At 72.8% G+C, this 55,368-nt stretch carries 53 protein-coding genes, 3 tRNA genes and 3 pseudogenes (2 of these 59 cut by a window edge); 32 read left to right on the top strand and 27 right to left on the bottom strand.

All coding sequences use genetic code 11. From position 1 onward, the window contains the following. Window positions 1-492: the 3' portion of a crotonase/enoyl-CoA hydratase family protein gene (locus KSK32_RS13530; RefSeq protein WP_216931543.1), read on the top strand. It extends 273 nt beyond the left edge of the window; 492 of the gene's 765 nt are visible here — the last part of the coding sequence; its start codon lies beyond the left edge, outside the window; its stop codon occupies window positions 490-492. 4 nt (window positions 493-496) lie between these two features. Here KSK32_RS13530 and KSK32_RS13525 read toward each other — a convergent pair whose 3' ends face one another. Then, window positions 497-1,981, bottom strand: a complete 1,485-nt coding sequence (locus KSK32_RS13525; protein WP_216931542.1) for an NAD(P)/FAD-dependent oxidoreductase — start codon at window positions 1,979-1,981, stop codon at window positions 497-499. A gap of 92 nt (window positions 1,982-2,073) precedes the next feature. On the opposite strand from KSK32_RS13525, the gene KSK32_RS13520 reads away from it, so the two are divergent. Beyond that, on the top strand, window positions 2,074-3,138 hold the full coding sequence (locus KSK32_RS13520; RefSeq protein ID WP_216931541.1) for a serine hydrolase: 1,065 nt from the start codon (window positions 2,074-2,076) through the stop codon (window positions 3,136-3,138). A gap of 355 nt (window positions 3,139-3,493) precedes the next feature. Here KSK32_RS13520 and KSK32_RS13515 read toward each other — a convergent pair whose 3' ends face one another. Both KSK32_RS13515 and KSK32_RS13510 read right to left on the bottom strand, forming a co-directional pair. Next, a complete protein-coding gene (locus tag KSK32_RS13515; RefSeq protein ID WP_216931540.1) occupies window positions 3,494-4,816 on the bottom strand; it encodes a deoxyribodipyrimidine photo-lyase in 1,323 nt (440 codons plus the stop codon). Further along, complete coding sequence (locus tag KSK32_RS13510; protein WP_216931539.1) at window positions 4,813-5,739, bottom strand: phytoene/squalene synthase family protein; 927 nt, start codon at window positions 5,737-5,739, stop codon at window positions 4,813-4,815. Before KSK32_RS13510 ends, KSK32_RS13515 begins: the two co-directional genes overlap by 4 nt. Before the next feature lie 65 nt (window positions 5,740-5,804). Here KSK32_RS13510 and KSK32_RS13505 point away from each other — a divergent pair, with 65 nt between their 5' ends. The 8 genes from KSK32_RS13505 to KSK32_RS13470 all read left to right on the top strand — a co-directional run bounded on the left by KSK32_RS13505 (window position 5,805) and on the right by KSK32_RS13470 (window position 11,334). Continuing rightward, window positions 5,805-6,959: a polyprenyl synthetase family protein gene (locus KSK32_RS13505; protein WP_216931538.1), complete on the top strand. Its 1,155-nt coding sequence runs from the start codon at window positions 5,805-5,807 to the stop codon at window positions 6,957-6,959. Window positions 6,960-6,988: 29 nt separating this feature from the next. Next, window positions 6,989-8,470: a phytoene desaturase family protein gene (gene crtI / locus KSK32_RS13500; RefSeq protein ID WP_216936062.1), complete on the top strand. Its 1,482-nt coding sequence runs from the start codon at window positions 6,989-6,991 to the stop codon at window positions 8,468-8,470. Then, on the top strand, window positions 8,467-9,060 hold the full coding sequence (gene idi / locus KSK32_RS13495; protein ID WP_216931537.1) for an isopentenyl-diphosphate Delta-isomerase: 594 nt from the start codon (window positions 8,467-8,469) through the stop codon (window positions 9,058-9,060). Before crtI ends, idi begins: the two co-directional genes overlap by 4 nt. After that, entirely contained in the window at window positions 9,050-9,997 is a 948-nt protein-coding gene (locus KSK32_RS13490; RefSeq protein WP_216931536.1) for a MerR family transcriptional regulator, read from the top strand. The genes idi and KSK32_RS13490 overlap by 11 nt, the downstream gene beginning before the upstream one ends. Before the next feature lie 75 nt (window positions 9,998-10,072). Next, window positions 10,073-10,861, top strand: coding sequence for a polysaccharide deacetylase family protein (locus tag KSK32_RS13485; protein ID WP_216931535.1), 789 nt, complete (start codon window positions 10,073-10,075; stop codon window positions 10,859-10,861). Between the two features lie 143 nt (window positions 10,862-11,004). Next, window positions 11,005-11,077: transfer RNA gene (locus KSK32_RS13480), tRNA-Glu, on the top strand. Window positions 11,078-11,110: 33 nt separating this feature from the next. Beyond that, window positions 11,111-11,184: transfer RNA gene (locus KSK32_RS13475), tRNA-Asp, on the top strand. A gap of 76 nt (window positions 11,185-11,260) precedes the next feature. Next, window positions 11,261-11,334 (top strand) — tRNA-Phe (locus KSK32_RS13470). Window positions 11,335-11,425: 91 nt separating this feature from the next. On the opposite strand, the gene KSK32_RS13465 is transcribed toward KSK32_RS13470, so the two are convergent. Next, the gene (locus tag KSK32_RS13465; RefSeq protein WP_216931534.1) at window positions 11,426-11,959 is read right to left on the bottom strand and encodes a hypothetical protein; all 534 of its coding nucleotides are present in this window, start codon (window positions 11,957-11,959) and stop codon (window positions 11,426-11,428) included. Window positions 11,960-12,163: 204 nt separating this feature from the next. Here KSK32_RS13465 and KSK32_RS13460 point away from each other — a divergent pair, with 204 nt between their 5' ends. After that, on the top strand, window positions 12,164-13,084 hold the full coding sequence (locus KSK32_RS13460) for a hypothetical protein (protein ID WP_289256570.1): 921 nt from the start codon (window positions 12,164-12,166) through the stop codon (window positions 13,082-13,084). Window positions 13,085-13,148: 64 nt separating this feature from the next. Here the strand turns inward: KSK32_RS13460 and KSK32_RS13455 are convergent. Continuing rightward, window positions 13,149-13,400, bottom strand: a pseudogene (locus tag KSK32_RS13455) (glyoxalase/bleomycin resistance/dioxygenase family protein); the annotation flags it as partial. A gap of 68 nt (window positions 13,401-13,468) precedes the next feature. Here KSK32_RS13455 and KSK32_RS13450 point away from each other — a divergent pair. Beyond that, window positions 13,469-14,221, top strand: a complete 753-nt coding sequence (locus tag KSK32_RS13450; RefSeq protein WP_216931532.1) for a hypothetical protein — start codon at window positions 13,469-13,471, stop codon at window positions 14,219-14,221. Next, complete coding sequence (locus KSK32_RS13445) at window positions 14,218-14,598, top strand: transcriptional regulator (RefSeq protein ID WP_216931531.1); 381 nt, start codon at window positions 14,218-14,220, stop codon at window positions 14,596-14,598. The genes KSK32_RS13450 and KSK32_RS13445 overlap by 4 nt, the downstream gene beginning before the upstream one ends. 118 nt (window positions 14,599-14,716) lie before the next feature. Here the strand turns inward: KSK32_RS13445 and KSK32_RS13440 are convergent, their stop codons facing one another. After that, window positions 14,717-15,550, bottom strand: a complete 834-nt coding sequence (locus tag KSK32_RS13440) for a hypothetical protein (protein ID WP_216931530.1) — start codon at window positions 15,548-15,550, stop codon at window positions 14,717-14,719. A gap of 238 nt (window positions 15,551-15,788) precedes the next feature. On the opposite strand from KSK32_RS13440, the gene KSK32_RS13435 reads away from it, so the two are divergent. After that, a complete protein-coding gene (locus KSK32_RS13435) occupies window positions 15,789-16,304 on the top strand; it encodes an SRPBCC family protein (RefSeq protein ID WP_216931529.1) in 516 nt (171 codons plus the stop codon). Between the two features lie 26 nt (window positions 16,305-16,330). On the opposite strand, the gene KSK32_RS13430 is transcribed toward KSK32_RS13435, so the two are convergent. Both KSK32_RS13430 and KSK32_RS13425 read right to left on the bottom strand, forming a co-directional pair. Continuing rightward, on the bottom strand, window positions 16,331-17,035 hold the full coding sequence (locus KSK32_RS13430) for a DUF2786 domain-containing protein (RefSeq protein ID WP_216931528.1): 705 nt from the start codon (window positions 17,033-17,035) through the stop codon (window positions 16,331-16,333). Window positions 17,036-17,080: 45 nt separating this feature from the next. Further along, window positions 17,081-17,470 (bottom strand): hypothetical protein, encoded by a 390-nt coding sequence (locus KSK32_RS13425; protein WP_216931527.1) that lies wholly within the window; start codon window positions 17,468-17,470, stop codon window positions 17,081-17,083. Window positions 17,471-17,636: 166 nt separating this feature from the next. Between KSK32_RS13425 and KSK32_RS13420 the strand changes: the two genes are divergently transcribed. Continuing rightward, window positions 17,637-18,974, top strand: a complete 1,338-nt coding sequence (locus KSK32_RS13420; RefSeq protein ID WP_216931526.1) for an ABC transporter substrate-binding protein — start codon at window positions 17,637-17,639, stop codon at window positions 18,972-18,974. Window positions 18,975-19,038: 64 nt separating this feature from the next. Here KSK32_RS13420 and KSK32_RS13415 read toward each other — a convergent pair whose 3' ends face one another. Beyond that, the gene (locus tag KSK32_RS13415) at window positions 19,039-19,782 is read right to left on the bottom strand and encodes an enoyl-CoA hydratase/isomerase family protein (protein ID WP_216931525.1); all 744 of its coding nucleotides are present in this window, start codon (window positions 19,780-19,782) and stop codon (window positions 19,039-19,041) included. Between the two features lie 52 nt (window positions 19,783-19,834). Further along, the gene (locus KSK32_RS13410) at window positions 19,835-20,692 is read right to left on the bottom strand and encodes a 3-hydroxyacyl-CoA dehydrogenase family protein (RefSeq protein ID WP_216931524.1); all 858 of its coding nucleotides are present in this window, start codon (window positions 20,690-20,692) and stop codon (window positions 19,835-19,837) included. A gap of 162 nt (window positions 20,693-20,854) precedes the next feature. Between KSK32_RS13410 and KSK32_RS13405 the strand changes: the two genes are divergently transcribed. Continuing rightward, window positions 20,855-21,142 (top strand): hypothetical protein, encoded by a 288-nt coding sequence (locus KSK32_RS13405; RefSeq protein ID WP_013283434.1) that lies wholly within the window; start codon window positions 20,855-20,857, stop codon window positions 21,140-21,142. Between the two features lie 52 nt (window positions 21,143-21,194). Here the strand turns inward: KSK32_RS13405 and KSK32_RS13400 are convergent, their stop codons facing one another. Next, a complete protein-coding gene (locus KSK32_RS13400) occupies window positions 21,195-21,974 on the bottom strand; it encodes a bifunctional 2-polyprenyl-6-hydroxyphenol methylase/3-demethylubiquinol 3-O-methyltransferase UbiG (RefSeq protein ID WP_216931523.1) in 780 nt (259 codons plus the stop codon). 53 nt (window positions 21,975-22,027) lie between these two features. Between KSK32_RS13400 and KSK32_RS13395 the strand changes: the two genes are divergently transcribed. After that, on the top strand, window positions 22,028-22,426 hold the full coding sequence (locus KSK32_RS13395; RefSeq protein ID WP_216931522.1) for a PPOX class F420-dependent oxidoreductase: 399 nt from the start codon (window positions 22,028-22,030) through the stop codon (window positions 22,424-22,426). A gap of 55 nt (window positions 22,427-22,481) precedes the next feature. Here KSK32_RS13395 and KSK32_RS13390 read toward each other — a convergent pair whose 3' ends face one another. Next, window positions 22,482-22,691 (bottom strand): BldC family transcriptional regulator, encoded by a 210-nt coding sequence (locus tag KSK32_RS13390; protein ID WP_007073996.1) that lies wholly within the window; start codon window positions 22,689-22,691, stop codon window positions 22,482-22,484. 256 nt (window positions 22,692-22,947) lie between these two features. Further along, complete coding sequence (locus KSK32_RS13385) at window positions 22,948-23,787, bottom strand: hypothetical protein (protein ID WP_216931521.1); 840 nt, start codon at window positions 23,785-23,787, stop codon at window positions 22,948-22,950. A gap of 175 nt (window positions 23,788-23,962) precedes the next feature. On the opposite strand from KSK32_RS13385, the gene KSK32_RS13380 reads away from it, so the two are divergent. Together KSK32_RS13380 and KSK32_RS13375 are read left to right on the top strand one after the other, a co-directional pair. After that, window positions 23,963-25,045 carry a Glu/Leu/Phe/Val dehydrogenase gene (locus KSK32_RS13380; RefSeq protein ID WP_216931520.1) on the top strand — a complete coding sequence of 361 codons (1,083 nt, stop codon included), beginning with the start codon at window positions 23,963-23,965 and terminating at the stop codon, window positions 25,043-25,045. Between the two features lie 291 nt (window positions 25,046-25,336). Next, window positions 25,337-25,552 (top strand): DUF3073 domain-containing protein, encoded by a 216-nt coding sequence (locus KSK32_RS13375; RefSeq protein ID WP_013283429.1) that lies wholly within the window; start codon window positions 25,337-25,339, stop codon window positions 25,550-25,552. Window positions 25,553-25,699: 147 nt separating this feature from the next. Here KSK32_RS13375 and amcA read toward each other — a convergent pair whose 3' ends face one another. The 5 genes from amcA to KSK32_RS13350 form a co-directional block, all read right to left on the bottom strand. After that, entirely contained in the window at window positions 25,700-25,912 is a 213-nt protein-coding gene (amcA, locus tag KSK32_RS13370; RefSeq protein WP_018785465.1) for a multiple cyclophane-containing RiPP AmcA, read from the bottom strand. Continuing rightward, a complete protein-coding gene (gene amcB / locus KSK32_RS13365; protein WP_216936060.1) occupies window positions 25,893-26,984 on the bottom strand; it encodes a cyclophane-forming radical SAM peptide maturase AmcB in 1,092 nt (363 codons plus the stop codon). The genes amcA and amcB overlap by 20 nt, the downstream gene beginning before the upstream one ends. 127 nt (window positions 26,985-27,111) lie before the next feature. Next, window positions 27,112-28,266 (bottom strand): phosphoribosylformylglycinamidine cyclo-ligase, encoded by a 1,155-nt coding sequence (gene purM / locus KSK32_RS13360; RefSeq protein ID WP_013283426.1) that lies wholly within the window; start codon window positions 28,264-28,266, stop codon window positions 27,112-27,114. Window positions 28,267-28,324: 58 nt separating this feature from the next. Then, complete coding sequence (gene purF, locus KSK32_RS13355; RefSeq protein ID WP_216931519.1) at window positions 28,325-29,842, bottom strand: amidophosphoribosyltransferase; 1,518 nt, start codon at window positions 29,840-29,842, stop codon at window positions 28,325-28,327. 168 nt (window positions 29,843-30,010) lie between these two features. Beyond that, window positions 30,011-30,364: a sterol carrier family protein gene (locus KSK32_RS13350; protein WP_289256569.1), complete on the bottom strand. Its 354-nt coding sequence runs from the start codon at window positions 30,362-30,364 to the stop codon at window positions 30,011-30,013. Between the two features lie 160 nt (window positions 30,365-30,524). On the opposite strand from KSK32_RS13350, the gene KSK32_RS13345 reads away from it, so the two are divergent. Beyond that, entirely contained in the window at window positions 30,525-32,870 is a 2,346-nt protein-coding gene (locus KSK32_RS13345) for a carboxypeptidase-like regulatory domain-containing protein (protein ID WP_216931518.1), read from the top strand. A 250-nt stretch (window positions 32,871-33,120) separates the two neighbouring features. Here KSK32_RS13345 and KSK32_RS13340 read toward each other — a convergent pair whose 3' ends face one another. The 4 genes from KSK32_RS13340 to purS form a co-directional block, all read right to left on the bottom strand. Continuing rightward, window positions 33,121-33,870 carry a 2-phosphosulfolactate phosphatase gene (locus KSK32_RS13340; RefSeq protein ID WP_216931517.1) on the bottom strand — a complete coding sequence of 250 codons (750 nt, stop codon included), beginning with the start codon at window positions 33,868-33,870 and terminating at the stop codon, window positions 33,121-33,123. A gap of 10 nt (window positions 33,871-33,880) precedes the next feature. Then, window positions 33,881-36,586 carry a phosphoribosylformylglycinamidine synthase subunit PurL gene (gene purL, locus KSK32_RS13335; protein ID WP_216931516.1) on the bottom strand — a complete coding sequence of 902 codons (2,706 nt, stop codon included), beginning with the start codon at window positions 36,584-36,586 and terminating at the stop codon, window positions 33,881-33,883. Window positions 36,587-36,650: 64 nt separating this feature from the next. Continuing rightward, entirely contained in the window at window positions 36,651-37,334 is a 684-nt protein-coding gene (gene purQ, locus KSK32_RS13330; protein WP_018785472.1) for a phosphoribosylformylglycinamidine synthase subunit PurQ, read from the bottom strand. Further along, window positions 37,331-37,594 (bottom strand): phosphoribosylformylglycinamidine synthase subunit PurS, encoded by a 264-nt coding sequence (gene purS / locus KSK32_RS13325; protein WP_013473439.1) that lies wholly within the window; start codon window positions 37,592-37,594, stop codon window positions 37,331-37,333. Before purS ends, purQ begins: the two co-directional genes overlap by 4 nt. 473 nt (window positions 37,595-38,067) lie before the next feature. Here purS and KSK32_RS13320 point away from each other — a divergent pair, with 473 nt between their 5' ends. After that, a complete protein-coding gene (locus tag KSK32_RS13320) occupies window positions 38,068-38,748 on the top strand; it encodes a trypsin-like serine protease (RefSeq protein ID WP_216931515.1) in 681 nt (226 codons plus the stop codon). Window positions 38,749-38,760: 12 nt separating this feature from the next. Then, on the top strand, window positions 38,761-39,336 hold the full coding sequence (locus tag KSK32_RS13315) for a YbjQ family protein (protein WP_216931514.1): 576 nt from the start codon (window positions 38,761-38,763) through the stop codon (window positions 39,334-39,336). A 97-nt stretch (window positions 39,337-39,433) separates the two neighbouring features. On the opposite strand, the gene purB is transcribed toward KSK32_RS13315, so the two are convergent. Beyond that, window positions 39,434-40,858: an adenylosuccinate lyase gene (gene purB, locus KSK32_RS13310; protein WP_216931513.1), complete on the bottom strand. Its 1,425-nt coding sequence runs from the start codon at window positions 40,856-40,858 to the stop codon at window positions 39,434-39,436. 177 nt (window positions 40,859-41,035) lie between these two features. On the opposite strand from purB, the gene KSK32_RS13305 reads away from it, so the two are divergent. Next, window positions 41,036-43,333, top strand: a complete 2,298-nt coding sequence (locus tag KSK32_RS13305) for a PKD domain-containing protein (RefSeq protein ID WP_216931512.1) — start codon at window positions 41,036-41,038, stop codon at window positions 43,331-43,333. Between the two features lie 52 nt (window positions 43,334-43,385). Here the strand turns inward: KSK32_RS13305 and KSK32_RS13300 are convergent, their stop codons facing one another. Further along, window positions 43,386-44,678, bottom strand: a complete 1,293-nt coding sequence (locus KSK32_RS13300) for an acetyl-CoA C-acetyltransferase (RefSeq protein WP_216931511.1) — start codon at window positions 44,676-44,678, stop codon at window positions 43,386-43,388. A 55-nt stretch (window positions 44,679-44,733) separates the two neighbouring features. Between KSK32_RS13300 and KSK32_RS13295 the strand changes: the two genes are divergently transcribed. The 7 genes from KSK32_RS13295 (at window position 44,734) to KSK32_RS13265 (ending at window position 51,853) form a co-directional block, all read left to right on the top strand. Then, window positions 44,734-46,092 carry a 3-oxoacyl-ACP reductase gene (locus tag KSK32_RS13295; RefSeq protein WP_216931510.1) on the top strand — a complete coding sequence of 453 codons (1,359 nt, stop codon included), beginning with the start codon at window positions 44,734-44,736 and terminating at the stop codon, window positions 46,090-46,092. Continuing rightward, entirely contained in the window at window positions 46,092-47,171 is a 1,080-nt protein-coding gene (locus tag KSK32_RS13290) for a MaoC/PaaZ C-terminal domain-containing protein (RefSeq protein WP_254187045.1), read from the top strand. The genes KSK32_RS13295 and KSK32_RS13290 overlap by 1 nt, the downstream gene beginning before the upstream one ends. A 78-nt stretch (window positions 47,172-47,249) precedes the next feature. After that, window positions 47,250-48,008, top strand: coding sequence for an NUDIX domain-containing protein (locus tag KSK32_RS13285; RefSeq protein WP_216931509.1), 759 nt, complete (start codon window positions 47,250-47,252; stop codon window positions 48,006-48,008). Next, complete coding sequence (locus KSK32_RS13280) at window positions 48,005-48,988, top strand: serine/threonine protein kinase (RefSeq protein ID WP_216931508.1); 984 nt, start codon at window positions 48,005-48,007, stop codon at window positions 48,986-48,988. Before KSK32_RS13285 ends, KSK32_RS13280 begins: the two co-directional genes overlap by 4 nt. Window positions 48,989-48,998: 10 nt before the next feature. Beyond that, window positions 48,999-49,958 carry a hypothetical protein gene (locus KSK32_RS13275; RefSeq protein ID WP_216931507.1) on the top strand — a complete coding sequence of 320 codons (960 nt, stop codon included), beginning with the start codon at window positions 48,999-49,001 and terminating at the stop codon, window positions 49,956-49,958. Next, the gene (locus KSK32_RS13270) at window positions 49,955-51,214 is read left to right on the top strand and encodes an adenylosuccinate synthetase (protein WP_216931506.1); all 1,260 of its coding nucleotides are present in this window, start codon (window positions 49,955-49,957) and stop codon (window positions 51,212-51,214) included. The genes KSK32_RS13275 and KSK32_RS13270 overlap by 4 nt, the downstream gene beginning before the upstream one ends. Window positions 51,215-51,238: 24 nt before the next feature. Beyond that, window positions 51,239-51,853: a DedA family protein gene (locus tag KSK32_RS13265; protein ID WP_216931505.1), complete on the top strand. Its 615-nt coding sequence runs from the start codon at window positions 51,239-51,241 to the stop codon at window positions 51,851-51,853. A gap of 37 nt (window positions 51,854-51,890) precedes the next feature. Here KSK32_RS13265 and KSK32_RS34960 read toward each other — a convergent pair. Then, window positions 51,891-52,452, bottom strand: a pseudogene (locus KSK32_RS34960) (response regulator); the annotation flags it as partial. Between the two features lie 224 nt (window positions 52,453-52,676). After that, window positions 52,677-52,967 (bottom strand): annotated as a pseudogene (locus tag KSK32_RS34180) (histidine kinase); the annotation flags it as partial. Window positions 52,968-53,562: 595 nt separating this feature from the next. Between KSK32_RS34180 and KSK32_RS13255 the strand changes: the two are divergent. Continuing rightward, entirely contained in the window at window positions 53,563-54,225 is a 663-nt protein-coding gene (locus KSK32_RS13255; protein WP_216931504.1) for a DedA family protein, read from the top strand. Here KSK32_RS13255 and KSK32_RS13250 read toward each other — a convergent pair. Continuing rightward, window positions 54,215-54,853, bottom strand: a complete 639-nt coding sequence (locus tag KSK32_RS13250) for a TetR/AcrR family transcriptional regulator (protein ID WP_216931503.1) — start codon at window positions 54,851-54,853, stop codon at window positions 54,215-54,217. The two genes, KSK32_RS13255 and KSK32_RS13250, sit on opposite strands and share 11 nt — an antisense overlap. Before the next feature lie 79 nt (window positions 54,854-54,932). On the opposite strand from KSK32_RS13250, the gene KSK32_RS13245 reads away from it, so the two are divergent. Continuing rightward, window positions 54,933-55,368 carry the 5' portion of an SCP2 sterol-binding domain-containing protein gene (locus KSK32_RS13245; protein ID WP_018785487.1) on the top strand. It continues 17 nt past the right edge of the window, so 436 of the gene's 453 nt are visible here — the first part of the coding sequence; its start codon is at window positions 54,933-54,935; the stop codon falls past the right edge of the window.

Here is a 55,368-nt window from a genome sequence, read left to right as displayed (position 1 = left end):
AAGCCGGTGATCGCCGCGATCTCCGGGTACGCGGTGGCGGGCGGGCTGGAGCTGGCGCTCTGGTGCGATCTGCGGGTCGCCGAGTCGGATTCGACGCTCGGCGTGTTCTGCCGGCGCTGGGGCGTACCGCTGATCGACGGCGGGACGGTCCGGCTGCCCCGGCTCATCGGCGAGAGCCGGGCGATGGACCTGATCCTCACCGGCCGCCCGGTGCGCGCCGACGAGGCGTACGCGATGGGTCTGGTCAACCGGCTGGTCGCGCCGGGTGAGGCCCGCGCGGCGGCCGAGGAGTTGGCCGCCGCGATCGCGCGGCCCCCGCAGACGTGCCTGCGCAACGATCGGGCGGCGGTGCTGGCCGGTGCGGGGCTGTCCGAGCCGGAGGCGATGGCGGCCGAGCTCGCCTACGGCCTGGAGTCGCTGGCGGTGGACGGGGTGCACGGCGCGGGCCGGTTCGCCGACGGGGCCGGCCGGCACGGCGCGCCGGCCGGTTGAGGCGTCACTTCAGCGCGCGCAACGCGTCGGAGATGGCGCGGTGGAACGTCGGGTACGCGTAGATCATGTGCCGGAGCTGGCTGATCGGCACCGCCGCGTGCACCGCCACGACGAGCGCGGAGAGCACCTCGCCACCGGCCGGTCCGGCCGAGGTGGCGCCGACGAGGACGCCCTGGTCGGCGTCGGCGATCAGCTTGATGAACCCGGCGTTGCCGGTCTTGTGGATCCAGCCGCGGGCCGACGAGGTGAGGTCGACGTACCCGACCTGGACGTTGACGCCGCGCTCGCGGGCCTGCTGCTCGGTGAGGCCGACGGCCCCGACCTCGGGATCGGTGAACGTGACCCGGGGCAGGGCCCGGTAGTCGGCCACCGGGACGCTGCCCGGCGCGACAGTCGACCCGCCCGCGCTCATCGCGCCGCCGACCGCGCTGACCACCCCGGCCGCGCCGCCGACCACACTCGAGGTGCCGCTGGCATCGGGGCCGCCCTTGGTGCGCCGCATGTGGTCGAGCACGTCCGCCACCACGATGCCGGCCTGGTACATGGCGATGTGGGTGAACGCGCCCTCGCCGGTGAGGTCGCCGACCGCCCACATCCCGTCCGTGACGTGCATCCGGTCGTCGACCGGCAGGTAGCGCTGCCCGGCGTCCACCCCGACGGTGTCCAGCCCGAGTTCCTCCAGGTGCGCCTTGCGGCCGGTCACCACGAGCAGCTTCTCGCCGGTGAACTCGGCGCCGTCGGCGTGCACGGTGAAGGCGCTGCCGTCGTGGCTGACCCGGCCGGCCTTGACTCCCGTGTGGATCTCCACCCCGTCGGCGCGCAGCGCGTCGGCGGCGAGCGCCGACGCCTCCGGTTCCTCGACGGCGAGCACCCGGTCGGCCGCCTCGATGACCGTCACCCGGACGCCGAACCGGGCGAAGACCTGGGCGAGTTCCAGCCCGATCGCGCCACCGCCGAGCACCAGCAGCGACCCGGGGAGTTCCTCCACCTCGATGGCCTGGTGATTCGTCCAGTACGGCGTGTCGGCCAGCCCGTCGATCGGCGGCACGGAGGGCCGGGTGCCGGTGCCGAGGACCACGCCGTAGCGGGCCTGGAACACCTGGTCGCCGACGCGTACCCGATTCGGGCCGTCGAGCCGCCCGCTGCCCCTGACGAACCGGCCACCCTTGCCGATGAACCGGTCCACCGCCACCTTGTCGTCCCAGGTGTCGGTGGCCTCGGCCCGGATCCGCTTCGCGACCGGCGCCCAGTCGGGCCGCACCTGGGCGGACCCGGCAAGCTCGTTGACCCGGTGCGCCTCGGCCAGCGCGTTCGCCGCCCGGATCATCATCTTGCTCGGCACACACCCCCAGTAGGGGCACTCGCCACCGACCAGGTCCCGTTCGATGCCGACCACTGTGAGGCCGGCCTCGGCGAGCCGCTCGGCCACCTCCTCACCGCCGACGCCGAGCCCGACCACTACTACGTCCACCAGCTCCGGTTCCGCCATTCCGCAAGCATTCCGCACCTCCGGGACACCGGCCACCGCACCGGCCCGGAATTCCCGCGCAGGTAACGAACGCGACCGCCTACCGTGGCCGCATGCACGCGCGCCTCGCCCCGGTCCGGGACTGCTTCCACGACCTGTTCACGACCGGCCGGGAGACCGGCGCGTCGCTTTCGGTGTGGCACGACGGCGTACCGGTGATCGATCTGGTGGGCGGGGCTGCCGGAGCGGACCGCCCGTGGCGGCCGGACACGCTCGTCGACGTCTACTCAACCGGCAAGCCGGTGGTCGCGCTCTGCCTGCTGCTGCTCGTCGACCGGGGCCGGGTCGACCTGGACGCGCCGGTCTCGGCGTACTGGCCGGGGTTCCGCGCCCCGGCCACCGTGCGGCAGGTGCTCGCCCACACCGCCGGGCTGCCCGCCTTCCCGGTGCCCCGGCCCGCCGCCGCCATCGCCGACTGGGGCCTGCTCTGCGCCGACCTGACGGTCGCCGAGCCCGAGTGGACGCCGGGCGCCGTCGCGGCTGAGCACGCCTGGACGTACGGGCACCTGGTGGGCGAACTGGTCCGCCGGGTGGACGGGCGGCCCGTGGGCCGGTTCCTGGCCGAGGAGATCGCCGGTCCGTGGCGCCTGGACCTGGCCTTCGGGCTGGGTGAGGCGGACCGGCGGCGGTGCGCCGACCTGTCGTACGCCGATCCGGCCTGGCCGGACCGGATGCGCGGCGAGCCGGGCTCGTTGCGGGCGCGGGCGCTGGACAACCCGCCGGGCGGCAGGGACGTCGCGATGGTGAACAGCGACCTGTGGCGGGCCGCCGAGATCCCGGCGGTGAACCTGCACGCCACCGCCGCCGGGCTCGCCCGGCTGTACGCGGGCCTGCTCGCCGGCGGCACCCTGGACGGGGTACGCCTGTTCAGCCCGGAACTGGTCGCCGAGGCGACGCGGGTGCAGTATTCCGGCCCGGACCTGCTGCTGGACCGGCCGGTGGACTGGACGCTCGGCATGCAGTGGGAGCCCGACGGCAGCTGGGGCATGGGCGGGATCGGCGGCAGCAGCGCCTGGGCCGACCCCGAGCGCGGCTACACCTTCGCGTACGCGACCGCCCGGCTGGCCGACCACGACCGGGTGGAGCATCTGGTGGAGGCGCTGCACTCCTGCCTCTGATCGGCCATCACGCTCGGTGATTCCGGCGCGTCGTCACGCACCGCATTCGGACGGCCGGGCAGCCGTGTCTTCACTTTTCCGACTTTGCTCTGCAGCCATCGGCGCAGCACCGCGTTGAGCAGGTAATCCCTCGCAGGTCCGAAAACCGCGCGAGGCGCTGTCAGTCACTTTCCGCAACCGGTGCGGATATGGCTGCAGAGCAAAGGGCGCGAGAGGAACTACTCGCCGACCGGCCGGATGGTCACGGAGAGTCACCAAGGCGGCCGACCGGCGACGCGCGGGGAGACACCCGTCGGCGACGTTCGTGAGCGTGCACCGGCCAGAGCGCGCCGGCCGCACAAGCCCGCGGCCGGCGTCAGCGGAGCCAGACCGGATCGGCGCCGGGCACCTCCAGCGGCGCCGGGTAGTCGAGTGTGCGGCGTGTCTCGTCGGGCAGCCGCCACGGCTGGTGCACCGCCCTGCCCGCCACCGGCTCCAGCTCGGGCACCCAGCGCCGCACGTACGCGCCGTCGGGGTCGTAGCGCTCGGCCTGCCGTACCGGGTTGAAGCCGCGGTACGGCCGGGTGTCGTTGCCGGTGCCGGCCACCCACTGCCAGTTGCCCGAGTTGTTGACCCGGTCGCCGTCGAGCAGCCACCGGAAGAAGACCTCCAGGCCGGGCCGCCAGTCCAGCCCGAGGTGCTTGGTCAGGTAGCCGGCGGTGATCAGGCGAGCCCGGTTGTGCATCCAGCCCTCGGCGCGCAACTGACGCATGCCGGCGTCCACGATCGGCATGCCGGTCCGCCCCTCAACCCAGGCGTCGAGCGCATGCACGTCGTCGCGCCAGTCCTCGCGCGCGCCACGCCGGTAGGCGACCGTGGACAGGCCGGGGAAACCGGCCACCACCTGGTGGTAGAAGTCGCGCCAGCAGAGCTGCCTGACGAACGGCCCGTCCCGGTCACCGGCCCGGTTCGCCACCGCCAGTGGCGACACGCACCCGAAGCGCAGGTACGGGCTGAGCCGCGAGGTCTCGTCGCCGGCCATGTCGTCGTGGATGTCGTCGTACCGGTCGAGGGTGGGCAGCCAGGCGGTGAGCCAGCGCCTGGCGACGGTCTCGCCGCCGGCGGCGGCATCCGGGCTGTCGCCCTTCGGCGGGTCCGGCAGCCGGCCGGGGTCGACGCCGTCGGGCAGCCGCACCCGCTTCGGCGCGGCCAGCTCGTCCCGCCACCGCACGCCCTGCCAGGCCCGGAAGTAGGGGCTGAAGACGCGGTAGTGGTCGCCGCCGCCCGGGCGCAGCGCACCGGGCTCGACGATCGTCAGGCCGGGGAACAGGCGCAGGAACATCCGGTGCCGGTCGCACTCGGCGCGCAGGCGGCGTTCCCGGCGGTGCGCGTAGCGGCTCACGTCGGCGGAGAGCCCGACGCCCTCGGCGCCTACCTTCCGGGCCAGCTTCACCGTCTCGGCCACCGGGTCGCCGCGCCTGACCACCAGGTCGCCGCCGCGCTTGCGCAGCGCCTCGCGCAGGTCGGCCAGGCTCTGGTGCAGGAACCGGGTGCGGTTCGGCGAGAGCTTCTGCAACGCCGGGTCGAGCACGTAGAGCGGCACCACCCGGTCGAACGCGGAGCAGGCGGCGGCGAGCGCCGGGTGGTCGTGCACCCGCAGGTCACGGGTGAACAGCACCACCGCCGTCCGGGCGGTCATCCGGCCAGGGCCGGTTCCAGCGCCGGACCGGGCACCCGCACCGGCGTGCCGGACGGGGTGAGCAGCGCCCGCGCGGCCACCGCCATCCGGCGCCGCTGCGGTACCAGGGCCCGGCGGACGAAGACGTCGTAGTCCTGCGCGGCCACCTCGTCGAGGATGCCGCCGTAGAGCGCGTACGCGGTGCGCATGCACGCCTGCGAAGCCGGGTCGAGCAACGGGATCCCCGGCGCGGCGGCCACGTAGTGGGCCTGGGCCCGCGTCACCTCGTACTCGATCAGCTCGCGGATGCGCGGCGTGGTACGGCCGGCGGCCTTGGCCGCGAGCAGGTCGTCGCGGGTGAGGTCGAACTTGGCCATGTCCTCGTCGGGCAGGTACGTCCGGCCCCGGTCGAGGTCCTCGGCGACGTCCCGGATGAAGTTGGTGAGCTGGAACGCGAAGCCGAGCTGACGGGCGGGCTCGCGGGCGGCGGCCGGGTCGGAGCTGCCGAGGATCGGCAGCATCATGGTGCCGATGACCGCGGCCGAGCCCTCCATGTAGTCGAGCAGGTCGTCGTAGGCCGGGTACGACATGACCGTCAGGTCCATCGCCATGCTGCGCAGGAACGACGCGAAGTCGCCACGGTCCAGGTCGAACACCGCGATGGTGTGCAGCACGGCGGGAAGCAGCGGGTCGTCGACCGACGCACCGTGCAGGCCCGCGACGAACCGGTCCGACCACTCGCGCAGCCGGGCGGCGCGCTCGGCCGGCGGCAGGTCCTCGGTGCGGTCGACGATCTCGTCCGCGTACCGAGTGAAGCCGTACAAGGCGTGCACATGCCGCCGTTTCCAAGCGGGAAGCAGCCGGGTGGCGAGATAGTAGGTACGGCCGTGACGCCGGTGCAGCTCGCGGCAACGGTCGTAGGCAGCGGTCAGATCCGTGTCCATCGGCCTTCCCTCATTTTCGACGCAGCAATCGACGCAACTCGTAACCCTAGGGTACGCTCCCCCACATGGCCAACGACGCAGTTGCGGGTAATGCGCTCCGCGTCGCGCCGGCTCAGCCCGGGGCGACGGACGATCCGGTCCGCGGCGTACTGGCCGCGTTCACGAAAGACCTGATCGAAGGAGTCGATGAGACCCTCGCGGCGTTCCTGGCCGCCGAAGTCGAATCGCTCACCGAGATCGACGCAGCGATGGGTGGTTTCGCCGCCACGGCAAGTGACTGCGTGCTGGCCGGCGGGAAACGGGTCCGTCCCACGTTCGCGTACTGGGGATGGCGGGGTGTGGTCGGCGGTGAGGAACCGCTGTGCTCGGTGCTCCCGGCCCTGTCCGCGCTCGAACTGCTGCACACGTTCGCGCTGGTGCACGACGACGTGATGGACGCCTCCGACACCCGGCGGGGGCTGCCCACCGCGCACCGGGCCGCCGCCGCCCGGCACCGGGCCGCCGGGCACACCGGCGACCCCGACCGGTACGGCGAAGCAGTCGCCGTCCTCATCGGCGACCTGTGCATGGTGTGGGCCGACCGGCTCATGGCACACGCGGCGGTCCCGGCGGACCGGCTGCTGGACGTGCGCCGCTGCTACGACCAGATGCGGGTGGAGACCGTCGCCGGGCAGTTCCTGGATGTGCTCGGCGAGAACGACTCGGCGAGCTGGACCGTCGACCGGGCGCTGCGGGTGGCCCGGTACAAGACCGCCAGCTACACCGTCCAGCGTCCGCTGCTGTTCGGCGCCTGCCTGGCCGGCGCCGACGCCGACGACCCACTCATCGCCGCGTACACCCGGTACGGGCTGGCCGTCGGCGAGGCGTTCCAGCTCCGCGACGACCTGCTGGGCGTCTACGGCGACCCGGCGACCACCGGCAAGCCGGCCGGGGACGACCTGCGCACCGGCAAGCCGACCGCGCTGCTCATGCTGGCCCGGCAGCTCGCCGACCCGGCGCAGCGGCGGGCCCTGGACCGGGCCGGCTCGGTCACCTCCGCACATGAGGTCGCCCGGCTGGCCGATGTGGTGCGGGACACCGGGGCCACGGCCCAGGTGGAGCGGATGATCTCCGAGCGGGTGACCGAGGCGCTCGCCGCACTCCGCACCGCACCGATCGACGAGACCGCGCGCACCGCGCTGACCGGTCTCGCCACCGCCGCCACGGCGCGGCGGGCATGATGAGCAACTTCGTGAGCAAGGGGGCCGGAATGCGTACCGTCAAGGGACGGACCGACCGGGTGGTAGTGGTCGGCGCCGGGCTGGGTGGGCTGGCCTGCGCGCTGCACCTGGCCGGCAGCGGCCGGCAGGTGACAGTGCTGGAACGCGAGCCGGTGCCCGGCGGGCGCGCCGGGCGGCTCGGCGTCGACGGGTACGAGTTCGACACCGGCCCGACCGTTCTCACCATGCCCGACCTGATCGCCGAGGCGCTCGGCGCGGTGGGCGAGGAGCTGACCGACTGGCTCGACCTGACCCCGCTCGACCCGGCATACCGCGCCTACTACCCGGACGGGTCGACGCTCGACGTCATCACCGACACCACCCGGATGGCCGCCGAGATCGCCCGCGTCTGCGGTCCCCGGGAGGCCGACGGCTACCTGCGCTTCGTCGACTACGCCCGCAACCTGTGGCAGTGGGAACGGGCCGACTTCATCGAGCGCAACCTCGACGCGCCGACCGACCTGCTCACCGGCAACCTGCTGAAGCTGTTCGCCAACGGCGCCTTCCGGCGGCTCCAGACGAAGATCAACCAGTTCTTCCGCGACCCGCGAACCCAACGGATCTTTTCCTTCCAGGCCATGTACGCGGGCCTGTCGCCGCACGACGCGCTGGCGATCTACACGGTCATCGCGTACCTCGACTCGGTGGCCGGGGTCTGCTTCCCGCGCGGCGGCATCCACGCGGTCTCGCGTGGGATGGCCGGCGCGGCCGAGAAGCACGGCGTGCAGATCCGGTACGGCACCACGGTGACCCGGGTGGAGACCGCCAACGGCCGCGCCACCGGCGTCGTCACCGCCGACGGCGACTTCATCCCCGCCGACACGGTCGTGCTCAACCCGGACCTGCCGGTCGCCTACCAGGACCTGCTGCCGCCCAGCCGCCAGCGCAAGCTCACCTACTCGCCGTCCTGCGTGGTGCTGCACATCGGGTCGACGCAGGGCTATGGCAAGATCGCCCACCACAACATCCACTTCGGGCGTTCCTGGAAGGGGACGTTCGACGAGGTGATCCGGCGAGGCGAGCTGATGTCCGACCCGTCGCTGCTGGTGACGAACCCGAGTCGCACCGACCCGTCGGTGGCGCCGGCCGGGAAGCACACCTACTACGTGCTGGCCCCGGTACCGAACCTGGAACGGGCGCCGTTCGACTGGCCGGGCGACCTCACGCAGCGGTACGCCGAGCAGCTCGTGACCACGCTCGAGGAACGCGGATACGTCGGCTTCGGCGACGGCATCGAGGTGATGCGGCCCGTCACCCCGGCCGATTGGGCCGCACAGGGCATGGCCGCCGGCACGCCGTTCGCCGCCGCGCACAGCCTCTTCCAGACCGGCCCGTTCCGCCCCTCCAACCTGCACCGGACGCTGGAGAACGTCGTGTTCGTCGGCTCCGGCACCCAGCCGGGCGTCGGGGTGCCGATGGTCCTGATCAGCGGCAAGATCGCCGCCGCCCGGATCACCGGGGCGATGCCGTGAGCGAGCGGGAGACGCACATGGTCGAGCTGGTCGACGACGACGGCCGGGTGATCGGCGAAACGACAGTGGCGACCGCCCACCAGCCACCGGGCCGGCTGCACCGCGCCTTCTCGGTGCTCCTCGTCGACCCCGGGGGGCGGGTGCTGTTGCAGCAGCGGGCAGCGGTCAAGACGCGGTTCCCGCTGCGCTGGGCGAACTCCTGCTGCGGGCACCCGCTGCCCGGCCAGTCCCTCGCCGAGGCCGCCAACCGGCGGCTCGCCGAGGAACTCGGCGTCGACCCGGTCGACCTCACCGAGGTCGGCGTCTACCTCTACTACGCCGAGGACCCGGCGACCGGACGGGTCGAGTTCGAGTACGACCACGTGCTGCGCGCCGACGTACCCGCCGACCTGGTCACGCGGCCCGACCCGGACGAGGTGGCGGACCTGCGCTGGGTCGACCCCGGCGCGGTGGTGGCCGACCTGGACTCCCACCCCCGCGAGTACGCCCCGTGGCTGGGCGGCGTGGTCAACCGGCTCCTGCACCCGACCGACGCATCCCGGCCGGGCGTCCCGGCCACCGAGGCACCGGAGCGGTCGGGTGGCCGATGAGGCGCTGAGCGCGGGGGCCGTCGCACGCCGTCTGGGCGTGGCGGTCACCACGCTGCGTACCTGGCACCAGCGCTACGGTCTCGGCCCCAGCGAGCACGTTCCGGGCCACCACCGGCGGTACACGCCGGCCGACCTCGCCCGCCTGGAGATCATGCGCCGGCTGACCGCGGAGGGGGTCGCGCCAGCCGAGGCCGCCCGCTGGGCCCGGCAGGCGCCGGCCGTGCTGCCTCCGGAGCGGCTCGGCCTCAAGGCGAGGGCCTCGACGGTACGCGACGGCGGTGGCACCACCATCCCGGTCGGCCGGGCCGGGCCCGCGGCGCGCGGGCTGGCCCGCGCCGCCATGCGACTGGACTCGGTGACCATCGGCCGGACCATCGCCGACGCTCTGGCCGCCGGCGGGGTGGTGGCGACCTGGGAGGGGCTGCTGCGGCCGGTGCTCGCCGGCATCGGGGAGCGGCACGCCGCCACCTCCGGGCTGATCGAGGTGGAACACCTCATGTCCCGGTGCGTCTCCGAGGCGTTCGCCACGGTGACGCGGGCGCACCCCACCACCGGTCCGCCCCGGATCCTGCTCTCCTGCGCCGACGAGGAGCAGCACTCGCTGCCGCTGGAGGCGCTCGCCGCCGCGCTGGCCGAGGTCGGTGTGAGTTATCGCATGCTCGGTGCCCGCGTACCGGTGCCGGCCCTGGTCGAGGCCGTCAACCGGACCGGTCCGGCAGCCGTGGTGCTCTGGTCGCACATCCGCGCCACAGCCGACCCGTGCCAGCTCACCGCGCTGCTCGCGGCGCCGCGCCGGCCGCTGCTGGTGCTCGCCGCCGGGCCCGGCTGGCGGGCCGACTCACTGCCGGCCGGGGTGGTCCGGCCGGTGGACCTGGCGGAGGCGTTGTCACTGGCCGTGGCGGTACGGGACTCGCTGGACCAGTCCACGACGAGCTGAGCGCCTCTCCCGTTCCGGGTCGACGTCCACTACGGTCGGAAAGTCCGTCTGACCCGACCCCTCCGGGAGCGACGAATGCGTCCACGCGCCCTGTCGGCGCTCGCCCTGGGCCTGGTGCTGCTCGTCACCGGCTGCGGCGAAGCCGGCAAGTCACCCGAGAAGGCCGCCGCGCCGCCGTCGGCCTCGGCGGTTCCGGCACCGACGCCGGTGACGAAGCCCTCACCGACCCGCACCACCCCCGCGAAGCCGAAGCTGCGCCCGCTGCCGAAGAAGCTGCCGACGGGCCTGCACCGGGCCAGCGGGAGCAACGGCGTGGCGCTCACCTTCGACGACGGGCCGGATCCCCGCTACACCCCGCAGATCCTGGCCCAGCTCCGGGCGGCCCGCGTGCAGGCCACCTTCTGCGTCGTCGGCAAGCAGGCCAAGCGCTACCCGGAGCTGGTGGCCCGGATCGTCCGGGAGGGGCACCAGCTCTGCAATCACAGCTGGCACCACGACGTGAACCTGGGCCGGCGCTCCGCCGCCGAGATCCGGTCCGACCTGGCCCGGACGAACGAGGCCATCCACGCGGCCGCACCGAAGGCGCCGATCACCTGGTTCCGCCAGCCCGGTGGCCGCTGGACGGCCGAGGAGGTCACGATCGCCAGGCAGATGGGCCTGCGCCCCCTGCACTGGAGCGTGGACCCGCAGGACTGGGACCACCCACCGGCGAAGACGATCATCAAGCGGGTGAAGGCCGCCACCCGGCACGGCTCGGTCGTGCTGATGCACGACGCGGGCGGCGACCGGGCCCAGACGATGGCTGCCTGCCGACACCTGATCCCGGACATCAAGCGGAGGTACGGCATCGCCCTACCGCGCTGACCTGCGATTTTCCCCGGCCTCACGGCCATGCCCATACCGGTTTGGCCGTCCGCGCAGGCATGACATATGCTTCTCCTGCCTCCGGCGGGGCCGGATGGGAGCAAGTCCGCTTGAAGTTGCGAGTGTGCAATGATGGCGGGGCCGCCCTCATCGTCTAGCGGCCCAGGACGCCGCCCTTTCAAGGCGGTAGCACGGGTTCGAATCCCGTTGGGGGCACGGTCCGGCTCGCGCCGGATGCAACACCAGCCAGGTCCTGTGGAGCAGTTGGAGTGCTCGCCGCCCTGTCAAGGCGGAGGTCGCGGGTTCAAGTCCCGTCAGGACCGCAAGCGCTGACGCCGCGCAGCTCGATGCGCGGCGTTCTGCGTATCGGCCCGTGCGGTAGCATGTGCCGAGCACCACGGCCAGGTAGCTCAGTTGGTACGAGCGTCCGACTGAAAATCGGAAGGTCGGCGGTTCGACCCCGCCCCTGGCCACATAGCCTTTCGCCGGGCTACAGGAACGCCGACCAGCGGAAACGCAGGTCGGCGTTCTGCTTTTGCGGCCCCGGCAGCCCGCCTGTCCGGTTCAGCGACTGCCCGCTCCGGTCCGCCGCCGTCGCAGGGCCACGGCGACCAGTCCGGCGGCGAGGACTGTCAGCACGGCGCCGATCCACCAGGGGCCCGGCGACCGGACAGGCGCGGATGCGTCCGGAACAGGCGTCGGGGCAGCCGCGGACACGGACGGTGTGGTCGGCGACCGCGTAGGCGCGGGTGCGGCAGTGATCCCCGCGCACAGCCCGGTGGCTCCGTCGCGGGAATTCACGCGGTACCGGGTGCCGGTGCGGAAGTCGTAGCCGCAGCTCTCCTCCTGGCGGCCCACCCGCAGCCGGAGCGTGGCCCCGGCCCGGAGGCTGCCCTTCTCGACCGACTCCACAGCGAGTCGGACTCCGGTGTCCGTCACCTCGGTGATCGTGCCGACGACGATGAGGTCGGCTCGCTCGTCCGCCTGGTCGGGGCGCGCGCAACTGCACGCCCAGGCCGGCTCCGCCGGTGGGGCGACCACGACGAGGCCGAGGCTGAGAGCGGTCAGGGTGAGCAGAATCGCGGCGCGCAGCTTCACACCGATATCGACGCCCGGACGACCCCAGGGGTTCCCTCTGCCGGGTGCGTCGCGACGGCGGCACCCCGGCGCGGAGCGGACACTCGCGCGACGCGTCCCGCGTCTAGGGTGAGCGGACCCGCCGAGTGGCGGACAGGATGCCCCACTGGAAGGCCACGTGTGCGTGCGCTGCGTACGGCTCTGACGCCGGTCCTCGTACTGGCCGTGATCCTGCTCGGCGGGTGCGGCCGGATCTCGGGACTCCTGGACCGAGTCTCCCTGTTCCATCCGGTCTGGGCCGCCGACGGCTGGGTCTACCACCTGCGGGAGGTGACCTCGACCTCGGGCTCGGGCCAGGCCGAGGTGTGGCGGCAACGGCCCGATGGGAGCAAGGAGGAACGCGTTCTCGCGCGCGCCCCACAGGTGTCCGCCTGCGAAGCGGGCTTGTTCAGCTTTCTCTTCGCGGGCCCCGATGGCGACCTTGGGGTGGGCCTCGAATGCGGCTGGGACGAAACGGAGCTGCTGAGCTACTCGCCGGCCGACAAGACGTTCGAGCCTCTGGCGTCGACCCGCTTCCTCGTCGACGCCGCACTCGTGAACGGTGGCGGCGAGGGATTCGTGGAGGCGCCCCGGGAGTGCGGTCCGGGCGGAGTCCAGCTGCTCGCCGACGGGAAGGCGTACGAGTTCGGCTCTCCGGTGACGGTGGGCGGGGCGACCTTCAACCTCAGTGGCGGTGACACGGACTGCGAGTCGACGGTGCTGGCGCGGTCGCCCGCGGCGCTGGGTGAACGGCTGTTCTTCATCACCGCGCCCGACTCGCTCGGCAGGTTGCCGCTGCCGCCCGAGGTGAGCCCGGACGACCTCACGTGGCACCTGACCGCATGGGACGTCGGATCGGCCACAGCCAGGTTCGTCACGGAGCTTCCCGGCCTCGCCGACCTGGCGGTGTCGCCGGACGGCCGGTCGGTGATCGCCGCCGTCGCGTCGGATCACGCGGGCGGGGTCTGGTCGGTCGACGTCGGCACCGGGAAGAAGACGAGGATCGCCGACGGCGCCCGCGCGTACCACCCGAGCTTTTCTCCGGACGGCAAGCGGTTCGTCTACGTCGAAGACTTCAAGCGGCTGAGATTCGCCGAAACACGGTAGTCGCCGGTGCACGACGGAGGTCCCCACCGGCGTGTTCGCCGGTGGGGACCGTGCCACATCCGGCTCAGACCGCGGCGGGCTGTGCAGACGCGTCCGAGGTGCAGCAGACGCTCTCGGTCGCCTTCGCCAGCTGCGGCGAGTCGGCCTTGACCGTGTAGACCTCCCAGGGCTCGTCACCCGGGCCGCGTACCCAGACCTTGTCCTGGCGCGCGTAGCAGCACTCGGTGTCGTTCTCCTCCAGCGTGATCAGGCCGGACTCGGTGAGGCGGTTGGTCGCGGCGTTGACCTCCTCGGTGGTGGGCACCTCGACCCCGACCCCTTGCGTTGTTAGGTTTGCGATGCAAACCTATTTGGGTCACAGCGCTTCGGCTGCCGGGAGGAACCATGCCGTCCGAGTCACCCCGCGACGACAACGCCCAGGAACTACTCGCCTCCATGACCACCCTCCGCCGGCAGGCCCGGGCCGCCCGTCAGGCGTACTGGCTTCCGCTCCTGCTCTTCGGGGCGCTCATCGCGGCGGCCGCACCGCTGTACGTCGAATCCGCGGAGCCGGCCCCCCTGCGCGCCAGGTCCGACGGCCCTGCCCTGACCGGTCTCGGCGGCGGCTTCCTGGAGAAGTCGGCCGCTCTGGGCTGGTACTGGCTGGCCGCGCTCGTCGGCGGCTACCTGGCGGGCCTGGCCTGGTACCGCTGGCACGGCCGGCGAGCCGGCGTGCAGACCCCGACCCGGGCGTACGTCATCGCCGGCATCGCGGGCACCCTCGTCGGCCTCGCCCTTCCGGTCGTCCTGAAGTTCCTGCTGCTCAACACGAGCGGGCCGATAACGGGTGGTGCCAGGTGGCTGGCCGGCCCGCTGCTCGGCCTCGCCAACCGGGGCATGCTGCCGCACCTCGTGATCGCCGTCGGCCTGGCGGTCCTCGCCCATCTGGAACGCAGCCGGAGCCTGTGGGTCGTGGTCGGGCTCTACACAGTCGCGCTCGTCGCCGTGAACGCCTGGTTCCAGTTCTCCGACCTGCAACCGGGTGATCTGACGCGGTTCAGCTTCATGCTGGCCGCCGTGCTCCCGGCACCGGTCCTGCTGATCGGCGGGGGCCTGGCGCTCGCCGCGGCGAAGAAGCAGCACAATGGGTACGCGTGAGCACCGTGGACGACCCTCGCGCGAGCGGGCCATTCCCGACGAACGGTCTCGACGACACCGTCCACCAGCGGCACCGGCTCGGCATCCTGACCATCGCCGCCGAAGGCGAGCGGGTCGAGGTTGCCTATCTGCGGGAGGCCCTCGAACTCACCGCGGGCAACCTGTCCCGGCACCTCGCCGTGCTGGAGGAGGCACGCCTGATCCAGGTGGAGAAGGGTTACCACGGCCGTCGTCCGCGGACGTGGATCCGGATCACCCGGGAGGGCCGTCAGGCCCTGCACGCCGAGATCGCCGCCCTCCAGGAACTCCTCCGCCGCCACCAGCACGCCGCACCGCCCTCCACCGCGGCCGGCCCGGACGACTCCCCACCCGCGTGAAACCCTCCCCGGTCACCCGACCCCCTCGATGACCAAGGAGTTTGTGTCATCCAGGGCCGGTGGACCGGACACGAACTCCTTGATCAACGGAACGGGGGCGGGGCGGGCGGGGCGGGGGTCAGGTTGTTGGGGGGCGGCGGTTCTGGGCGGGGCTGCCCTGGATCGCCTCCCAGACGCTTCGGCCGGCCTGCCGGAGCGCCTGCCCGGCCTGTCCCGCCAGTTGTGCCGCCTCGGCGGCGGCACTCGCCGGCTGGCCGGTCCCGCCCGGCCGCTCCGAACCGCGCTTCTTCTCGGTGGGACGTTCCGCCGACGGGCCCGGCCCGGCGGCACGCTCGGACTCCGTCTTCCCCTCCCGCCCGGAACCCGACGCCGGTGACGGCTTCGGTTGACCGCCACCGGCCGACGGCGGCGGCTCCGCCCCCGGGACCTTCCGGGGCGGTTCGGGTGCCTCGATCGGGCCGGACACCACCGGCCCCGCCCGATCGGTCACCGCCGGAGCGGTGCGCTCGGCCACCTCACCGGCCGCCGCCACCGTACGACCGGTCTGGTCCACCACCGGCGCGGCGAGCCGGTGCACGTCGTCCAGGGCGACGCCGGCCGAGCGGGCCAGCGCGTCGATCAGCTCCGGGTTGCGGTCGATCGTGGTCAGCGCCCGGTCCAGGATCTGCACCAGCTTCTCCAGCCGTACCTTGAGCAGCGCCTCGGCCCTCACCCCGGTGATGTCCAGCTCGACGCCCTCCAGGTGCACCCGGACTCCGGCGTCGAGCTGGAGCAGGTTGGCCAGCCGGGCGCGCAGCGACAGGTCGGCGTCGAGCCCGTCCACCGCGAGCCGGATCTCGTCGACGGTCAGCTCCGGCACGTCGAGCAGGACGTCCGGCTCGGGACCGGCCGGCGAGCCGGTCAGTTCGTCGCCGGGGTCCGGCACTGGTTCGGTGGCTCGGCTGTCGGTCATGCTCCCCGCTCTCCCATCGATCGGTCGCCCGCGGTTACCCGCTTTCCGGTACGGCATCCGCCACGCCCCGGCCATCGATGACACCCGCCCCGCCGGCACCTCACGAGAGCGTCGCCGGTGCCTCCCGTGGACCGCCGATTCCGCCGCCTGCCGCTGTCGGGAAGCGGAGTTCCCGGTGTCCGGAAGCGGGCGCTACGGAAGCTGCGCACCGAGACATGAGCCGGTATGGTCCGGACCTATGGGACAGGAGATGGACGATCCGGATGAGGTCCGGCAGGAATCCGACCGCTTCTCCCTCCGCAGCACACTGTTCGCCCCGACGCCGACCGAGCGGGCGTACGCCGTCTTCACCGGCGCGCTCGCCGACTGGTGGGTGCGTGAATACACCTGGTCCGGCCCGGAGGCGCTCGCCGCGATCGGCATCGAGCCACGGGCCGGCGGCATGCTCTACGAGATCGGGCCGTACGGCTTCCGCAACGACTGGGGACGTGTGCTGACCTGGGATCCGCCCCGGCGCCTGGTGTTCACCTGGCAGATCGGCCCGGACCGCGTGCCGGTGCCGGATCCGGCACGGGCCAGCGAGGTGGAGGTGCTGTTCCACGCCGACGGTCCGGAGCGGACCCGGGTGGACGTCGAGCACCGCTACTTCGACCGGCACGGCACGGCGGCCGAGGGCTACCGCGAGGCGCTCACCGCGGGCTGGCACGAACTGCTCTGCCGCTACCTGGCGACAGTGGCCCGCACCACCGCCTGACCCGCACCGAGCGAGCCGCCGCCCGCTCAGCCGGCGATACCGGGCGCCGCGCCGGTCCCGGCCACGCCGGTGCCGCCGAGGTCGGCCCGGCGGCCGGCGTCCGCGCCGGAACCGAAACCACCGCCCGCCAGCCGTCGTCGCGGTGCGGTGCGCAACCGGGGGTACGCCTCGGCGACCCGGCGTTGGACGCGATCGGAGCGGTCGGCGAGCACCAGAGCGGTGGAGGGCCCACCCGACTCCGCCACCGCCTTGCTCTCGGCCGCCCGCAGCCGGTCCGCGACGACGTACGCGAACCCGGCCAGCCAGGTACGCCGGAACGCCGCCGGGTGCTCCCCGGCCGGTACGGCAGCACCGGCGAGCCCGTGCGCGGCCTGCACCAGCAGTGAGGTGAACAGCAGCTCGACCCGTTCCAGGTCGCTGGCGAAGCCGAACAGGTGCATGACGAAGCCGTCGCCCTCCCGGCGGCGTACGCATCGGCAGCGCAGCGGTTCGGCGACCGCCGCGAGCAGGCCGGCCTTGTCCCGGGCGTACGGCGCGACCACCTCGACGGTCCGGTCACCGACCGGGTCGGCGGCCGGGTCGCGGGCGGCGAGCAGCGCCCGGTCGACGCCGTAGCGGGCGATCAGCTCGGTGGCCTTGGCCATGAACGCGGCCGACTCGGCGGGTGTGCAGGCCGCGTCCTCGGCCTGGGCGAGCAGCTTGCGCACCTTGCTGAGCATCGCCTCGGACATGCACCCAGAGCTACCACAGCCGGGGCGCGGGGCAGCGCGCCGGGCTCAGTCCGACCGGCTGCGCAGCGTGGCGATGGTCGACCCGGCGAGCGTGAGCAGGCAGTCGGGCAGCAGCCCGTCGGCGGCCGCCGCCCCGAACAGCGCCTCGCCGGTGTCCGCATCGTCGTTGGCGCACGCGCTGACGAAGCGGGCCACCCAGCGGGTGTCGTAGTCGGCCTGCTCGATGCCGGGGAAGTCGAGGGCGGCGCCGCCGCCCGGGGTGTCGTCACCGAGCATGGTGGCGGCGAGGCACCACGCCACTCCGTACGCCCCGGCGAGGCCGGAACGGTCCACCACCGCGTCGAACGTGCCCACCACGCCGGCACCGTCACCGGCGAGGGCGGAACGGAGCACGGCGGTCGCGTCGTCGAGCGTCTGCTGTGCTTCGTCGTTCACCCGCGGAACAGTATCGCCGGGGGTCAAGCGGTGACCCGGAACCAGCCCGTCGAACACGCAGAGTGATACCCGCAGTCGGGGTGCCGACGGAGCCGACTCCACAGTCCCGCCTGCGGCGCGAGCACGCTAAGGTGCGCAGCGGACCTTCGCCGGAGGAAGGACGACCATGCTGAGAACACGCACGTCGCGCGCGGCCCTGTCCATGGCCTGCGCGGCGCTCCTGCTCGCCACGAGCGCCTGCGGGAGCGACGAGCCGGAGGAAACGCCTGCCACCCAGGTACGCCTCTACGGCACCGACGGCAACATGCTCAATTCGTACGCCGCGGAACTCAAGGACCGGGCGGACCTGGTGAACGGGATGAAGGGCACCACGCCCCTCACTCCGCTGGCCGAGAGCTTCAAGGAACGGCTACTGGCCGTAGACCCGAAGCTGGGCGACTTCCTCTACGCCGCCGAGTCGTACGACGCGGTCGTGATCAGCGCGCTGGCCGCCCAGCTCGCCGGCACCACCGCGCCGGCCGAGATCGCCAAGCAGATCGTCGGGGTGACCACCGGCGGCGAACGCTGCGACGAGGTGGCGGCCTGCCTCCAGCTCACCCGCGCGGGCCGGGACATCGAGTACCGGGGTGTGTCGCTGACCCGCGCCGGGTTCACCGACGCGGGTGAGCCGGCCACCGCGAGCTACGGCACCATGCACTTCGACAACCAGAAGATCGACGACAGCAAGACCGAGTTCGTCGGCGCCGGTGAGGAGTCCGGGGCGAGCACCAAGAACCCGCCGCGTGGCCGCAAGCTGCGCGACGGAAAGGCGAAGGACGCCCCGCTGATCCTCGGCGGGCTGCTGCCGAAGACCGGTGACCTGGCGCTGGCGAACCCGCCGCTGGCGGCCGGCGCGGCGCTCGCGATCCGTGAGGTCAACGCCGCCGGTGGTGTGCTCGGCGAGCCGGTGAAGTGGATCGAGGGTGACGACGGCACCAACCCGGCGGTCGCCAAGGCCACCGTCGCCTCGCACGTCAGCGAGGGCGTCCACGTCATCATCGGCGCGGGTGGCTCCGGCATCTCGCGGGCCGTGCTGCCGGACGTGGTGGCCGCCGGCCGGATCCTGTTCTCCCCGTCGAACACCGACGCGGGGCTGAGCGCGGTGGACGACAAGGGCCTCTACTTCCGTACCGCCCCGCCGGACAGCCTCCAGGGCCGGGCGCTGGCCGACGTGATGCTCCGGGACGGGCCCCGCAAGATCGCGATCCTGGCCCGTAAGGACTCGTACGGCGAGGGCCTCCAGGAGAACGTCCGCTCGGAGCTGGAGAAGGCCGGTATCGGCGCGGACCGGATCAAGCTGCTGACCTACGAGCCCCCGGCCGATCCGAAGACGCCCGTCGACTTCAGCGACACCGCCAAGGAGATCAAGGCGTTCGGGCCCGAGGCGCTGCTGCTCATCGGCTTCGCCGAGTCCGCGCCGGCGATCACCGCGCTGGACGACGCGGGAGTCGACATCAAGCGCTGAGGCCGTACCGACGCGAAGGGCCGCACCGATGTCTCCGGTGCGGCCCTCGTCGTCTCTCCCGGGCTCAGCGGGCCCGGCGCCGGTCCAGGAACTCGGTCATCCGCCGGTGCTTCTCCTCGTCCTCGAAGAGCACCGCCTGGCTCAGCAGGTCGAGCTGCGGGTGCGCGGCCGCCGGGGCGTCCACCGCCATCTTGGTCAGTCGCAGCGCCAGCGCCGAACCCTTCGCCATCTCGTCGAGCAGGCCATGCGCGGTGGGCAGCAGCTCCGCCGGGTCGGCCACCACCCGGTTCACCAGCCCGATCCGCAGTGCCTCCTCGGCGTCCACCCGCCGGCCGGTGAACAGCAGCTCCTTGGCCCGTGCCTCGCCGATCAGCGCCGGCAGCCGGTAGGTCGCGCCCGCGCCGGCCAGGATGCCCAGCCGCACCTCGGGCTGGCCGAACACCGCGCGGTCGGTGCACACCCGAAGGTCGCAGGCGTACGCCAGCTCGGCGCCGCCGCCCAGCGCCGGCCCGTCGACGGCGGCCACGGTGGGCATCGGCAGTGCCCGGATGCGCGCGAAGACGCCCTGGTTGATGGCGGCCAGCGCGTCCAGCCGGCCACGCTCGCGGAGCTGGGCGATGTCGGCGCCCCCGGCGAAGATGCCTGCCGTTCCGCCGGTGAGCAGCAGCAGCCGGGGACGCGCCTCCAGGCCGGCGCAGACCGCGTGCAGCTCGCCCACCAGGTCGGCGTCGATGGCGTTGCGCTTCTCCGGCCGGTCCAGGGTGACCACGAGCCGGTCCGGCAGTTCCTCGATCCGCAGCCCGGTCACTGTGCCTGCCGTTCGTTCGCGACTGCGGGGCTCGCAAGCTCACTCCTCGCGCTCACTGCTTCACGCCGTCCTTCCAGGTGTAGAAACCCTGACCCGACTTCTTGCCCAGCTTCCCGGCGGCCACCATCTCGACGAGCAGCGGAGGCGGCGCGAAGCGGTCCCCGTACGCGGCCTGGAGCGTACGGGCGATGTCGAGCCGCACGTCCAGCCCGACCAGGTCGGTCAGCTCCAGCGGGCCGATCGGGTGCCGGTAGCCGAGGACCATCGCCTTGTCGATGTCGGCCGGGCTCGCCACCTCGTCGGCCACCATCCGGATCGCCTCCAGGCCGAGCGTGACCCCGAGCCGGGAGGTGGCGAAGCCGGGCATGTCGCGTACGACGACGGGGTCCTTGCCCAGCCGGGCGGCGAGCGCGACGGCCGCCTCGGTGGTCCGCGGCGCCGTGGCCGGGCCGACCACGACTTCGAGCAGCGCCATCGCCCACACCGGATTGAAGAAGTGCAACCCGGCGAAGTCGGCGGGCCGGTCCAGCCCGGCGGCCAGTTCGGCGATCGGGATGCTGGACGTGTTGCTGCCCAGCAGCGCCGGCCGGCGGCTCTCCGCCTCGCGCAGGACGGCGCGCTTGAGGTCGAGCCGCTCGGGCACCGCCTCCACGATCACGTCGGCGCCTTCGGCCACCTCGGTGAGCCCGGCCCGGAGCGTGACGCGCTCGCGGTTGGCGGTGGCGGCCTCCTCGGTCAGCTTGCCGCGCTGCACTCCCCGGTCCCACAGCTCGCCGAGCCGGCGCAGGGCCTCGGCGCCCCGGGCGGGGTCGACCTCGACCAGTTCGACCGCGTACCCGGCGCCGGCCGCCACGTACGCGATGCCGAGGCCCATGGTGCCGGCCCCGACGACCACAAAACGACCACTCATAGACGTCCCCTCGCCGCGGCGGGGGCGCGCGGGGTCTCCGCCGCCGGGCCCGTCCGCTCGCTCGTTCCTGGATGCGACCCTATGCATGGCCGGGCCGCGGGGATGCGTGGGGGCGGAGCGGACGGGGTAAGAACGGCCGTCAACGCCGAAGGAAGGAACGAGATGAGCCAGGCACCGGAGAGCGCGGAGAGCACCGAGACGGTCGAGACCCGCGGCGACGAGCGGGTGGACCTGCTCCGTGCGGACACCAACAACGACGGCAAGACCGACGTCTGGGTGGTGGACACCGACGGCGACGGCAAGGCCGACCTGTTCCAGTTCGACACCGACGGTGACGGCAAGGTGGACATCACCATGGTGGACATCGACGAGGACGGCACCCCGGACGAGGTGGTCGACGGCGACGGCGGGCTGCCCCCGGAGCAGACCACCCCCACCGTCCAGGTCTGAGATGTAAGGAAGGGCCCCTTGTTAACGCGTAGGCGCTTGAAAGGGGCCCTTCCTAACGCCGTAGCTCCAGCGTGGCGAGGTAGTAGGGGTGGTCGGTGTCGTCCACGTCGGCCAGTCGCCACGGTGAGCCGTGGACCAGCTCGGCGAACTCGTCGGGCGAGCAGACCAGGTAGTCGAACCACTCGGTGCCGAGCAGCCGGTAGCGCAGCCGCAACCGTAGTTGTCCGCCGAACCGGCCCCGCCGGCGGTTGCGCTCGTGGTAGGCGGTGTGCACCGGGTCGGTGGTGCCGTACGGGTCGGTGCCGTGGGCGATCACCCGGGCGCCAGGGCGGGCCAGCGCGGCGAGCGCCGCGAGCATCGCCGGGGCGCGTTCCCGTCCCTCGAACAGCCCCAGGTTGTTGCCGAGCAGCAGGAACGTGTCGTACCGGCGGCCGTCGGCGGCGTGCTCGTCGACGGTGCCGTGCACCAGGTCGCGTACGCCCCGGTGGCGGCTGACCCGCAGCGCGCCGAGCGAGGTGTCCAGCCCGGTGACCGGCACGCCCCGGTCCTGAAGGTGCAACGCGATCCGGCCGGCGCCGACGCCGACGTCGAGCACGTGCCCGCGTACCCGGTCCACGGCCCGGTGGTCGTGCGGCTGCCACCGCTGCGGCGGGTCCAGGTAGTGCTCGGCGGGCGCGCCGTTGACCAGCCCGTCGTCGCGTTCGATGATCTCGATGACCGGTCGGGGCAGGCGGCCGCCGGCCATCGGGCGCGGGCCGATCCCGGTGGCGACCGCGTACGCGTCGCGGATCATCTCGCCGAACACGTCGCCGATCTCGGGTTCCCCGGTCATGTGAGCACGCTATCCGGGGTCGGCGGCGCCGTCGCCGCCGTATCCTTGGCGGCGTGACCGACCTGGACCGCCTGGCGGCGGAGAAGTACGTCCTGCTCACCACGTTCCGGAAGGACGGCCGGGCGGTGGCGACACCGGTGTGGGCGGTACGCGACGGTGACGGGCTGGCGGTGTGGACGGTGGCCGACTCCGGCAAGGTGAAGCGCATCCGGCGCGACGGCCGGGTGACGGTGGCCCCGTGCGACGTGCGCGGGCGGCCGCACGGCGAGGCGGTGCCGGGCCACGCGACGATCGCCGACCCGGAGAGCACGAACCGGGTCCGGGGGCTGCTCAAGCAGAAGTACCGGCTGATCGGGCGGCTGAGCCTGCTGGGCAGCCGGCTGCGCCGGGGTGAGGGCGGCACGGTGGGGCTGCGGATCGTGCTGGACGGACCGGGCCCCGGACGCGATTAAGGGCGGCGCCGCGACGGCACCGCCCCTGATCGGAACGCCGGAGAACGCCGGTTCGTCAGTCTCCCTGGCGCTGCTGGGGGATCTGCCCCTGCAGCAGGGCCCGAACCTCCGACTCGCGGTAGCGGCGGTGGCCGCCCAGGGTCCGGATGGCACTGAGCTTGCCAGCCTTGGCCCACCGGGTCACCGTCTTCGGGTCGACACGGAACATCGACGCCACCTCGGCCGGTGTGAGTAGCGGCTCAGGTTCGTGCGTTCGCGATGCCATCGGGGTCACTCCTCCACATGTATAGACATCGGCCGGGGTCCCGCCGGCCGACGCGTCTCCCATGGTCCGGCTAGTCCCCGATGTCCGACATGGGCCGAACGGCTGAAGGTCGCTAGACGGACGGATGAACCATGCCCGATTTTTACGACTTTTATGCCGCAGAAAGTACCTTATTCGGACTCATGATCACGGTTCGTGACGCATCAGCTACGAGACACTCTCGTGTCCAAGACCACTTAGCGGGGCAAACCGGGCGTCAGTTGCACCGCTCCAGCAGCTGCACCGCGCGCCATCGGGCGACCAACTTGTCGTACGCGGCGGACGCCTCCTCGGCCTCGCCCCGGCCCAGTCCGGACAGTCCGGTGGCCACCAGCTCGGTCGAGTCGTCGGCTTCGAGCGTCTCGTCCGGCAGCAGTTGCACCAGGCCGCCGTAGTCCAGCTCGACCACCGAGCGCGGGTGGAACTCCTCCAGCCACCGGGCCGCCTCCTCGACCGCCTCGGTGATCGGCGCCTCGCCGATCGACTTGCGCAGCACCGACAGCGCCCGGGAAGCCCGGCGGCGCGCCTTGGAGATCTCGGTGCGGTAGCGCAGCGCCCGCCGCCCCGGGGCGGTGACCAGGTGCCGCTCGCCGGCCTCGAACAGCACGAACCAGCGCAGCGGCACGCCCCAGGTGGCGATCTGCTCGTGCACCCGGGGCACCCCGTGCTCCAGCACCCGGGCGCCGCTGCGCCAGTCCTCCACCACGGCCTTGGCCTGCCCGGCGAGCACCGGCGGCACGAACGCGTCGGCCAGCACCGACGGCACGCCGTCGCGGGCGCTCAGCGCCGCCTCGGCGACCCGGATACGCAGGTTCCAGGGGCAGACCAGCAGCGCGTCGTCGGACTCCAGGACGTACGCCTCGTCGGGCAGGTCGGGCAGCCGGGTCCAGCCGGCGCCGAGCGCCTCGATCACCGCCGTCCGCTGCCGCACCGGCCCCTCCAGCGGGGCGATCGCGCGACCCTCGCTGACGTACCGGCGCCAGTACGACTGCCGGTCCCGGTCGAAGGCGGTGAGCGGCTCGTACACGCGCAGGTATGAAGCGAAGAGCGACGGCACTGCGCGATCCTCCCACGAGACGGGACCGCCCGTCGCCGCCCTCGGGCCCGTGGCGTGACATGCGCGACAGTACGGTTCGGGCCGATATTAGGCTCAACGACACCGGCAGCATCCCGCCGGCGTGCCACCCGGGTTCCGCGCCCCACAAGGGCGCACACCGACACAGGAGTCAGCCATGGGCGTATTCGCCAGTACCGACGACCCCGTCTCCACGGGACATGAGCAGGTCGTGTTCTGCCAGGACAAGCAGTCCGGCCTGAAGGCGATCATCGGGATCTACTCCACCGCGCTGGGCCCCGCGCTCGGCGGCACCCGGTTCTACCCGTACGCCAGCGAGGCCGACGCCCTCGCCGACGTGCTCGACCTCTCGCGCGGCATGGCCTACAAGAACGCCCTGGCGAACCTCGACCTCGGTGGCGGCAAGGCGGTCATCTGGGGTGACCCCGAGCAGGTCAAGAGCGAGGCGCTGCTGCGCGCGTACGGCCGCTTCGTCGAGTCGCTGAACGGCCGCTACTACACCGCCTGCGACGTGGGCACGTACGTGGCGGACATGGACGTGATCGCCCGGGAGACCCGCTACGTGACCGGCCGCAGCGTGGAGCACGGCGGCGCGGGCGACTCCTCCATCCTCACCGCCTGGGGCGTGTTCCAGGGCATGCGGGCCGCCGCCGAGCACGTCTGGGGCAGCCCGACGCTGTCCGGCCGCCGGGTCGGCGTGTCGGGGTTGGGCAAGGTCGGCAAGTACCTGACCGCCCACCTGCTCGACGACGGCGCCGAGGTCGTGGCGACCGACGTCAACCCGCGCGCCCGGGAGTGGGCGCGTACCACCCACCCGCAGGTCACCCTGGTCGACGACACCGAGGCGCTGGTGGCCTCCGACATCGACGTGTACGCCCCGTGCGCGCTCGGCGGCGCGCTGAACGACGACACCGTGCCGGTGCTGCGGGCGAAGGTGGTCACCGGAGCGGCGAACAACCAGCTCGCCCACCCGGGCATCGAGAAGGTGCTCGCCGACCGGGGCATCCTCTACACGCCGGACTACGTGGTGAACGCCGGTGGCGTGATCCAGGTGGCCGACGAGATCGAGGGCTTCAACTTCGACAGGGCCAAGCTGCGCGCCACCCGGATCTTCGACACCACCCGGCAGATCCTCCGGCTCGCCGACGACGAGGGCGTGCCTCCGGCGGTCGCCGCGGACCGGCTCGCCGAGCGGCGGATGGCCGAGGTCGGCCGGCTACGCACGATCCACCTGCAGTGAAGCTCACCTCCGGGGGCGGGGCGATGCTCCACCCCCGGAGGCGGTGCGCGTTAAGCTGAGCCTCGGTCTTTTTCGTACCGGTATGTCCGGTGTCACGGCCAGCCCTGGCTCTCACCCCTTACCCGGTACACTTTGTGACGGCTGGACCACTGCGACGCGCAGGTCCGGTCGACGGTGACCCGAGGTGCCGAACGGCGGCATCCCCATGTACCGTAAGAGCCACGAGAGATGCCTGACGTCATCGGGGCCCGCCTTCGGGCTGCCCCGCATTCTGTGCGAGGGGGTCGAGCCATGGGGCGCGGCCGTGCTAAGGCCAAGCAGACGAAGGTGGCCCGGGAGTTGAAGTACCACTCCCCGAACACCGACCTAACCGCCTTGCAGCGCGAACTGGCGGGTAGTGGAAAGTCTGAGCACAACTTCGACGACGACTACAAAGAGTATGTCGACGACGATGACGAGGACCACGCGGACGACGACCCGGACACCTGGGCTCGTCCGACCCGCTGACCTCCGGTCACATCTGAGCACGCGGCAACCCCCGCGTGCTCACGCATGTGCTCTGCTGAGCCGGCGTACGACCGACGATCAGGGACCTGCCGCGCCGGGGCACACGCTCCGACGCGCCGGCAGGTCCTTGATCGCGGAACCGTCCCCTCAGCGCGGCCGGTTGTTCCAGTTGTAGAACGTCGGGATGTTCTCGAAGTGGTTCCACGCGCAGACCGCGCCGGCGCCGTCGCCGCCCGACACCTCCGCCCGCAGCAGCCGCGCCGCCTCCGCCTCTCGGAGCAGAGCGGTAAGCCCCGCAGCGGCGTCCCGCACCCGGTCGGCGACCGCCTCCCGGTCGGTGTCACTGATGGTCTCGGGCATGCTCCAACACTCCCTCCAGTAGGCGGATCTTGCTGTTGCGGCAGTGCTCGGTCTCCGTACCGTCGAAACGCCCCAGCTCGAAGTAACGGTTGGCGGCGTGCCCGCCGCCACAGAACCCGAAGTACGCGCAGGACGCCCGGCACGCCTCCACGCCGGTGAGGAACTCGTCCACCCACGGCGTACCGGCCGCGCCGGCGAGGATGTCGCGTAGCGGGGTGGTGAGCACGTTCCCGCTGGCGAAGTCGCCGTACCGGGGGTCGGTGAAGCCGGCCAGCTCCGGCGAGAGCACCACCACCGAACCGTCGTGCCCGACCGTCGGGATCGGGTCGAGAGTCCGGGGCAGCAGGTCGTCGGCGGTGCCGGCCAGGACCGCGCCCGCGTACCGCAGCGACCACTCCACCTCACGCAGGTGGATCCGCGGATCCCGGCGCCACGCCGCCACCAGCTCGGCCCAGAACCCGGTGACCGCGCTCTCGTCACGCACGTTCGTCCGGGTGTTGACGCCCTCGGTCTCCTCGATGTTGACGCCGAGCACGTCGCAGCCCAGGTCGAGGAAGTAGCCGTACAGCTCGGTCGCCAGGCCCGGCTCCGGCCGCGACACCACCGCGAGCGCCGAGAACGGCAGGCCGTGACGGCGCAGCGCCGCCACGCCCGCCACGATCCGGTCGTACGCGGGCCGCCCGCCCCGGGTGACCCGCTCGCCGTTGCGCGCCCGCGGCCCGTCCACGCTGACGCTGACCCGTACCCGGTGCTCGGCGAAGAACGCGCACCAGGCGTCGTCGATCAGCGTGGCGTTGGTCTGCACGTGGTGCTCGACGTCGGGCCCGAACGGCGCCAGCAACGCGGCCAGGTGCTCCCGGCCGGCCGCGAGCGGCTCCCCGCCGTGCCAGACCACGGAGAATCGACCGCCCGCCGCCCACTGGTTGACCGACGCCGCCACCGCCTCGGCGACGGCGACCGGCATCCGCCGGTCGACCGACCGGAAGGGGAGGTAGCAGTAGGCGCAGTCGAGGTTGCACAGCGTCGTCGGCTGCATCACCACGTACGACGGGACGGCGGCGATTCCCCGCATCCCTCCGGGCGTGCGCGCAGCCATCAGCGTCTCCCCCGCCTGCCTGAAAACCGAACCTCCAGGCTAGGCCGCGGCGAGCGCTCGGGTGAACCCCCGATCACGTGCCCGGCCGATCGGCGCAGGGTGATCAGCCCCGGGTGTGCTGTCCGACCATCTGCACGTTGCCGGACCCCTCGATGATCTCGCCGGCCTGCCAGGCGTCCACGCCCCGGCCGGTCAGGGTGGCCAGCGCGCGGTCGGCGTCCTCGGCGGAGACGATCGCGAACATGCCGACGCCCATGTTGAATGTCGCCTCCATCTCCGGGTCCTCGATCCGGCCCTTGGACTGGATCAGGTCGAAGATCGGCTGCGGCTTCCAGGTGGAGCGGTTCACCACGGCGTCGACATGCTCGGGCAGCACCCGGACCAGGTTGCCGGGGATGCCGCCGCCGGTGACGTGGGCCAGCGCCCGCACCTCGGCCTCGGCGATCAGCTTCAGGCAGTCCTGCGCGTAGATCTTGGTCGGGGTGAGCAGCTCCTCGCCGAGCGTCCGCTGGCGGCCGAAGTCGTCGATCACCACGTCCAGCCGCATCCGGCCGGCGCCGAGCAGCACGTGCCGGACCAGGGAGTAGCCGTTGGAGTGCAGGCCGGACGAGCGCATGGCGATCACCACGTCGCCCACCTCGACCCGCTCCGGGCTCAGGATCTCGCTCTCCTCCACCACGCCGACGCCGGTGGCCGAGATGTCGTACTCGTCCGGACGCAGCACGCCCGGGTGCTCGGCGGTCTCGCCACCCAGCAGCGCGCAGCCGGCGTACCGACAGCCGTCCGCGATCCCGGCGCCGATCTCGGCGACCTTGTCCGGCACGACCTCGCCGGTGGCGATGTAGTCGAGCAGGAACAGCGGCTCGGCGCCGCAGGCCACGAGGTCGTCGACGACCATGGCGACCAGGTCGATGCCGACCGTGTCGTGGATGTCGAGCTGCTGGGCGATCACCAGCTTGGTGCCCACGCCGTCGGTCGAGGAGGCCAGGATCGGGTTCTTGTACTTCTTCGTGTCCAGCCGGAACAGACCGGCGAAGCCGCCCAGGTCACCCATGACCTCGGGGCGCCGGGTCTCCTTGACCTTGGACTTGAGCAGCTCGACCGCGCGGTCGCCCGCCTCGATCGACACCCCGGCGTCGGCGTACGAGACCGAGCGTTTGCGCTGCGTCCGGCCGGAACCCGCCGACCAGGGCTGGCGGTCGCCGCCGGCGCCCGTCGGGCTGGATCCTGCGCCGCTGCGCTCGGACACGTGCGTCACGGTTCTCCCCTTTTGTGGTTCCCGCGGGCCCGGAGCGGCCGGACCCGCGTCGGTGGTGCTACGGGTGGTGGGTAGGTGTGGCGACGAGCGGACCGGTCGGCCCGGCCGCCTCGGCGGCGACCCGGCGTCCCACTCCTTCGAGCACGTGCTTGCCGATCAGGTTCCCGGCCGGCAGTTCGATCGGGTACTCCCCATCGAAGCACGCCCGGCAGAGCCGGCTCTTCGGCTGCTCGGTCGCCGCGATGAGACCGGGCAGCGATACGTAACCGAGCGAGTCGGCGCCGATGGACCGCCGGATGCCGTCGTTGTCCAGCCCGTTCGCGAGCAGCTCGGCGCGGGTGGCGAAGTCGATGCCGTAGAAGCAGGGCCAGCTCACCGGCGGCGAGGAGATCCGGACGTGGACCTCCAGCGCGCCCGCCTCGCGCAGCAGCCGGACGATCGCCCGCTGGGTGGTGCCCCGCACGATCGAGTCGTCCACCACCACCAGGCGCTTGCCGCGTACGTTCTGCCGCAGCGGGTTCAGCTTCAGCCGGACGCCGAGCGCCCGCAGCGTCTGCGAGGGCTGGATGAACGTGCGCCCGACGTACGGGTTCTTCATCAGGCCCTGGCCGTAGGTGATGCCCGACTCCTCGGCGTAGCCGATGGCGGCCGGCGTGCCGGACTCCGGCACCGGGATCACCAGGTCGGCCTCGACCGGGTGCTCCTTGGCGAGCTGGCGGCCGATCTGCACCCGCGCGGCGTGCACGTTGCGGCCGGCGATGGTGGCGTCCGGCCGGGCGATGTACACGTACTCGAACAGGCAGCCCTTGGGCTCGGGCGAGGCGAACCGGCTGGACCGCAGCCCGTTCTCGTCGATGGCGATCAGCTCGCCCGGCTCGACCTCGCGGACCACGCTCGCGCCGACGATGTCCAGCGCGGCGGTCTCGCTCGCCACCACCCAGCCGCGTTCGAGCCGGCCGAGCACCAGCGGGCGTACGCCGTGCGCGTCACGCGCCGCGTAGAGCGTCGACTCGTCCATGAAGACGAAGCTGAACGCGCCGCGCAGCTGCGGCAGCACCTCCAGCGCGGCCGCCTCGACCGACAGGTCGGGCCGGCTCGCCAGCAACATGGTGACCAGCGAGGTGTCGTTCGTCGAGCCGTCGGAGTCGAGGCCCCGCACGGCCGCCTCGCGCTGCAACTCGGCGGTGTTGACCAGGTTGCCGTTATGCGCCAGCGCGATGGTGGTGCCGGCGCTCGTGGCCCGGATGGTCGGCTGGGCGTTCTCCCAGGTCGAGCCGCCGGTGGTGGAGTAGCGCGCGTGCCCGATCGCGACGTGCCCGCGCAGGCTCGCCAGCGTCGGCTCGTCGAACACCTGGGCGACCAGGCCGAGATCCTTGTAGACCACGACACCGGAGCCGTCGCTCACCGCGATGCCCGCGGCCTCCTGACCGCGGTGCTGAAGGGCGTAGAGCCCGAAGTAGGTGAGGTTGGCGACCTCTTCACCCGGCGCCCAGACGCCGAAGACGCCGCACGCGTCCTGTGGGCCGGGTCGCTGGGGGTCAAGGTCGTGGCTCAGCCGGCCATCGCCTCGGGGCACCTGCCGCTCCCTCGCAGTGGGGGTCTGGACTGGCCTGGCGGAGTCGGGGGGCAGCTCCGCACGCATGGGCCGGGACCGTCGTCGGCTCTCAGTGTACGCGACCAGCAGTCGACACCGACAGTCACGAAGTGCCCGCTCAGCGTGAACAGAGTTTGCCCTGCTCGACGCCTAAATCGGGAGGTACGGGGAGAGGTCAGCCCGGTTTCCGGAAACCCGGATGCGACCCTCAGTGACCGTTTCCGCCCATCCCCGGCGTCCGGTTGCGACGGCCAGCCAGGTCGGCGGGTCCATCTCCACCACGTTCGGCGGCGTACCACGGGTGTGTCGTGGACCACTCACGCACTGGACCGCACCGTAGGGTGGTACGCGCACCTCCACCGATCGGCCGGGGGCGCGATCCGCGAGGGCAGCCAAGAGCGTCCGGACCGCCTCCCGGAGCACCGGCCGTTCGGGCGTACGCCCCTCGTCCAGCGCCGTCAGTGCGGCGAGTACCGCTTCGGAATAAGCGTGCGGAGAGGACACGACGGGACGATACGACCCGGCAGAAGGCCGTCCGACGGCGGCCCTGGGTAGAGATGATCCGGTCAGACAAGGCATAGTTGCCGACGGCGTAATTCGTACCGTGAGTGATCAACCTCGGCCGAGCGGCCGACGCGGGGATCAGACCCGGAAGGCGGTGGACGTGTCAACACACCGACGTGCCTGGAAGCAGCGGGCCGGTGTGGTCGTAGCGCTGGTCTCCGGCGCCCTGCTCACCGTCCCCGCGTCTCCCGCCCTCGCCGCCGAGGTCAGCGTCTCGCCGGGATCGGCCACGGTCAACGCCGGCAGCGACACCACGATCACCGTCACCGTCAACCCCGAGGGCGGCGACACCAACGGCGACATCAGCCTGAGCGGCCTGCCGTCCGGCGTCAGCTGCAGCAGCGGTTGCGGCGGCATCGAGTTCAACCCACCGGGCACTCCCAAGGTCCAGATCCTCACCCTGCGCGCGAACGACAACGCGGGTGACGCCAACTCCTCCGTGACGGTCCGGATCCAGGGTGTCGGGCGGCCGGACACCGCGAACTTCAACCTCACGGTCAAGGGCAAGGCCGCCTCCCCGCCGCCGCAGCAGCCGCAGACGGTCAAGACGGTGTCCGGCAAGGTGGTCAACGCCGACGGCGAGCCGATCGAGGGCGCCCTCGTCATGCTCCGCGACAGCGCGGGCAAGGAACGCCGCACCAACACCAGTGGCAACGGCAACTTCAGCTTCAGCGGCTCCGAGTCCAACCCGATCGCGCCCGGCCGGATCGACCTCGGCGCCTCCACCGACGGCGCCTCGCCGGTCGCCCGGTCGATCAACGCGAACGCCGGCCAGTCGGTGACCGGCGTCCGGCTCAGCATCCAGCTGAAGGCGTCGGCGAGCCCGAGCGCCACCCCGTCGGCGAGTGAGTCCGCCCCGCCGTCCGAGGAGCCGCTCGAGGAGGAGGCGACCGACACCCCGTCGGCCGAGGCGCCCGCCGCGCAGCAGCCGGCCGCGAACGAGGACTCCGGTGGCTTCGGCTCCTGGCTGCTCATCCTGCTCGGCGGCCTCTTCGTCGCCGTCGGCGTGGGCACCATCGTGCTGCTCTACATGCGCCGCAAGAACGAGGGCGACGACGGCGACGGCGACGGCCCGGGCGGACCGACCGGACCGGGTGGTCCCGGCGCGGCTGGTGCGATCCCGGCAGCTCGGGGCGCGTACCACGGGACCGACGACCAGACCCGGGTGGTGAACGGCATGGGCGCCGGGCCGGCCGCGACGATGGTCGGCGGCCCGTCGATCAGCGACGCCCCCACCATGCTCCAGCGGCCGGTCGTGGACGACGTCCCGCCGGACCCGTACGGCGCCCCGCCCGGCCCGTCCTACGGTGTCGGCGGCGGCCAGGGCGGCTACGGCTACGGCGACGACGCACCGGGCCAGGGCGGCTACGGCGGCGCGGGCGGCTACGGCAACGCGCCCTCCTCGGGCGGTGGCTACGGCAACGCGCCCTCCTCGGGCAGCGGCTACGGCAACGGCCCATCCTCCGGTGCCGGCTACGGCAGCCCGGACTACGCCACCGGTGCCGCGGCCGGCGCGGCCGGCTACGCGGCCCAGGGCGGCGGCTACGGCAACGAGCGCTTCGACGAGCCCACCGGCCGCTACACCGGTGACAGCACGCAGTACGCGCCGGCGGCCGACCCGTACCCGACCAGCACCTACCAGCCCGAGCAGGACCGCGGCTACGACCAGGCCGGCTCGTCCTCGTACGGCCGTGGCCACGAGCAGGGCGACGGCTATGGCGCGGGCGGTGGCTACGGCGCCGCGTCGGGCGGTTACGACAACGGCGCGACCGGCGGTTACGACAGCGGCCGTCAGCAGGGCGGGTACGGCGATCCCACCGGCGCCTACGGCAACGCCGCGGGCGGTGGCTACGGCGACAACCCGTCCGGCGGGTACGGCGACGCCTCGGCCTACGGCGGCGGCCGCGCGGCGGGCGGCGGCTACGGCGAGGGCGCGACCGGCGGCTACGACAACGCCCCTGCGGGCGGCTACGACAACGCCCCTGCGGGCGGCTTCGGCGATGCCCCGACCGGCGGCTACGACAACGGCCGTCAGCAGGGCGGATACGGCGACGCACCGACCGGCGGCTACGACAGCCGGTCCCACGGTGGCTACGACAAGGGTGCCGGCGGTTACGACAGCGGCGCGACCGGTGGTTACGACAGCGGCCGTCAGCAGGGCGGATACGGCGACGCGCCGGCCGGCGGCTACGGCAACGCGGGTGGCGGGTACGACGGCGGTCACCAGTCCGGCGGCTACGGCCAGCAGGGCGGCGGGTACGGCGACGGCTACGGTCAGACCCCGCAGGGTGGTTACGGCCAGGGCGGTTACGGCCAGGAGCCGCCGCAGCAGCGCGGGGCCGGCTACGACAACGCCTACCCCAACGACCCGGCGCAGGCAGGCCGTTCCCGCCCGGAAGGGCAGGCGGACCGGGGCGGACGGCGCCTCGACTGGCTGGACGACTGACAGGCACCAGACGTTAGAACTGTGGCCGCCCGCGAACAGCGGGCGGCCACAGTCGTCAGCGCACCGCCGCCGCCGTTCAGCAGGCCCTGGCGGGCATGCCGGTAGGTGGCGTCCGGGTCGAGCAGCCGGGACCGCCGCAGGCGAGCAGTCGGATCGGCGGCGAGACCTCACGGCACCCGGGTTCGGAGCTGACGACGGCTCGCCGGGATCATCAGGGGCGCGCCCCGCAGGACGGGACCGGAAGCGGTGCTCAGGCGGGGGCGAAGTAGCCCTGGCGGAGCACCGGTACCACGTCGGAGACACCGACCTCGGTCGCTACCGCGACGTCCTCGGCGAAGCCGCCCTCGGTGAGTTCCCGCCCGGAGACGCATCCCCGGACCGCCGCCGGCACGTCCGGCGTGCTCGCCAGCGCGGCGAGCGCCATCGCGGCCTCCACCGAGAGCCCGCCCGGCACATCGGCGAGCGCGTCGAGTACGCAGGCCGCACCGAGCTGGTCCTCCACGCACGGCCGGAGCGACCCGTCGGGCCAGCGCTCCCCGGCCGCCACCACGCCCACCGGGGCGTCCTTCGAGCCGTACCCCTCGGCGCGCAGCCAGCGCCCGACGGCGGGTGCGTTACGCAGGCACGCCGCGACCACCGGCACCCCGGTGGCGCTCGCGGCGGCGCTGATCGCCGAGCCGTTGGGTGACGGCAGCACCAGGTCGGTGACGACCGGCGCGGTCCGCAGCGCTGCCGGGGACAGCGACCACGGGTGTTCCGCCGTCATCTTCCGGCGGCCCACAGCGGCCACGGCCCCCACCCGGCGGGCGTAGTCGGCGGCCTGCTCGCCCCACGGGAACGGGTGCACCCGCATGCCACGGCTCACCGCCACCTCCACGGCGGTGGTGAACGACAACACGTCCACCACCACCAGGGCGGCACAGACCCGGCCGAGCTCCGCCGCCCCGGTCAGTCCCCAGTCGAACCGGGCACCGGCGCCGGGTTGGGCGAAGACGGCCAAGGCCAGCGCCTCAGCGCTGACCCGGCGCCGGCTCACCGGGAGCCGGACCGCCGGACCCGTCGGCAGCCGCCGACTCGTCCTGGGCCGGGGTTCCGTCGTACGCCGGCGTCGCGTCGGCCGGTGCGGCCTCGTCCGACGACGCAGCGGGCGCGTCGGACTCCGCCACAGCGGCGGGTACGGACGCCTCGGCGTCGGCGGGCTGCGTGTACCGGCCGGCCTTGGCGATCGGCTCGGCGTCGACAGCGGCCGGGTCCACGCCGACCGGCTGCTCGGCAGTGGCCGGAAGCACAGTGGTGGTCCCGGTACGGGTCGCCTCCACCTCCACGCGGGCCGCCTCGGCCGCACCGAACAGACGCGGGAGCGTCCCGGTGTGTGCCTCGCGCAGCTCGTCCAGGCCGATCCGGAACTGGCCGTGCACCTCCAGCGCGCCGGAGGCCGGGTCGGTGACGCCGATGAACTCCCACGGCACGCCGCGCTCGGCGCAGAGGGCGGTGAACGCCTTCTCGTGGCCGCGCGGCACCGACACCAGCACGCGGGCGGCGGACTCGCTGAACAGGAACACGAACGGCATCGAGCCACCGGCGAAGTGCTCCGGCACCACGACCCGGGCGCCCACGCCGCGGCGCAGGGCCGACTCGACCAGGCTCTGCGCCAGGCCGCCGTCGGACAGGTCGTGCGCGGAGCTGAGGTGCCCGACCCGGGCCGCCTCGGCCAGCAGCTCGGCGAGCTGCCGCTCGCGGGCCAGGTCGACCTGCGGCGGGATGCCGCCCAGGTGCTCGTGGGTCACCCAGGCCCACTCCGAGCCGGACAGCTCGACGTGCGTCTCGCCCAGCAGGAACAGCTGGTCGTGGTCGCCGGCCGGACGCGGCACGAAGCCCATCGGCACCCGGTCGGCGACGTCGTCGAGCACACCGAGCACGCCGACCACCGGGGTCGGGTGGATGGCCGCGGCGCCGGTCTGGTTGTAGAAGCTGACGTTGCCGCCGGTCACCGGGATGCCCAGCTCCAGGCAGCCGTCCGCGAGGCCGCGCACGGCCTCGGCGAACTGCCACATCACGCCCGGGTCCTCCGGCGAGCCGAAGTTCAGGCAGTTGGTCACCGCGATCGGCTTCGCGCCGGTCACCGCCACGTTCCGGTACGCCTCGGCCAGCGCCAGCTTCGTCCCGTGGTACGGGTCGAGGCGGGCGTACCGGCCGTTGCCGTCGACGGAGAGCGCGACACCGAGGCCGCTGCGCTCGTCGATCCGGATCACGCCGGAGTCCTCCGGCTGGGCGAGCACGGTGTTGCCGAGCACGTACCTGTCGTACTGCTCGGTGACCCAGGTCTTGTCGGCCAGGTTCGGCGACGCGATCATGCGCAGCACGGTCTCCCGGAGCGCCTCCGGGGTGCTCGGCCGGGGCAGCGTCTCGGCGCGGTCGGCCTGGAGCAGGATCAGGTCGGCCGGCTCGCGCATCGGCCGGGCGTACACCGGGCCGTCGTCGACGAGCGAGCCCGGCGGCACGTCCACCACGAGCTGGTCGCGCCAGGTGACGACCAGCCGGCCCGGCTGGCCGTCCGCCGACGGCGCGGTGACCTCGCCGATGGCGGTGGCCCAGACGCCCCACTTCTCGGCGGTCTTGAGCACCGCGTCGAGCTTGTCCGGCGAGACGACGAGCAGCATCCGCTCCTGGGACTCGCTGGCCAGGATCTCGTGCGGCTCCATCGACGGCTCGCGCAGCGGCACGCGCTCCAGCCAGACCCGCATGCCGGTGCCGGCGGAGGCGGCGGTCTCGGTGAGGGCGCAGGTCAGGCCGGCGCCGCCGAGGTCCTGGATGCCGACGACCAGTTCGGCGTCGTACAGCTCCAGGCAGGCCTCGATGAGCAGCTTCTCCATGAAGGGGTCGCCCACCTGCACGGACGGGCGGCGCTGCTCGCTGCCCTCGTCGAAGGTGGCGCTGGCGAGCACCGACACGCCGCCGATGCCGTCGCGGCCGGTCTTGGCGCCCATCAGCACCACGATGTTGCCGGGGCCGGTGGCGTCCTTCTTCTGGAGCCGGTCGACCGGCAGCACGCCCAGGCAGAGCGCGTTGACCAGCGGGTTGCCCTGGTAGCAGGGGTCGAAGACGACCTCGCCGCCGATGTTGGGCAGGCCCAGGCAGTTGCCGTAGCCGCCGACGCCGGCGACCACGCCGGGCAGTACCCGGGCGGTGTCCGGGTGGTCGGCCGCGCCGAAGCGCAGCGGGTCCATCACGGCGACCGGGCGGGCGCCCATGGCGAGGATGTCGCGGACGATGCCGCCGACGCCGGTCGCCGCGCCCTGGTACGGCTCGACGAAGCTCGGGTGGTTGTGCGACTCGACCTTGAAGGTCACCGCCAGCTCGTCGGAGACCCGGACCACGCCGGCGTTCTCCCCGATGCCGGCGAGCAGCCGGTCGCTCGGCGGCGCCTTCTCGCCGAACTGGCGCAGGTGCACCTTGCTCGACTTGTAGGAGCAGTGCTCGCTCCACATGATCGAGTACATGGCCAGCTCGGCCTGGGTGGGCCGGCGGCCGAGGATGTGCCGGATCCGGTCGTACTCGTCGTCGCGGAGGCCCAGCTCGGCGTACGGCTGAAGCTCCTCCGGCGAGTCGGCGGCCCGGGCCACGGTGTCCACGCCCAGCGCCCAGTCGTCGGTCGGGCCGGCCTGCGCCACCACGCCCTGCGGTTCGCGCAGGGCCGGGTCCGGATGGGTGGTCATGACGTCTCCTTGCTGCGCTCGCCGCCGGTGCGGCGGGTGGGCCGACCGATGTTCCCGGCCACCATCACGCCGGCGCTCCCACCAGATGCTTGAGCACCGAGGTGAAGAAGCCGAGGCCGTCCAGGGAGGGGCCGGTGAGCGCCTCCACCGCGTGCTCGGGGTGCGGCATGATGCCGACGACGTTGCCGGCCTCGTTGGTGATCGCCGCGATGTCGCGCTGCGATCCGTTGGGGTTGCCGCCGACGTAGCGGGCGACGACGCGGCCCTCGCCTTCCAGCCGGTCGAGCGTCGCGGGGTCGGCGACGTAGCAGCCCTCGCCGTTCTTGACCGGGATGAGCACCTCCTGGCCCGGCTGGAACGCGTTCGTCCAGGCGGTGCCGGTGCTCTCGATCCGCAGGACCTGGTCCCGGTTGCGGAAGTGCAGGTGCTGGTTGCGGGTGAGCGCGCCGGGCAGCAGGTGCGCCTCGCAGAGGATCTGGAAGCCGTTGCAGATGCCGAGCACCGGCAGGCCACCGCGCGCGGCCTGGACGATCGTCTCCATCACCGGGGCGAACCGGGCGATGGCGCCGCAGCGCAGGTAGTCGCCGTAGGAGAAGCCGCCGGGCAGGACGACCGCGTCCACCCCGTGCAGGTCCGGGTCGCCGTGCCAGAGCCGGACCGCCTCGGCGCCGGCGATCCGTACGGCCCGGGCCGCGTCCCCGTCGTCGAGCGAGCCGGGGAAGGTGACCACACCGACCCGGGCGGTCACGACTGCGCGCCCGCGGTCTCGTCGGCGGTGACCACGCGGACGGTGAAGTCCTCGATGACCGGGTTGGCCAGCAGCTTGTCGGCGATCTCCCGGGCCCGGTCCAGGTCCGGTTCGCCGGTGAACTCGATCTCGATCCGCCTGCCGATCCGAACCGAGGCGACGTCACTGACGCCGAGGCGGGGCAGCGCGTTTGCGACGGCCTGGCCCTGAGGATCGAGGATCTCGGGCTTGAGCATGACGTCGACGACGACGCGAGGCACTGGGCACTCCTGACTGTGTACGCAGTTGGGTGCCGGCCCAACAATCGGGCGAGCGCAGCCAGCCTACCTGGCAGATACCGCCCGGCCCGCACCGGCCGGGGGCAGTTCCGGCACTCGTCGGCCGCACCCCCGGCACCGGACGGGCACCGTTGCCCGTTCGTTGCGGCGTCGATGCGAATTCGTTGCGCCGCGCGCTTGCCGGAGCTTTTCGACAACACCTCCCAGCAGGCATTCTGCCGCGAAACACCCCACCTTGGACCGGTATCCGACAGCCCGTCGGCGTGGCACGCGGCACACGTCACGCCATCGGCGCAATCGATCCGCATCTTGTGACAGAGGGCGTCACGGCCGTAGCATGCATCGTCAGACGTCGATGAATTAGATCGACGTCCCTCGCCGGCATCACCCCATCCGGCGGGTGTCACCCCCCCCCTGCCCGGAAACCCGGGCGTCCGCGCAGAAGGAGCCCCGACATGCGCCTCCGTCCCCTGCTCGCCGTGCTGACCACCGCGCTGGCCGGCGTCCTGGTCACCGCCTCCGGCGCCGCCGCCGCACCGGCCGGCCCCCTGATCATCGGCGGCGGTACCGTCTCGTCCGCGCCGTGGGCCGCCGCCGTCTTCAGCAACGGCTCGTTCACCTGCTCCGGCAGCGTCATCGCGCCCCAGTGGGTGCTCACCGCCCGGCACTGCGTCAGCGGCACCATGTCGGTCCGGGTCGGCAGCGTCTACCGCGCCTCGGGCGGCGTGACCCGCACCGTGAGCGCCTCCTACACCCGCTACGACCTGGCCCTGCTGCGCCTGTCCAGCACGGTCAGCACCTCCGCCGTGTCGCTGGCCACCAGCAACCCGCCGGTCGGCTCCACGAACACCATCTACGGCTGGGGCATGACCTGCTACAGCGGGTGCAGCGCGTCGTCGCAGCTCAAGACCGCCAGCGTCCGGGTGACCACCAACAGCGCCACCGACGCGTACGGCGGCCAGGCGATCCGGAGCACCCGGATCAACGGCAACGCGTGGCGGGGCGACTCGGGCGGCCCGCAGTTCTACAACGGCCGGCAGGTCGGCGTCGCTTCCACCGCCGACGGCCAGAGCATCCAGAACTACGGCAGTGTTGCGTACAACCGGGCCTGGATCTCCTCGACGGCCGGTGTCTGACGGTTGATCCCGATGCGGCGCGGATCGGTCGGGTGCGGCCCGACCGTCCGCGCCGCGCCGTTTTTCAGCATCCGATCAGCTGAACACGGCTCGCGAACCACCCGGCCGGGGACTGACAGCATCGGAAGGGTGCTGGTCGTGACGACGGATCAACTGCCCGGCTACGAGATCCGCCAGATCCTCGGCGAAGTGGTCTCCTCGATGGCGAGGACCCGCAACCCGTACCGCGAGGGGGTCAAGAACCTGCGCGGTGGCGCCTACGACCCGATGGCGCCGGACAACCTGACCCGGTGGCGTACCGACTCGGTGGCCCGCCTCGGCGAGGAGGCACGCCGCCTGGGCGCGAACGCGGTGATCGGCATGCGCTTCGACAGCCGCGACTGCGGCGAGATGTGGATGGAGATCTGCGCGTACGGCACGGCGGTGATCGTCGCGCCGAAGATGCCGGACGTCATGCCGCCGGACCAGCCCGCGATCGCGGCCGAGACCGCCCACGACCCGGAGATCGCCTCCGCGCCCGGCGGTATCGCCGAACCCGCGAGCGCCCCCAACCTGAGCTCGGCGGCAGAAACCCCCACCGGCCCCTGACCCACCTTTGCCCCGTCCGCGTCGATCATGAAGTTGACGGCAGGAATGATCTCCCTGAGTGCCGCCAACTTCATGATCGACCAGAAGAGCAGGGCCGTCAGAGGATGGGGGGCGGGGAGTAGGTGGCGGCCTCGGGGTGGGTTTCGACGACCTTGGTGATTCTTGCGGTCACCCGGGCGACCTGGTCGGTGGCGGCGCCTACGAAGGCGTTGCGGTCGGCGACCAGGGCGTCGATCTCGGGCCGGGTCAGGCCCAGGCGGCCGTCGGCGGCCAGGCGGTCGAACAGGTCGTTCTCGGCCGCGCCCTTCTCCCGCATCGCCAGCGCCACGGCGACCGCGTGCTCCTTGATCACCTCGTGCGCGACCTCCCGGCCCACACCCCGGCGTACGGCGGCCACCAGGATCTTCGTGGTGGCCAGGAACGGCAGGAAACGCTCCAGCTCCCGGTTGATCACCGCCGGGTACGGGCCGAACTCGTCCAGCACGGTGAGGAACGTCTGGAACAGCCCGTCGGCGGCGAAGAACGCGTCGGGCAGCGCGACCCGGCGCACCACCGAGCAGGAGACGTCGCCCTCGTTCCACTGGTCGCCGGCCAGCTCGCCGACCATCGACAGGTAGCCCCGGATGATCACCGCGAAGCCGTTCACCCGCTCCGACGAGCGCGTGTTCATCTTGTGCGGCATGGCGCTGGAGCCGACCTGGCCCGGCTTGAAACCCTCGGTGACCAGCTCCTGGCCCACCATGAGCCGGATCGTGGTGGCCAGCGACGACGGCGCGGCGGCCACCTGGGCCAGCGCGGCGACGACAGCCATGTCGATCGAACGCGGGTAGACCTGGCCCACGCTGTCCAGCACCCGGCTGAACCCCAGATGCTCGGCCACCCGGCGCTCCAGCTCGGCCACCTTGCCGGCGTCGCCGTCGAACAGGTCGAGCTGGTCGGCGGCGGTGCCCACCGGCCCCTTGATCCCGCGCAGCGGGAACCAGCCGATCAGGTCCTCCAACCGCTCATACGCGATGAGCAGTTCCTCGGCCGCCGACGCGAAGCGCTTGCCGAGCGTGGTGGCCTGCGCGGCGACGTTGTGCGACCGGCCGGTCATGACGAGGGCCGAGTACTCGCCCGCGTGCCAGCCCAGCCGGGCCAGCGTGGCGACCACCCGGTCCCGGATCAGCTCCAGCGAGGCACGGATCTGGAGCTGCTCGACGTTCTCGGTGAGGTCGCGGGAGGTCATCCCCTTGTGCACGTGCTCGTGTCCGGCGAGCGCGCTGAACTCCTCGATCCGGGCCTTCACGTCGTGCCGGGTGACCCGCTCCCGCGCCGCGATCGAGGCCAGGTCGACCTGGTCGACCACCCGCTCGTACGCCTCGACCACCCCGTCCGGCACCGGCACACCGAGGTCACGCTGGGCCTTGAGCACCGCCAGCCAGAGCCGGCGCTCCATCCGGACCTTCTCCTCCGGCGACCAGAGGGCGACCAGTTCGGGCGAGGCGTACCGGTTGGCGAGCACGTTCGGGATCGTCGTCACGTACCTCAGTCTTTCATGAGGCCCGGGCCGGCCCTGGCGACGCCGGTACCCGGTCCAGCACGACCGGTTGCCCGACGACCGCGTCCGATACGTCCGCAAGGGCTGCGCGGACCCGACAAGTCGCGGATCATGTTGCCCGGTCCCACTCAGGGCCTTCACTCCTCGACCGAGGTTCACATGCACAGACCTCTTCTCGCCGGGCTCACCACCACCGTGCTGACCGGCGGTTCCCTGCTGGCCCTCGCCGCGCCTTCCCAGGCGGCCGACACGACCACCATCTACGTCCGCCAGACGGCGGCGGCGTGCTCAGACACCGGCCCCGGCACTCTGGCCACGCCGTTCTGCTCCATCAATCCGGCGGTGGCCCGTGTCGAACCGGGCCAGACCGTCGACGTCAGCCAGGGCACCTACCCGGAAAGGGTCACCGTCGGCCGCTCCGGCACCCCCGAGCAGCCGATCACCATCGTCGCCAGCGGTACCGCCACGATCAACGGCCCCACCGCCGGTGTCGTCGTGCACGGCCAGCACGACATCGTGCTCCAGAACATCCGGGTGGCCAAGACCGCCGACGGCCCCGCCCTCGACCTCGCCGACGTGTCCGGGCTGACAGTGCAGGGCGGCAGCTTCCTTCCGGCGGACACGGCCACCGCACCGATCGTCCGGCTCGCAGCCGTGAGCCGGACGACGCTGACCCAGATCGTCGTCAAGGGCGCGGTGCCGACCAGTGGCATCAGCATGGACACGGCGACCACCGGTGTCGTCGTCAGCTCCGCCACCGTGGGCGGAACCTACAAGGTCGCCGAACCAAACGTCGGCATCCGGATCGACGGACCAGGAAACACGATCCTGAACAGCACCGTCGGCGCGTTCACCGGCGCCGGAATCGCGATCGGCCCGGCGGCGGCGGACACCGTCGTCGCCAACACCCAGGTCCAGAGCGGAGCCGGACTGGGGATTCACGTCCGTGGGGCCACCCGGACAGCGATCACCAACAACTACGTACGCGACCACTGCGGCGACGGCATCCGGGTGGACGGCGATGCCACCGGCGTCTCCGTGCAGAACAACATCATGACCTCGAACGGGATCACCACCCGAAGTTACTGCGACCCGGCGGATCCGCCCGGCGTGGAGATCGGACTCTTCGACGCCGCCGCCAGCAGCACCGTGGTGGACTACAACAACACCTACCATTTCAGCTCACCGTCCGACACGGCCTACTCGTGGAACGGCACCCGGATGGGCCTGCAGGCCTTCCGGCTCGCGTCCGGGCAGGCCGCGCACGACCTGGACACGTCCTACGCCACCGAGGCGGAGGACTCGGCGAACTCCGCAGCACCGGGCTTCCAGGCCACCGACCGCGCCGGCAACGCCCGTGCCGACAACCCGAACCGGCCCAACACCGGCGCAGGCCCGATGCCATGGGCAGATCGCGGAGTGACCGAATATCTGGGCGCCCCGCGCGCCTGGGTCGAGACGAAACTGGATCTGGGCACCCGCACCGTCACCGCCGACGCCTCCCTCTCGCTTCCCGGGTACCGGCCGATCTCCAGGTACGTCTTCGACTTCGGTGACGGCACGGTGGTCACCTCGGACAAGCCGGTCGCCTCGCACGCCTACGCCACCACCGGCGACTACACCGTCTCGGTGACGGTCTCGGGGTCCGACAACCGGACCGGCACCGCCACTCAGGGCATCAGCGTCCTGCGGCGTACCGGCACGATCGGTCTGCTCGCCCTCGTCAACCTGCGCTACACGTCCGCCACGGCAGGGCGGGTCCTGACCGCCGACAAGGCCACGTTGGCCGGCGACGGGCAGTTCGACCTGGCCGATGCGGGCAACGGGCGCGTCGCCGTGCTGTCCCGCTCGGTCGGACGGTACCTGGTCAACAGCGGCGCCATCCTGCCGAACAGCCCGGTGGTCACGGACGAGCAGACCTTCGACCTGGTCACCAACGCGGACGGCACGATCAGCCTGCGCTGGAGCGGCCGGGCGTACGTGGGCGTCAACGGGAGCGCTCAACTCGTCGCGACGGCCACCGCGATCGGCACCCGGGAGAAGTTTTACCGAGTCAACCCGGCCGACGCGAACCGCACCCTGAAGGCGGGCGCGAACGGGCAGTTCGTCAGCGCGGAGAGCGCCGGCGCGAAGCCGCTGGTCGCGAACCGTGCCACAGCAGGTGTGTGGGAGCGGTTCGACGTCCTCGACCTGGGCAACGGCAAGGTCGCACTCCTCGCCCAGGCCAACGGCAAGGTCGTCTGCGCGGACGGCACCGGCACCAAGCCACTGATCGCCAACCGCACCAGCGCCGGCGCCTGGGAGACGTTCGTCCTGGTCCGCAACGCGGACGGCACGGTCAGCCTCAAGGCGACGATCAACAACCGCTACGTCAGTGCCGAGAGTGCGGGCGCCAAGCCGTTGATCGCCAACCGCACCACGATCGGCCCGTGGGAGAAGTTCACAGTCGGGGGCTGATGCTCGCACCGCCGACGCCCGCCCGGGGAGCCACCCCGGGCGGGCGTCGTCGTCAGCGCTCCAGGATCGCTGTCACGCCCTGCCCGCCTGCGGCGCAGATGGAGATCAGGCCGCGCCCGCTCCCCTTCTGGTCCAGCAGCTTGGCGAGCGTGGCGACGATCCGGCCGCCGGTGGCGGCGAACGGGTGCCCGGCTGCCAGCGACGAGCCGTTGACGTTGAGCTTGTCCCGGTCGATCGAGCCGAGCGGGGCGTCCAGACCGAGGCGCTCCTTGCAGAACTCCGGCGACTCCCAGGCCGCCAGCGTCGCCAGCACCTGCGAGGCGAACGCCTCGTGGATCTCGTAGAAGTCGAAGTCCTGCAGGCTCAGCCCGGCCCGGGCCAGCATCCGGGGCACCGCGTACGTGGGGGCCATCAGCAGGCCCTCGTCGCCGTGCACGAAGTCGACGGCGGCAGCTTCGGACCAGGAGAACCAGGCCAGCACCGGCAGGTTGTGCGCCGTGGCCCACTCCTCGGAGGCGAGCAGCACAGTCGACGCGCCGTCGGTGAGCGGCGAGGAGTTGCCGGCGGTCATGGTGGCCCGCTCGGCGTCCGCGCCGGAGGCGCCGAAGACCGGCTTGAGCGAGCCGAGCTTCTCCAGGCTGCTGTCCGGGCGCAGGTTCTGGTCGCGGGTCAGTCCCAGGTAGGGGGTCATCAGGTCGTCGAAGAACCCCTTGTCGTACGCGGCGGCGAGCCGCTGGTGCGAGCGCAGCGCCAGTTCGTCCTGCGCGGTCCGGTCCACGTTCCAGCGCAGCGCGGTCCGGGCCGCGTGCTCACCCATTGAGAGCCCGGTACGCGGCTCGGCGTTGCGCGGGATGTCCGGCTTGAACGGCTGGTGTGGGCGCAGCTTCGCCGCGATCTTGAGCCGTTCGCCGAGTGTACGGGCCGAGTTGAGCTGGAGCAGCGTGCGCCGCATGTCCTCGTTGACGGCGAGCGGCGCGTCCGAGGTGGTGTCGACGCCGCCGGCGATGCCGACCTCGATCTGTCCGAGGGCGATCTTGTTGGCGACCAGGATGGCCGCCTCCAGTCCGGTGCCGCAGGCCTGCTGGATGTCGTACGCGGGGGTGTGCGGGTCGAGCCGGGAGCCGAGCACCACCTCGCGGGTGAGGTTGAAGTCGCGGGAGTGCTTGAGCACCGCGCCGGCCACGACCTCGCCGACCCGCTCGCCGGCCAGCCCGAACCGGGCGACCAGCCCGTCGAGCGCCGCGCCGAGCATGTCCGCGTTCGACGCGTGCGCGTAGCGCGAGTTGGACCGGGCGAAGGGGATGCGGTTGCCCCCGATGACCGCGACCCGCCGGACACTCTGCACGATCGACCTCCCTCGAAACTGTTGCCCGAACCCTACTCGCCAGTAGGCTACGCCTATGACCGACAGGTACGCGAGCTTCGTCCAGACGGGGGCCGGTCGCGCGCTGGTCAAGCGCCTCGGGCTGCCCGACCCGCCCCGACTGCGCCGGCACACGCCGGGCGACCCGCTCGTTCCCGGGCCGGTCCTGCTCGGCTCCTCGGCCGGCGGCCGGATCGCCGAGCCGGCCGGCAAGATCCTGACCGCCGCCGGGGTCGAGCTGGCCGACCCGGTCGCCGCCCACGACGCCGACCGCCGCTTCGCGGCCCTGGTGTACGACGCCAGCGGCATCACCGACTCCGCCGGGCTGCGCCAGCTCTACGACTTCTTCCACCCGCAGGCCCGCTCGCTGCTGCCCAGCGGCCGGGTGATCGTGCTGGGCACCCCGCCGGCCGAGTGCGGCTCTCCCCGGGAGGCTACCGCCCAGCGTGCGCTGGAGGGCCTGACCCGCAGCATCGGCAAGGAGTTCGGCCGGGGCGCGACCGCCCAGCTCGTCTACGTGACCCGCGAGGGTGACGCCGGCACGCCGGTGAGCCTGGAGTCCACGCTCCGGTTCCTGCTCTCCGGCCGGTCCGCGTACGTCTCGGGCCAGGTGGTCCGCGTCGGCACCGGCACCGCCGTCGCACCGGCCGAGTGGGACCGGCCGTTGGACGGGCAGGTGGTGCTGGTGACCGGCGCGGCCCGGGGCATCGGCGCGGCGCTGGCGAAGGTGCTGGCCCGCGACGGCGCCCAGGTGGTGGCGCTGGACATCCCGGCGGCCGGGGACGAGCTGGCCGCCGTCGCCAACGACATCGGCGGCAGCGCGGTGCAGCTCGACCTGACCGCGCCCGACGCGCCGGCCCGGCTGGCGGAGCATCTGGCGTCCCGGCACGGCCGGGTCGACGTGGTGGTGCACAACGCGGGCATCACCCGGGACAAGACGCTGGGCCGGATGGACGCCGACCGGTGGGACTCGGTGATCGACGTGAACCTGTCCAGCCAGGAGCGCATCAACGACGTGCTGCTGGAACGCGACCTGATCCCGGCCGGTGGCCGGATCGTGTCGGTCTCGTCGATCGCCGGGATCGCCGGCAACCGGGGGCAGACCAACTACGCGACGAGCAAGGCCGGCGTGATCGGCCTTGTCGACTCGCTCTCCCCGGTACTGCGCGAGCGCGGGATCAGCCTGAACGCGGTGGCGCCGGGCTTCATCGAGACCCGGCTGACCGCGCGTATCCCGCTGACGATCCGCGAGGCGGGACGGCGGATGAACAGCATGGCCCAGGGCGGCCTGCCGGTGGACGTGGCCGAGACGATCGGCTGGCTCTCCTGGCCGGCGACCGGCGCGGTGAGTGGCAACGTGGTCCGGGTCTGCGGCCAGAGCCTGCTGGGGGCGTGATGGCGAAGGACCATGAGGACGACGACCTGAGCCTGCACGACCTGATCGAGGGCCCCACCCGCGACCTCACCGCAGCCCGAGCCGCCGCCCTCGCCCGCACCCAGGCCCGCGCGACCCCCGTCGATCATGAGGTTGACGGCACCTCCGGAGATCCACAAGGCAGCCAACCTCATGATCGACCGGGTGAGGGCGCGGGTGAGGGGGCGGGCCGGGGCGCGGGGCGAAGGCGGGTTGTGCTGGAGCGGCTGCCTGCCAGTGGGGCGCTGTATCGGCGTGCGCTGCTGGGAGCGGTGCCCGGGGTCGGGGGGCGGCGTGGGACGGACGTGCCGGGGCTTGAACTGGGCGTCTCCGGGGTGGCTGTGGATCCGAGGCACCTGGCGGACTACGACCGGGTGTGCGGTTTCCGGCTGACCGACCGGCTGCCGGCGACGTACCTGCACGTGCTCGGGTTTCCGCTGTCGCTGCGGCTGATGACGAGCCCGGGCTTCCCGATCCCGCTCACCGGCGTGGTGCACGTGGCCAACCGGATCACCGTGCACCGCCCGGTCGAGGCCGGCGAGACAGTCGACTTCCACACGTACGCGGAGAACCTGCGCCCGCACGAGCGGGGCCGCCAGCTCGACGTGGTGCTGGTCGGGTCGATCGAGGGCGAGGAGGTCTGGCGCGGCGTGTCCACGTACCTCGGGAAGGAGCGCGCCGCGGGCGGCGGCCCGCGGCGCGACCGGGGTGACCGCCCGGCGCCGCCGGCCACCTCGGCCCGGTGGCGGGTGACGCCCCGGGTCGGTACGGATTACGCACGCGTCTCCGGCGACCACAACCCGATCCACACCTCGAAGCTGGGCGCGCGGCTGTTCGGCTTCCCGCGCCCGATCGCGCACGGCATGTGGAGCAAGGCCCGCTGCCTGGCCGCGCTGGAGCCGCGGCTGCCCGAGTCGTACACCGTGGACGTGTCGTTCAAGCTGCCGGTGCCGCTGCCGTCCACTGTCGCGTTCAGCGCCTCCGCGACCGGCGCGGGCTGGGACTTCGCGCTGCACAGCGCCCGGGACGGAAGGCCGCATCTGGTCGGTTCCGTGCGCTGAGGGAAGGAGGGGACTTGCCGTCCCCTCTTTTCGGCGCTAAGTTGTTCTCAGATTGAGTTGTTCTCAACCTGAGAGTGAGTGGCCGTGAACGAGCAGGAGTTCCTCGCCGGATACGACCCCCGGGACTATCCGGCGGTCGCCGTCACCGTCGACGTGGTCGCGCTGACCATCCGCGAGGGCGCGCTGCACCTGCTGCTGATCCGCCGCGGCGCACCGCCCTACGCGGGGCACTGGGCGCTGCCCGGCGGCTTCGTCCACCCGGACGAGGACCTGGCCGCGGGCGCCCGCCGCGAGCTGGCCGAGGAGACCGGCCTCGGCGGCGAGCGCCTGCGCCGGGTGCACCTGGAACAGCTCGGCAGCTACGGCGCCCCGGACCGCGACCCCCGCATGCGGGTCGTCTCGGTCGCGCACCTGGCGTTCGCCCCCGACCTGCCCGACCCGGTCGCCGACACCGACGCCGACGAGGCGATCTGGCTGCCGGTGACCGCGCTGACCAGCCGGCAGCTCGCCTTCGACCACGGCCGGATCATCGACGACGGCCTGGAACGCGCCCGCTCCAAGCTGGAGTACACGCCGCTGGCCACCCGGTTCCTCGCCCCCGAGTTCACAGTCACCGAGCTGCGGGAGGTCTACGAGACGGTCTGGGGCCACCCGCTGCACGCCGGCAACTTCCACCGCAAGGTGCTCTCGGTGCCCGGCTTCGTGGAGAGCACCGGCGCCAGCACCGAACGCGGCGGCCCGCGCGGCGGCCCCCGGGCCAAGCTCTACCGCGCCGGAGACGCCCGGCTGCTGCACCCGGCGCTGCTGCGCCCCGCCCGGGAGGAGACGGTGCGGTGAGGACCGAGGAGGCGATCCGGCTGGTCACGGCCGCGCGCACCGACGCCGACCTGTTCGGCACGCAGGAGCCGGCCCGCCGCTACCGCGAACTGGTCGGCGCGCTGCACCCCGACCGCCTGGGCGCGGCCGACCCGGGCGTACGCACCGCCGCCGCCGAAGCGCTCGTCGCCGTCACCACGCGCTGGCGCACGCCCGCCCCCGCGTACACCGGCGACGTCGCCACCCTGCACGAACGTAAGGAAGGGCCCCCTGTTAACGCCTCCGGTAGAGGAGGGGCCCCTTCTTATCACCTGGCCAAGGTGTGCCGGCACCCCGGCGACAACGACCTGATGGCCCGCGAGGCGCGCGCGTTGCGCCGGATCGCCGAGCACGGCGACGCCCGGCACCTCGCGTACGTGCCCCGGCTCGTCGACTCCTACCCGGCGCGCGACCCGTCGACGGGCGTGCAACGGCAGGTCAACGAGCTGGTGACCGTACCCGGGCTGCACAGCCTGGACGACGTGCGCCGCGCGTACCCGGACGGGGTGGACCCGCGCGACGCGGCCTGGATGTGGCGGCGGCTGCTCGTGGCGCTCGGCCTGGCCCACCGGGCCGGCGTGGTGCACGGCGCGGTGCTGCCCCGGCACGTCCTGATCGAGCCGGACGCGCACGGCCTGGTGCTCGTGGACTGGTGTTTCTCCGCCGAGCCGGGCGGGCTCGTGCCGGCGCTGGTGCCCGGCCACGAGGACTGGTACCCGCCGGAGGTCGCCGCGAAGCGGCAGTGCGGCCCCGGCACCGACATCGCGCTCGCCGCCCGCTGCATGACCTGGCTGATGGACGACCGCACGCCGCGCGAGCTGCGCACCTTCGCCGGCGGCTGCCAGGGCACCGCGCTCGCCAGCCGGCCGGACGACGCCTGGCGGCTGCTGCGCGAACTGGACGAGGTGCTGCACCGGCTGTACGGCCCGCGCACCTTCCGACCCTTCACCCTCAACCCGTAGGGAGGCTGCCATGGGCAGTGGAATCTGGTCCACCGACGTGTACGACGCCGCCGACCGTTACCGGCGCCGCACCGGCAAGAGCGCGTTCTCCTACAGCGACAGCGGCGCCCGCAAGGTGCACCCGGCGCTCGACCCGCGCGACGCGCTGCGGGAGAGCCGCGACTCGGCCGAGCACCCGCAGTCGACGCCGATCGCCGTGCTGTTCGACGTCACCGGCTCGATGGGGCACGTGCCCCGGGTGCTGCAGAGCAAGCTGCCGCAGCTGCTGGGCCTGCTGCTGCGCCAGGGGTACGCGAAGGATCCGCAGGTCATGTTCGGCGCGATCGGCGACGCCACCTGCGACCGGGTGCCGTTGCAGGTCGGGCAGTTCGAGTCCGACAACCGGATGGACGACGACCTCGGCCGGATCGTGCTCGAGGGCGGCGGTGGCGGCCAGATGATGGAGTCGTACGAGCTGGCGCTCTACTTCATGGCCCGGCACACGGCCACCGACAGCTGGGACAAGCGCGGCCGGCGCGGCTACCTGTTCATCATCGGCGACGAGCTGGCGTACCCGGCGGTGAAGACCGCCGAGGTGAGCCGGCTGATCGGCGACGGCCTGGGCGAGGACATCCCGGTCCGCCAGATGGTGGACGAGGTGACCGCGCGCTGGGACACCTACTACCTGCTGCCCGCCGGCAGCCACTACGCGGGCAACCGCAAGGTGCTGGACTTCTGGCGCGGCCTGCTCGGGCAGAACGCGGTCGAGCTGGACGACCTGGACGCGGTCTGCGAGACGATCGCGCTCACCGTCGGCCTCGGCGAGCAGGCCATCGACCTGGACGCCGGGCTGCGCGACCTGGACCGGGCCGGCTCCACCGCCACCCGCACGGTCTCGAAGGCCCTGGCCCGGCTCGGCTCGGGCCGGCGCACGGTGGCGACGCTGCCGTTCAGCCCGGCCGACGGCGGAAGCGGGGTCACCCGGCTGTGAACCACGTGATGGTGGTCGACCTCGGCTACGGCGACGCCGGCAAGGGCACCGTGGTGGATCTGCTCTGCGCCACCCGGCAGGTGCACACGGTGGTCCGGTTCAACGGGGGCGCGCAGGCGGCGCACAACGTCGTCCTGCGCGACGGGAGGCACCACACGTTCGCGCAGTTCGGCGCCGGGACGTTCCGTCCCGGGGTGCGCACACACCTGGCGCGGCACGTGGTGGTGGACCCGCTGACGCTGGCCGCCGAGGCCGACCACCTCGCGTCGGTCGGCGTGCCCGACGCGCTCGACCGTCTGACAGTGGACGGGGAGGCGCTGCTCGCCACCCCGTACCACCGGGCCGCGAACCGCGCCCGGGAGATCGCCCGGGGGGCCGACCGGCACGGCTCCTGCGGGCTCGGGGTGGGCGAGGCGGTCGCGTACGGCCTCGCCCACCCCGACGAGGCGCCCCGGGTGGCCGACTGCCGCCGGCCGGTGGTGCTGCGCATGCGGCTGACCGCGCTGCGCGACCGGCTCACCGCCGAGCTGGGACCGCTGGACGCGCCGCCGGTGGACGACTGCCTGCCCGCGTACGCGGCCTTCGCGCGGCGGGTGGCGATCGTCGACCGGACCTGGCTGGCATCCGCGTTGCGCGAGGGCACCTGCGTGTTCGAGGGCGCGCAGGGGGTGCTGCTGGACGAGTGGCACGGCTTCCACCCGTACACGACGTGGAGCACCACGACGTTCGCCAACGCCGAGACGCTGCTCGCCGAGGCGGGCATGGCCGGGACCGCGCAGCGGCTCGGCGTGCTGCGGACCACCACCACCCGGCACGGTCCCGGGCCGCTGGTCACCGAGGACGCGGCGCTGCCGTTCACCGACCGGCACAACGGGACGAACCCCTGGCAGGGCCGGTTCCGGTTCGGGCACTTCGACGCGGTCGCCCACCGGTACGCGCTGGAGGTGGCCGGTGGCGTGGACGGGCTGGCGCTCACCCACGTCGACCTGGCCGGTCCGGAACTGCGGATCTGCCGCCGGTACGAGGGCATCGACCGGCTCGTCCCCGGGCCGGCCGGTGACCTGGACCGACAGGCGGCGCTCACGCAGCGGCTGCTGCGGGCGCGGCCGGTGCTGGACTCGGCGCCCGCCGACTGGCCGGCTGCGGTCTCGGAGGCGCTGGGCGCCCCGGTGGTGCTCACGTCGCACGGCCCCACGGCGCAGGAGAAGGAGGGGCCCCTTGTTAACGCCTTTTGCAGGGGAAGGGCCCCTGTTTAACACCGCACCCCCGAGCATGGGTGCATGGGGGACGTGCTCGACCTGCTGCACCACACGGTGACGTCGCCGTGGGTGTACCTGGTGATCATCGCGGTCACCGCGGTCGACGCGTTCTTCCCGGCCGTACCGGGCGAGGCTGTGGTGATCACCGCGGGGGTCTTCGCGGCCGGCGGTGAGCCGAACCTGGCGCTGGTGATCGTGACCGCCGCGCTCGGCGCGCTCGTCGGCGACCACATCTCGTACGCGATCGGGCGCGGCGGCGGCGCGCACCGGCTGGCCCGCTTCCCGGCGGACAGCAGGCGGCGGGCCAGTTCGGAGTGGGCCCGCCGGGCGGTCGACAGGCGCGGCGGGATGATCCTGACCACCGCCCGGTACGTCCCCGGCGGCCGGACCGCGGTCACGCTGACCATGGGCGCGGTCCGCTACCCGGCGCGCGCGTTCCTGCTGTACGACGGCCTGGCGTGCACCACCTGGGGGATCTACTGCGGGCTGCTCGGCTACTTCGGCGGCCTGGCGTTCGAGCACAATCCGCTGTCCGGGCTGCTCGCCGGCGTCGCCATCTCGCTGGCCGTCACCGGCCTGTTCGAGGCCGTCCGCTGGGGCCGGCGCAGAGCACGTGCCCGGGCTGCCCGCCGCTGACCCCTCCGCGGCCCGATCCGGCGCGGTTCCGGGGCCGTCAATCCAGCAGGTCGGCGTCGTGCACGAGGATGGCGAGTTGCACCCGGTTCGCCATACCGAGCTTGGCCAGCGCACGGCTGACGTGCGTCTTCACGGTCGCCTCGCTGGCGCCGACCCGGCGGCCCACCTCGGCGTTCCCGTCCCCCCCGGGCCACCTCGCGGACGATCACCGCCTCCCGCTCGGTGAGCCGGGACAGCCTCTGCCGGGCGGCCTCCCGGCGGGCCGGGCCGCGCTCGGCGAACGAACTGATCAGTCGCCGGGTCACCGTCGGCGCGAGCATGGCGTTCCCGGCGGCGACGGTCCGTACGGCGGCGGCGAGTTCCCGGGGTGGCGTGTCCTTGAGGAGGAAACCGACCGCGCCGGCCCGGAGCGCCTCGTGCACGTACTCGTTCAGGTCGAAGGTGGTCAGCATGACCACCTTCGGTCCGGCGGCCACGATCCCGGGGGCAGCGGCCAGCCCGTCGACGCCGGGCATGCGAACGTCGAGCAGCACCACGTCGGGGCGCAACCGCACGGTGGCGGCCAGCGCCTCGGCTCCGTCCGCGGCCTCGCCGACCACGGGTGCCGCAGGCGCACGTCGACCGCCGCGTCCGGGGCGTGTTTCCGCACGTTCGTCAGCCCTTTCTGCACCACCCGGTGCACGGTCCGGGCCACCGCGCCCGGCACCGGCCCGGGCGTTCCCTCGTCCACCCGGCTCACCCGCAGTCCGGCCGCGCGCGACTCACGGACCAGGTCGTCGACCATGTCCCAACCCGGGGCCGGGAGCGGCCGTTCCTGACGCAGCACGCCGAGCACCTCCCGCAGGTCGGTCAGGGCGGCCCGGCCCGTGGACCGGATCAACGCGGCCGTCTCGACAGTGGCGGGATCGGCGGTGGTCACCTCCAGGGCACCCGCGTGCACCACCATGAGCGAGACCCGGTGCGCCACGACGTCGTGCATCTCCCGCGCGATCCTGGCCCGTTCGTCGGCCCGTACCCGGTCGGCACGCGCCTCCTGCTCCCGCCTTAGCCGCTCGGCCCGGTCCCGCAGGGCGGCGACGGCGTCCCGGCGGGCCCGGATCCAGAGTCCGGCCATCGCCGGGAAGACCACCAACCAGGCGTAGAACGCCACCGCGTTGCCGGCCGTGGCGGCGACCAGCCGACGTTCCCCGCCCGCCACGACGCCGACCGCCACGCCCGCGGCCAGGACGGGCAAGGCCCCCATCAGGTACGCGGCCAGGCAGCGGCCCCGCAGACCGCTGCCCGCCCGCCAGGACGCGACCACGACGGCCGGCCAGGCGGCCAGGATCAGCCAGCCCGCCGCGGCCACGGCCGGAGACACCCAGCGGCGCGGCGCGAGCACGGACGCGCCCACGGCGAGCGCGGCGACCACGAGCAGCGGCCCGGGCAACGGCGACCGCACGCCGAGCCCGCCGGTCGCCGAGGCCCAGGTGGCGGCGGCCACCGTCCCGGCCAGCAGCACCGGCAGGTACGGTTCGACCCGCCGGACGGCGCCCGGCCAGGCGGTCACCTGACGAGCCTAGGCCCGGCGGGTCCGCGACGGCACCGGGCTCGGGGAGGGTTGGGTGCCGACCCCGAGACCACCTCGGGGTACGGCACGACGAAGGTGGACCCTCCGGGCCGACCGACGACAGATTCCGTCTGCGCCCGGCCGGACCAGCATCGACGCCATGGATGCCACTGTCGAACTGCTCCACGACACGATCTCGTCGCCCTGGGTCTATCTGGCGCTGTTCGCCATCGCCGTGGTGGACGGGTTCTTCCCCGTCGTACCGAGCGAGACAGCCGTCATCACCGCGGGCGTCTTCGCGGCCACCGGCCAGCCGGACCTGCCGCTGGTGATCGGCGTGGCGGCGCTCGGCGCGCTGTTCGGCGACCACGTGTCCTACGCGATCGGCCGGCACGGCGGGGCGCGGCTGCTGGACCGGCTGCCACGGGAGAGCCGTCGGCGGGCTGCGGTGGACCGGGCCCGGCGGGGGATCGCCGTGCGCGGCGGGCTCATCCTCACCGTCGCCCGGTACGTGCCGGGTGGCCGGACCGCCGTCACCCTCACCATGGGCGCGACCCGCTTTCCCCGGCGGCGGTTCCTCGCCTTCGACGCGCTCGCCGCCGCGACCTGGGGCACCTACTCGGCGTCGGTCGGCTACCTCGGCAGGCTCGCCTTCGAGCAGGATCCGGTCCGGGGACTGCTGTTCGGTCTGGGGCTGGCCCTGACCGTGACGCTCGTGGTGGAGGTGGTGCGCTGGGTGCGGGGCCGCCGCGCGCCGCAGGTGTTAAAAAGGGGCCCTTCCTCTACCGCAGGCGTTAAGAGGGGGCCCTTCCTTACGCGGTAGGCGGGTGCCAGGTGACGCCGCGCAGCAACTGGTCGGCGCCGAGCCAGGCCACGTTCATCATCCGGGTCGCGGTCTTGCCGGCGTCGGCCTCGGGGTGGTCGGCCAGCCAGTCGGCGAGCGACTCGCTGGCGCCGACCAGCCCGTACGCGACCACCTCCAGGTCGGTGGCGCCGACCTCGCGGCCGGAGGCGCGCAGCGCGTGGTCGAGCATTCCGGCGACCACCTCGACGAGCCGGCCGCGCATGGCGGCCAGTTCGGCGGCGAACGGCTGGGAGCCGCGGGCCTGCCGGTAGAGCACCGCCCAGCCGTCCCGGTGCGCGCCGACGAAGCCGAAGAACGCGCGCAGCCCGCGCCAGAGCCGCTCGTCGGCGGGCAGGTCGGGGGCGGCGGCGCCGGCGATCGCCTCCATCATCCGGGTGCTCTCCCGGTGCAGGCAGGCGATGAAGAGTTCCTCCTTGGTGCCGAGGTAGGCGTACACCATCGGCTTGGAGATGCCGGCGTCGTCGGCGATCTCGTCCATGCTGGCGGCGTGAAAGCCCTGGCGGGAGAACACCTTCACCGCCGCGTCGAGCATCTGCTGCTCGCGTACGGCCCGAGGGAGGCGCTTGAAGGTCGGCGTGCTGGACACCCTTGCGAGCATACCTACCCGTGCGTAAGGTTACGCGAGAGTAACCAAAGTCGGCCCCGCCCGAGAGGTGCAATCCCCCATGACTGACTTCGACCCGGCCAACTTCGCGAACGTCGGCCCGAAGGAGTTCGCGCAGCTGGTCAAGTCCACGCCGGACGCCAAGATCGCCGAGATCATGTCCGGCGAGGCGCGCGGCAAGATCCTCAGCGAGGTCTTCAACCGGATGCCCACGCTGTTCCGCGCCGATCGCGCCGGTGCCACGAACGCGGTCATCCACTGGAACATCACCGGCCGCCCGGACGGTGGCACCGACACCTACGAGATCGTCATCGAAAACGGCACCTGCACCGTCTCGGAGACCGCCACCCGCGACCCGAAGCTGAGCCTCACCATGGGCCCGGTCGAGTTCCTGAAGATCGTCTCCGGTGGCGCCAACCCGGTGATGATGTTCATGACCGGCAAGCTGAAGGCCAAGGGCGACCTGGGCCTGGCCGCCAACATCGCCAACCTGTTCG

The sequence above is a fragment of the Micromonospora sp. WMMB482 genome (assembly GCF_019038635.1).
GTDB classification, from domain to species: domain Bacteria; phylum Actinomycetota; class Actinomycetes; order Mycobacteriales; family Micromonosporaceae; genus Micromonospora; species Micromonospora marina.
This window is presented reverse-complemented; position numbering and strand designations above follow the sequence as displayed.

What these genes read in the sequence shown, in the direction of transcription:
- crtI (WP_216936062.1), top strand. Translation starts at nt 6,989, where the DNA reads ATGCGTACCGTCAAGGGACGGACCGACCGGGTGGTAGTGGTCGGCGCC.
- KSK32_RS13515 (WP_216931540.1), bottom strand. Translation starts at nt 4,816, where the DNA reads ATGACCGCCCGGACGGCGGTGGTGCTGTTCACCCGTGACCTGCGGGTG.
- KSK32_RS13255 (WP_216931504.1), top strand. Translation starts at nt 53,563, where the DNA reads ATGGATGCCACTGTCGAACTGCTCCACGACACGATCTCGTCGCCCTGG.
- KSK32_RS13440 (WP_216931530.1), bottom strand. Translation starts at nt 15,550, where the DNA reads ATGACCGACAGCCGAGCCACCGAACCAGTGCCGGACCCCGGCGACGAA.
- KSK32_RS13430 (WP_216931528.1), bottom strand. Translation starts at nt 17,035, where the DNA reads ATGTCCGAGGCGATGCTCAGCAAGGTGCGCAAGCTGCTCGCCCAGGCC.
- KSK32_RS13305 (WP_216931512.1), top strand. Translation starts at nt 41,036, where the DNA reads ATGCACAGACCTCTTCTCGCCGGGCTCACCACCACCGTGCTGACCGGC.
- KSK32_RS13320 (WP_216931515.1), top strand. Translation starts at nt 38,068, where the DNA reads ATGCGCCTCCGTCCCCTGCTCGCCGTGCTGACCACCGCGCTGGCCGGC.
- KSK32_RS13400 (WP_216931523.1), bottom strand. Translation starts at nt 21,974, where the DNA reads ATGACCGGGGAACCCGAGATCGGCGACGTGTTCGGCGAGATGATCCGC.
- KSK32_RS13315 (WP_216931514.1), top strand. Translation starts at nt 38,761, where the DNA reads ATGCGGCGCGGATCGGTCGGGTGCGGCCCGACCGTCCGCGCCGCGCCG.
- KSK32_RS13265 (WP_216931505.1), top strand. Translation starts at nt 51,239, where the DNA reads ATGGGGGACGTGCTCGACCTGCTGCACCACACGGTGACGTCGCCGTGG.
- KSK32_RS13420 (WP_216931526.1), top strand. Translation starts at nt 17,637, where the DNA reads ATGCTGAGAACACGCACGTCGCGCGCGGCCCTGTCCATGGCCTGCGCG.
- KSK32_RS13390 (WP_007073996.1), bottom strand. Translation starts at nt 22,691, where the DNA reads ATGGCATCGCGAACGCACGAACCTGAGCCGCTACTCACACCGGCCGAG.
- KSK32_RS13510 (WP_216931539.1), bottom strand. Translation starts at nt 5,739, where the DNA reads ATGGACACGGATCTGACCGCTGCCTACGACCGTTGCCGCGAGCTGCAC.
- KSK32_RS13290 (WP_254187045.1), top strand. Translation starts at nt 46,092, where the DNA reads ATGGCGAAGGACCATGAGGACGACGACCTGAGCCTGCACGACCTGATC.
- KSK32_RS13295 (WP_216931510.1), top strand. Translation starts at nt 44,734, where the DNA reads ATGACCGACAGGTACGCGAGCTTCGTCCAGACGGGGGCCGGTCGCGCG.
- KSK32_RS13520 (WP_216931541.1), top strand. Translation starts at nt 2,074, where the DNA reads ATGCACGCGCGCCTCGCCCCGGTCCGGGACTGCTTCCACGACCTGTTC.
- purL (WP_216931516.1), bottom strand. Translation starts at nt 36,586, where the DNA reads ATGACCACCCATCCGGACCCGGCCCTGCGCGAACCGCAGGGCGTGGTG.
- KSK32_RS13505 (WP_216931538.1), top strand. Translation starts at nt 5,805, where the DNA reads ATGGCCAACGACGCAGTTGCGGGTAATGCGCTCCGCGTCGCGCCGGCT.
- amcB (WP_216936060.1), bottom strand. Translation starts at nt 26,984, where the DNA reads ATGCGGGGAATCGCCGCCGTCCCGTCGTACGTGGTGATGCAGCCGACG.
- KSK32_RS13375 (WP_013283429.1), top strand. Translation starts at nt 25,337, where the DNA reads ATGGGGCGCGGCCGTGCTAAGGCCAAGCAGACGAAGGTGGCCCGGGAG.
- KSK32_RS13450 (WP_216931532.1), top strand. Translation starts at nt 13,469, where the DNA reads ATGCCGTCCGAGTCACCCCGCGACGACAACGCCCAGGAACTACTCGCC.
- KSK32_RS13410 (WP_216931524.1), bottom strand. Translation starts at nt 20,692, where the DNA reads ATGAGTGGTCGTTTTGTGGTCGTCGGGGCCGGCACCATGGGCCTCGGC.
- KSK32_RS13405 (WP_013283434.1), top strand. Translation starts at nt 20,855, where the DNA reads ATGAGCCAGGCACCGGAGAGCGCGGAGAGCACCGAGACGGTCGAGACC.
- KSK32_RS13485 (WP_216931535.1), top strand. Translation starts at nt 10,073, where the DNA reads ATGCGTCCACGCGCCCTGTCGGCGCTCGCCCTGGGCCTGGTGCTGCTC.
- KSK32_RS13275 (WP_216931507.1), top strand. Translation starts at nt 48,999, where the DNA reads ATGGGCAGTGGAATCTGGTCCACCGACGTGTACGACGCCGCCGACCGT.
- amcA (WP_018785465.1), bottom strand. Translation starts at nt 25,912, where the DNA reads ATGCCCGAGACCATCAGTGACACCGACCGGGAGGCGGTCGCCGACCGG.
- KSK32_RS13435 (WP_216931529.1), top strand. Translation starts at nt 15,789, where the DNA reads ATGGGACAGGAGATGGACGATCCGGATGAGGTCCGGCAGGAATCCGAC.
- KSK32_RS13380 (WP_216931520.1), top strand. Translation starts at nt 23,963, where the DNA reads ATGGGCGTATTCGCCAGTACCGACGACCCCGTCTCCACGGGACATGAG.
- KSK32_RS13525 (WP_216931542.1), bottom strand. Translation starts at nt 1,981, where the DNA reads ATGGCGGAACCGGAGCTGGTGGACGTAGTAGTGGTCGGGCTCGGCGTC.